Annotated in this window: 44 protein-coding genes and 1 pseudogene (1 of these 45 running past the window's edge); 11 read left to right on the top strand and 34 right to left on the bottom strand. The window is 42.2% G+C overall.

The genetic code is table 11. From position 1 onward, the window contains the following. The 9 genes from HQN90_RS26980 to HQN90_RS27020 form a co-directional block, all read right to left on the bottom strand. Positions 1–213, bottom strand: the 5' portion of a protein-coding gene (locus tag HQN90_RS26980) for a ribulokinase (protein WP_173224496.1). 1467 nt of this gene lie to the left of the window's left edge; only the first 213 of its 1680 coding nucleotides appear in the window; the start codon lies at positions 211–213; its stop codon lies beyond the left edge, outside the window. 18 nt (positions 214–231) lie between these two features. Then, positions 232–2025 carry an L-fucose isomerase gene (locus HQN90_RS26985; protein ID WP_173224498.1) on the bottom strand — a complete coding sequence of 598 codons (1794 nt, stop codon included), beginning with the start codon at positions 2023–2025 and terminating at the stop codon, positions 232–234. A 23-nt stretch (positions 2026–2048) separates the two neighbouring features. Further along, a complete protein-coding gene (locus HQN90_RS26990) occupies positions 2049–2972 on the bottom strand; it encodes a dihydrodipicolinate synthase family protein (RefSeq protein ID WP_173224500.1) in 924 nt (307 codons plus the stop codon). Positions 2973–3032: 60 nt separating this feature from the next. Next, positions 3033–4052, bottom strand: coding sequence for a sialidase family protein (locus HQN90_RS26995; protein WP_173224502.1), 1020 nt, complete (start codon positions 4050–4052; stop codon positions 3033–3035). Positions 4053–4072: 20 nt separating this feature from the next. After that, positions 4073–4900: a carbohydrate ABC transporter permease gene (locus HQN90_RS27000; RefSeq protein WP_173224504.1), complete on the bottom strand. Its 828-nt coding sequence runs from the start codon at positions 4898–4900 to the stop codon at positions 4073–4075. Positions 4901–4914: 14 nt separating this feature from the next. After that, positions 4915–5772 carry a carbohydrate ABC transporter permease gene (locus HQN90_RS27005; RefSeq protein ID WP_173224506.1) on the bottom strand — a complete coding sequence of 286 codons (858 nt, stop codon included), beginning with the start codon at positions 5770–5772 and terminating at the stop codon, positions 4915–4917. A 90-nt stretch (positions 5773–5862) separates the two neighbouring features. Next, the gene (locus HQN90_RS27010; RefSeq protein ID WP_173224508.1) at positions 5863–7188 is read right to left on the bottom strand and encodes an ABC transporter substrate-binding protein; all 1326 of its coding nucleotides are present in this window, start codon (positions 7186–7188) and stop codon (positions 5863–5865) included. Between the two features lie 93 nt (positions 7189–7281). After that, positions 7282–8304 carry a LacI family DNA-binding transcriptional regulator gene (locus tag HQN90_RS27015; RefSeq protein WP_173224510.1) on the bottom strand — a complete coding sequence of 341 codons (1023 nt, stop codon included), beginning with the start codon at positions 8302–8304 and terminating at the stop codon, positions 7282–7284. Positions 8305–8528: 224 nt separating this feature from the next. Continuing rightward, positions 8529–9554, bottom strand: a complete 1026-nt coding sequence (locus tag HQN90_RS27020) for a LacI family DNA-binding transcriptional regulator (protein WP_173224512.1) — start codon at positions 9552–9554, stop codon at positions 8529–8531. Positions 9555–9812: 258 nt separating this feature from the next. On the opposite strand from HQN90_RS27020, the gene HQN90_RS27025 reads away from it, so the two are divergent. Next, entirely contained in the window at positions 9813–11330 is a 1518-nt protein-coding gene (locus HQN90_RS27025) for a stalk domain-containing protein (RefSeq protein ID WP_173224514.1), read from the top strand. A 61-nt stretch (positions 11331–11391) separates the two neighbouring features. Here HQN90_RS27025 and HQN90_RS27030 read toward each other — a convergent pair whose 3' ends face one another. The 5 genes from HQN90_RS27030 to HQN90_RS27050 all read right to left on the bottom strand — a co-directional run bounded on the left by HQN90_RS27030 (position 11392) and on the right by HQN90_RS27050 (position 15067). Next, positions 11392–13479 (bottom strand): TerD family protein, encoded by a 2088-nt coding sequence (locus HQN90_RS27030; protein WP_173224516.1) that lies wholly within the window; start codon positions 13477–13479, stop codon positions 11392–11394. 110 nt (positions 13480–13589) lie between these two features. Continuing rightward, positions 13590–13742, bottom strand: a complete 153-nt coding sequence (locus tag HQN90_RS27035) for a hypothetical protein (protein WP_173224518.1) — start codon at positions 13740–13742, stop codon at positions 13590–13592. A gap of 67 nt (positions 13743–13809) precedes the next feature. Further along, on the bottom strand, positions 13810–14199 hold the full coding sequence (locus HQN90_RS27040) for an aspartyl protease family protein (RefSeq protein WP_246362863.1): 390 nt from the start codon (positions 14197–14199) through the stop codon (positions 13810–13812). Beyond that, entirely contained in the window at positions 14196–14453 is a 258-nt protein-coding gene (locus HQN90_RS27045; RefSeq protein ID WP_173224520.1) for a hypothetical protein, read from the bottom strand. Before HQN90_RS27045 ends, HQN90_RS27040 begins: the two co-directional genes overlap by 4 nt. A 263-nt stretch (positions 14454–14716) precedes the next feature. Further along, on the bottom strand, positions 14717–15067 hold the full coding sequence (locus tag HQN90_RS27050; RefSeq protein WP_079414670.1) for a DUF805 domain-containing protein: 351 nt from the start codon (positions 15065–15067) through the stop codon (positions 14717–14719). 213 nt (positions 15068–15280) lie between these two features. Between HQN90_RS27050 and HQN90_RS27055 the strand changes: the two genes are divergently transcribed. Beyond that, on the top strand, positions 15281–15619 hold the full coding sequence (locus HQN90_RS27055; RefSeq protein ID WP_173224522.1) for a hypothetical protein: 339 nt from the start codon (positions 15281–15283) through the stop codon (positions 15617–15619). A gap of 92 nt (positions 15620–15711) precedes the next feature. Here HQN90_RS27055 and HQN90_RS27060 read toward each other — a convergent pair whose 3' ends face one another. The 3 genes from HQN90_RS27060 to HQN90_RS27070 all read right to left on the bottom strand — a co-directional run bounded on the left by HQN90_RS27060 (position 15712) and on the right by HQN90_RS27070 (position 18407). Then, a complete protein-coding gene (locus tag HQN90_RS27060) occupies positions 15712–16848 on the bottom strand; it encodes an MORN repeat-containing protein (protein ID WP_173224540.1) in 1137 nt (378 codons plus the stop codon). A 464-nt stretch (positions 16849–17312) separates the two neighbouring features. Then, positions 17313–17957 (bottom strand): DUF7986 domain-containing protein, encoded by a 645-nt coding sequence (locus HQN90_RS27065; protein ID WP_173224541.1) that lies wholly within the window; start codon positions 17955–17957, stop codon positions 17313–17315. A 192-nt stretch (positions 17958–18149) separates the two neighbouring features. Then, the gene (locus tag HQN90_RS27070; RefSeq protein ID WP_173224542.1) at positions 18150–18407 is read right to left on the bottom strand and encodes a hypothetical protein; all 258 of its coding nucleotides are present in this window, start codon (positions 18405–18407) and stop codon (positions 18150–18152) included. A 261-nt stretch (positions 18408–18668) separates the two neighbouring features. On the opposite strand from HQN90_RS27070, the gene HQN90_RS27075 reads away from it, so the two are divergent. Then, entirely contained in the window at positions 18669–19016 is a 348-nt protein-coding gene (locus HQN90_RS27075; protein WP_173224543.1) for a helix-turn-helix domain-containing protein, read from the top strand. A 137-nt stretch (positions 19017–19153) separates the two neighbouring features. Continuing rightward, positions 19154–19537 (top strand): (deoxy)nucleoside triphosphate pyrophosphohydrolase, encoded by a 384-nt coding sequence (locus tag HQN90_RS27080; RefSeq protein WP_173224544.1) that lies wholly within the window; start codon positions 19154–19156, stop codon positions 19535–19537. Positions 19538–19544: 7 nt separating this feature from the next. Here the strand turns inward: HQN90_RS27080 and HQN90_RS27085 are convergent, their stop codons facing one another. From HQN90_RS27085 to HQN90_RS27135, 11 genes and pseudogenes are all read right to left on the bottom strand, one after another. Further along, positions 19545–22739 (bottom strand): DUF3427 domain-containing protein, encoded by a 3195-nt coding sequence (locus HQN90_RS27085; RefSeq protein WP_173224545.1) that lies wholly within the window; start codon positions 22737–22739, stop codon positions 19545–19547. Between the two features lie 238 nt (positions 22740–22977). Further along, positions 22978–26931 carry an AAA domain-containing protein gene (locus tag HQN90_RS27090; protein WP_173224546.1) on the bottom strand — a complete coding sequence of 1318 codons (3954 nt, stop codon included), beginning with the start codon at positions 26929–26931 and terminating at the stop codon, positions 22978–22980. 168 nt (positions 26932–27099) lie between these two features. Next, positions 27100–29058: a DUF2075 domain-containing protein gene (locus HQN90_RS27095; protein WP_173224547.1), complete on the bottom strand. Its 1959-nt coding sequence runs from the start codon at positions 29056–29058 to the stop codon at positions 27100–27102. A gap of 19 nt (positions 29059–29077) precedes the next feature. Continuing rightward, entirely contained in the window at positions 29078–29407 is a 330-nt protein-coding gene (locus HQN90_RS27100; protein ID WP_173224548.1) for a nucleotide pyrophosphohydrolase, read from the bottom strand. 122 nt (positions 29408–29529) lie between these two features. Next, positions 29530–30525: a virulence RhuM family protein gene (locus HQN90_RS27105; RefSeq protein WP_173224549.1), complete on the bottom strand. Its 996-nt coding sequence runs from the start codon at positions 30523–30525 to the stop codon at positions 29530–29532. A gap of 83 nt (positions 30526–30608) precedes the next feature. Beyond that, positions 30609–33014 (bottom strand): restriction endonuclease-like protein, encoded by a 2406-nt coding sequence (locus HQN90_RS27110; protein ID WP_173224550.1) that lies wholly within the window; start codon positions 33012–33014, stop codon positions 30609–30611. A 53-nt stretch (positions 33015–33067) separates the two neighbouring features. Then, complete coding sequence (locus HQN90_RS27115) at positions 33068–34717, bottom strand: patatin-like phospholipase family protein (RefSeq protein WP_173224551.1); 1650 nt, start codon at positions 34715–34717, stop codon at positions 33068–33070. Between the two features lie 63 nt (positions 34718–34780). Beyond that, positions 34781–37531, bottom strand: coding sequence for an MrcB family domain-containing protein (locus tag HQN90_RS27120; protein WP_173224552.1), 2751 nt, complete (start codon positions 37529–37531; stop codon positions 34781–34783). A gap of 435 nt (positions 37532–37966) precedes the next feature. Continuing rightward, positions 37967–38932: a stalk domain-containing protein gene (locus tag HQN90_RS27125; protein WP_173224554.1), complete on the bottom strand. Its 966-nt coding sequence runs from the start codon at positions 38930–38932 to the stop codon at positions 37967–37969. Between the two features lie 571 nt (positions 38933–39503). Then, positions 39504–40376 (bottom strand): annotated as a pseudogene (gene rlmD / locus HQN90_RS27130) (23S rRNA (uracil(1939)-C(5))-methyltransferase RlmD); the annotation flags it as partial. Between the two features lie 92 nt (positions 40377–40468). Further along, entirely contained in the window at positions 40469–41374 is a 906-nt protein-coding gene (locus HQN90_RS27135) for a helix-turn-helix domain-containing protein (protein ID WP_173224556.1), read from the bottom strand. A gap of 203 nt (positions 41375–41577) precedes the next feature. Between HQN90_RS27135 and HQN90_RS27140 the strand changes: the two genes are divergently transcribed. Continuing rightward, a complete protein-coding gene (locus HQN90_RS27140) occupies positions 41578–42042 on the top strand; it encodes a nuclear transport factor 2 family protein (protein ID WP_173224558.1) in 465 nt (154 codons plus the stop codon). A gap of 62 nt (positions 42043–42104) precedes the next feature. Here the strand turns inward: HQN90_RS27140 and HQN90_RS27145 are convergent, their stop codons facing one another. After that, the gene (locus HQN90_RS27145) at positions 42105–42698 is read right to left on the bottom strand and encodes a YdeI/OmpD-associated family protein (RefSeq protein ID WP_173224560.1); all 594 of its coding nucleotides are present in this window, start codon (positions 42696–42698) and stop codon (positions 42105–42107) included. Between the two features lie 81 nt (positions 42699–42779). Next, positions 42780–43244, bottom strand: a complete 465-nt coding sequence (locus HQN90_RS27150) for a VOC family protein (RefSeq protein ID WP_173224562.1) — start codon at positions 43242–43244, stop codon at positions 42780–42782. Positions 43245–43343: 99 nt separating this feature from the next. On the opposite strand from HQN90_RS27150, the gene HQN90_RS27155 reads away from it, so the two are divergent. Beyond that, positions 43344–44255, top strand: coding sequence for a helix-turn-helix transcriptional regulator (locus HQN90_RS27155; RefSeq protein ID WP_173224563.1), 912 nt, complete (start codon positions 43344–43346; stop codon positions 44253–44255). On the opposite strand, the gene HQN90_RS27160 is transcribed toward HQN90_RS27155, so the two are convergent. Then, complete coding sequence (locus HQN90_RS27160; protein ID WP_173224565.1) at positions 44246–45769, bottom strand: MFS transporter; 1524 nt, start codon at positions 45767–45769, stop codon at positions 44246–44248. The two genes, HQN90_RS27155 and HQN90_RS27160, sit on opposite strands and share 10 nt — an antisense overlap. Before the next feature lie 173 nt (positions 45770–45942). Here HQN90_RS27160 and HQN90_RS27165 point away from each other — a divergent pair, with 173 nt between their 5' ends. Next, positions 45943–46395, top strand: coding sequence for a winged helix-turn-helix transcriptional regulator (locus HQN90_RS27165; protein ID WP_173224567.1), 453 nt, complete (start codon positions 45943–45945; stop codon positions 46393–46395). Between the two features lie 180 nt (positions 46396–46575). On the opposite strand, the gene HQN90_RS27170 is transcribed toward HQN90_RS27165, so the two are convergent. Both HQN90_RS27170 and HQN90_RS27175 read right to left on the bottom strand, forming a co-directional pair. After that, positions 46576–47157, bottom strand: coding sequence for a hypothetical protein (locus tag HQN90_RS27170; protein ID WP_173224569.1), 582 nt, complete (start codon positions 47155–47157; stop codon positions 46576–46578). 15 nt (positions 47158–47172) lie between these two features. Continuing rightward, positions 47173–47589 (bottom strand): zinc metalloprotease, encoded by a 417-nt coding sequence (locus HQN90_RS27175; protein WP_173224571.1) that lies wholly within the window; start codon positions 47587–47589, stop codon positions 47173–47175. A 108-nt stretch (positions 47590–47697) separates the two neighbouring features. On the opposite strand from HQN90_RS27175, the gene HQN90_RS27180 reads away from it, so the two are divergent. From HQN90_RS27180 to HQN90_RS27195, 4 genes are all read left to right on the top strand, one after another. After that, the gene (locus tag HQN90_RS27180) at positions 47698–47982 is read left to right on the top strand and encodes a hypothetical protein (RefSeq protein WP_173224573.1); all 285 of its coding nucleotides are present in this window, start codon (positions 47698–47700) and stop codon (positions 47980–47982) included. Between the two features lie 15 nt (positions 47983–47997). Then, positions 47998–48363 carry a hypothetical protein gene (locus HQN90_RS27185; protein ID WP_173224574.1) on the top strand — a complete coding sequence of 122 codons (366 nt, stop codon included), beginning with the start codon at positions 47998–48000 and terminating at the stop codon, positions 48361–48363. A gap of 454 nt (positions 48364–48817) precedes the next feature. Further along, on the top strand, positions 48818–49345 hold the full coding sequence (locus HQN90_RS27190; protein WP_173224576.1) for an RNA polymerase sigma factor: 528 nt from the start codon (positions 48818–48820) through the stop codon (positions 49343–49345). Then, positions 49342–50496, top strand: coding sequence for a DUF4179 domain-containing protein (locus tag HQN90_RS27195; RefSeq protein ID WP_173224577.1), 1155 nt, complete (start codon positions 49342–49344; stop codon positions 50494–50496). The genes HQN90_RS27190 and HQN90_RS27195 overlap by 4 nt, the downstream gene beginning before the upstream one ends. A gap of 878 nt (positions 50497–51374) precedes the next feature. Here the strand turns inward: HQN90_RS27195 and HQN90_RS27200 are convergent. Continuing rightward, on the bottom strand, positions 51375–54382 hold a 3008-nt coding region (locus tag HQN90_RS27200; RefSeq protein ID WP_173224578.1), incomplete at its 5' end, for an S-layer homology domain-containing protein.

The following is a 54382-nucleotide window of genomic DNA, read 5'->3' on the forward strand; positions in this document are numbered from 1 at the left end:
CGACTTTCTCAATACTTCTATATAGTCATCCGGGTGCTGCAAAGCCCAATTCGGCTCAAGCATCCTTCCTGAGCCCGGCAAGCGTTCCTCAATAACTCCATGAGGATAGTGGGTCACATGAACGGCAAGCTCATCTCCGTTGTCTACATCTATAACAACCGCTCTGCCAGACTCTGTCCCATAATCGATGCCAATCGCATATCGTTGCTTCATCCTGCTGTCCTCCCCTCCTTACCCGTACAAGGGTCCAAAAGCTGCACAAGCTCGATAGTCCGCTCCCACAGGCTCATCCACGCCAAATGCTGTCCAAGCGCTAGGTCGAAAAACCCGTTCATTCGAAATGTTATGCATGCATACAGGAATACGCAGCATAGAAGCCAGCGTAATTAAATCTGCACCGATATGGCCATAGCTTACAGCACAGTGGTTAGAGCCCCAATGATTCATCACCGTGTACACATCCTGAAAGGCACCTTTCCCCGTTAGATTGGGCACAAACCAAGTAGTTGGCCACGTTGGATTGGAACGCTGATCAAGAATATCATGTACCTCACTAGGAAGCTCTACCGAATAACCCTCTGCAATTTGAAGCACGGGCCCTAATCCTTTAATCAGGTTAATCCTTGCCATCGTCATGGGCATATCGCCACGCGTCGTGAAGTCCGTGGAATATCCACCGCCTCGGAAGAAATCAACAGCCGGACACCATAACGTTGCGTCCAAACATTGTTTGACCTCTTTCTCTGTAATATCCCAAAAGGGCTTCATCGCAGGCTTTCCGTTAATCGTTTGCTCACCGGTGCCGTCAAGCGCAGCCGGACCCGAGTTAATTAGATGAATCACACCGCCTGCTGCCGCTCCCGTCAAGGCTTGCCCAGTGACTCGTTTCACAGCTTCCGGACTCCAGTACGTTCTTACATCAGCGAAAATTTGTGCGCTATTGGTCAGCAAATGCCCGAACAGCATCGTCACCGCGTTCAAGTTATCATTCTCAGTGGCTAGCATATACGGCTCACGAATGCCGTTCCAATCGAACGAGCTGGTTAGGATGGCTTCCATAAAGTCACCGTTGGGATAATGGTCCGTCCAGGCGCGCTGCCCTTGGAAGCCGGCTGCAAGAGCATTATGTCCCATCGCTTCCTCTTCGAAGCCCATCTCGGCAAGCTTCGGATTACCGATCATAAGATCACGGGCGATCAGCGTCATCTTGACTACGACTTCCCAATCCTGCTCCTTCTGCTCGGATGTCCGCTTCAATGCTTCCGAATTGACATCCGCGCCGATATGGCAATTTTCTTTTGTCCAACTAAGCGCTCTTTCATATTCTTCCTTGTCATAGATGTCTCGCTCCATACGCCGGACAAATTCGCTCATATCCACATATTCATTGCGCATACCCAAATAATCCTGGAAGAACGTTTCATCCACGATACATCCTGCGATCCCCATAGACACGGTTCCTAGCGCCAAGTACGATTTACCGCGCATAGTTGCCAAAGCTAGCCCTGCTTTAGCGAAACGGAGCAGCTTATCTTGTACATCCTCCGGTATGGAGCTGTCCCCGATATCCTGAACGTCTTTGCCGTAAATGCTGAAAGCGGGCAAGCCCTTTTGATTATGGGCCCCCAGCGCCGATGCCAGATAAACCGCTCCCGGTCTCTCCGTCCCATTAAAGCCCCATATCGCTTTGGGCATTAAAGGGTCGGTGTCGATCGTTTCCATCGGATAACACCAAGAGGGCGTCACGGTAATCGTTACACCAACGCCTTCCTTGCGAAATTTGTCCGCTGTTCGCGCGGCTTCCGTGACACCGCCAATCGTCGTATCGGCAATGACGCACTCCACCGGCAAGCCGTTCGCATGACGTAATGTCTGGCTCAGTAACTGTGCGCAAGCCTTCGCCATATTCATCGTAGGTTCTTCAAGTGATTCGCGGATTCCACCTCTTCGTCCGTCAATAACGGGGCGGATACCGATTTTGGGCATATCTCCTTGCATGCGGTTTACGAGTGGGGCTGTATGCATAGTTTTTACCTCCTGCGCTGTATTTAGATGATGTACGACTTCGCTATAGTTTGGGATAAGCGATGAAGCTGCTCCACTTCAAGTCGATTGGTCACTGTGAATTCCTCATGGTTTTTGGAGCGGCAATGATAATTGGTTAGTACACCTTCGAGCATCAGATAATATTTGGCATTGACCGGGTACAGCTGCTTTTCAATTAAAGACGCCATACTGAGGAAGCTGATTAAATTTTCTGCCTCCTCCGGCTTTTCTTCCCCGTATTTCATTAACCATACATACAGTTCCGGATGGAAGTTAGCCATAACACCGCTGTAGCCTGTAACGCCGAGCTTTAGTGTTTCCAGCAATGTGGCTGTATTAGCGTTATATATATGCAAGCCGGTACCTTGAACCGCTTCTAATTTCATTTTCATATTGTTCGTATCACAGCTGGTGTCCTTCAGAAACAAGAATCGGCCTGTCTCCGCGCACCACTTCAAGGCTTCAGGTGAAATGATTTTTTTATAAGGAGATGGACATTCGTAAAAGCCGAGAGGAAGCTCTTGAGGAATTTCTTTCAATAGATTGTCCAGATTCAACTTCCAGGTATCATCCGTTTCACCCTCAAGTGCAAGACGGTTCGTAATCAATACAAGCGCATCGATTCCCGTATCAGCCATTGCCTGTAATTCTTGGGCCTGATCTTCATAAGAGTCTGCAATATGGCCCGATGCAATGACCGGTACCCGTCCTGCAGCCTTTTCTTTCACAAACCTGGCAAGCTGTACCCGTTCTTCCAGGCTGAGAAAGAACATTTCACTGGACTGGCAGACTGCAAACAAGCCGTCCACTCCGTGACCGATATACCAGTTGATCAAACGCTCAAGTGCAGCGTAATCGATCTCGTTTGATTCTGTGAAAGGGGTAATCATCGTTGGCCAAACACCCGTTGGAATTTGTTTCTTCATTTTGTTTCTCCCTCATGTTCCCATAGTCTGTTATTCCGATCTGGCTCATCTCTTCGTTCTCTAGGAGACGGAGATTTGTCTGTAAGCGATGCGTTCTCTTCGCCACGTATAAGTAATGAATACATCGTTTCCTTGCGCGATAATAGCAGGGTATGAATACTCTCCCTCATCGTCCTCCAAAATCATCTTGGTCTCCCAAGTGAGACCATTATCCAAAGAAGCCCGCAAGAGGAGAGGTGATCTCGGACCCCAATTCAATCCAATTGGATTACAGGCCAGCACCAGCATGCCATTGTCCATCTTCACCAAATCGATTCCGCTGTTATTATTAGGAAGAGAGGTTGCGTAGGCATCACACCAAGTCAGACCGCCATCTTCCGAATCACTGCGGTAAATCCAGCCTTCCGTACTGCGCAGCAGCATATGAACCTTGCCTGGCTCTGACTCCCAAAGGGTAGGCTGAATTACGCCTCTTCCCACAAAGGATTGTTCAGATACTGGGATATGACTATCTGTGACTCTCTGGATCTGTTCATAGTCAAGACCTTGGATGCGAATGTCCCCGCTTTTCTCCCAGCTCTCCCCCTCATCTTCAGAACGATCGACGAACGCTTGCCAGATCAGGTCCTCGGAAGAAGCAGGCGCAAGCCATGTACCGTCAGCAAGAACAATCACCTTATTGCGAACTGGCCCTCGCCCGCCACGATCGCCCTTAACCAGTTCCTGCGGATCCGACCAAGTACGTCCATAATCCTGTGAAACTCTAGTCATCGTAACCCATTCTTTGAGCAAACGACCCACTTTATAGAACAGGATCAGATCCCCATTAGCTTTCTTATGAAGCACGGGATTCCAGTGAGGCAGCCCTTCTTGATCGACCAGTTGCGATGGTTCCGACCAAGCTCCGTCAAGGCGCCTTGAGCTCCAGATGGCAATATCATCCGCCCCTTCCGCGCTTCCGCCAAACCAAACGGCTAATAACGCTCCATGGGGCAAGGTAATCAAATGAGAAGCATGGCAGCTTGCAAAGGGCTGATTGCCATCAAAAATATGTTCTTCACATACCGTTGTAAATATCATGCCTACCTCCTGTGTGAGTATTAACCCTTAATCCCCGTATTGGCGATGCCTTCAACGAAATAACGCTGTAAAGAAAGGAAGACGATGATCGAGGGGATGATCGCCATACATGCCCCTGCCAACGAAGTTCCATACTGAAATTGCGCTGTTGAGTTCGCTCCCCCCATGAATTGAGCGATACCTACAGCTAGAGGTTTCAAGGAATTTGCCCTGATGGCTATCAACGGCCAGAGGAAATTGTTCCAGTTCGTAATAAACATCAGAATGGTCACCGTAGACAGCGCAGGCTTGGAAAGCGGAAGCATGATTCTGGCAAAAATGCCGAAGTCCTGACAACCATCAATCCGGGCAGCCTCTTCCAGTTCTCTGGGTATGCTTTTGAAGAAGCTGGTCAGAATAAATACACTGGTCACATTGGCTCCGGCTACAAGGACAATAGCCGCATAAGTGTTCAATAAGCCTAGCTTGGATACGAGAAGAAAGAGCGGAATAATATAAGCTTGAATCGGAATAAGAAGCATGGAGACAACAAGGGTGAAGATCAGCTTCTTCCCTTTGAATTGCAGTCGGCCGAATGCGTATGCGGCAAGTGTTGTTAAAAGCAGCACGAATACCGTCGAGAGAACGGTCATCATAACGCTGTTCATCATCCAGCTCATATACGGAAAATTATTCAGTACTTGTGTATAGTTATTCAGCGTGAACGTTTCTGGTATCCATTTCGGCGGATAGCTTACGATTTGAGCTTCCGGCTTCAGCGAAGAAATCAACGACCAGAGTAAGGGAAACAGGAAGATAGCACTGACGAAAATCATGACAATGTAAACGGGTAATTTTTTTAGATTCATGCTTTCATTCACTCCTAATCCTCCAGCTTAAGCAATCTCGATTGTAGTTGAACCATTACGACCAGGATGATTAGGATTGCAATACCCAGTGCGGATCCATAACCCAGGTTATAATTTTGGAATGCGGTACCATATAAGTACTGAACTAACGTCAGTGTAGCCGTTCCAGGGCCCCCGTTCGTCATAACGAAGATTTGATCGAACACTTGAATCGTGTTAATCAGTGTCAGCGTAATAATCATCGAGGTGATCGGCTTCAATAACGGCAATGTAATTTGCACAAAGGTTTGGAATTTGCTTGCGCCATCAATGGTTGAAGCTTCATACAGATCTTTGGGAATATCCTGCAGTCCCGCTAAGTACAGAATCATGTTGTAGCCTAGGAAGGACCATACCGTGACAATGGCCACGGAAAAAAGCGCATACTTCTCATTCGTCAGCCACTCAACCGGGTTCAACCCGACCATTTTCAAATAATAGTTGAGAATACCGAAATTATTATCGTATAACCAATTCCAGATAATCCCGACCACAGCGGGAATCAATACATAAGGAATAATCGAGATCGTTCTGACCGCATTGCGATAACGGATCTTTTGATTCAGCAGTGCCGCTAACAGCAAACTAAACACAACAAGCGGCGGCAAAGTCATTAATAAGAAAACCAGCGTATTTTTCAGCGATATGTAAAAATAGGGGTCGTGAAACATCTTCTTAAAGTTGCTCAGGCCAGTGAAGGTTGCATGCCCAACGATGTTCCATTTCAAAAAGCTAACGAATAAGCCTGCCACACTTGGTCCCAAACGAAACACGATAAAGACTAACAAGTAAGGCAATAGGAACAGCGCTGCAATCCTTCCTTGTTTTTTCATAGAGTCTACAACCCTTTCTAGTAGCATGTGTAGGAAAAGGATACGATCGATCGATTGGTTCGACCGTATCCTGAATGATTGAACTTGTTGCTATTCGGCTAAAATGGCATTGATGTCCTTCTTCAGTTGTTTAACAATTTCAAGAGGATTTTTATTGTTCAAAACAGCATCCTGCGCAGCTGTAAGGATCGGACTTGGTGCCGTGCTGGAGAACAACTGGGCAGATTTCGGATGTGCCGGCAACAGCACCGCATTGCTCAAGCTGCTTACAAACGCTTCTCTGCCAGGCATCTTCTTCGCTACTTCCATACCTGAATTGCTCGAAGGTAATTGTCCGGAGTTCGCCCATTCACCCGAGTTTTTATCCAACCATTTGACGAACTCGACCGCTGCCGCCTTTTCGCTGGCATTCGCTTTCTCATTAACCGGGAAAGTCAGCACCTCAGCCGCTCCCCACGCCACTTGTTTATCAAACACCTTAGGGTAAGGTGCGCTGCCCCATTTCACACTGGAAGTTTCCAGCTTCGGCATTTGCCATGGGCCATCAACAATCATCGCCACTTTACCGGAAATAAAATCATCCACGGGGGACTTCTCGCCCTTTGGAACTACTTTATACTTAAAAATCAAATCCTCCAGGAAGCCGAACGCTTTGGCTGCTTTTTGCTCGTCGAAATCCAATTTCTTCATATCTTCTTTAAATGGATTCTCTCCTTGTTGGCTGAGCAAAGCATAGAACTGATAGAAGGCGTGGTGATTCATATTGAAGCCCAGGCCATATTGCGTAATATTATTATCATCGAAACCGCTTTCATTTGGGTGTTTACCATTTTTGTCTAGGGTCAGCTTCTGCGCAAACGCGATCAACTCATCCCCAGTCTTCGGCGCTGCAGCAACTCCTGCCTTCTCTAGCATTTCTTTGTTAAAAAACAAACCATGCATGTGGACGTCCAACGGCACTGCGTACTGCTTCCCTTTGTACATCGTGCCCCCCCATGCAAAATCGGAGTAATCCGCTTTGGTCAACTTCGCAGACTCCAAGGCCTTCGCATCAAGAACTCCCATTTCTGCGAATTGCCCGATTTCAAATGGATGCATCGCTAACACATCCGGTGGTTGCCCACCTTTCATTTCCGTCAGAAACTTTGTAAAGAGCGGCGTCCACTGCATGGAAGTAAATTCGACATGAATCTTTTTTTGCTCAGCATTGAATTTGCCAACCAGCCCTTTCATCGTTTCCAGATCCGGCCCCGTCCAGCCTCCCCAGTAATCAATGTTGATTGGACCGCTTGGCTGCGCGGATCCGCTGGCTGCAGGCGTTGCCCCAGCTTGTGTGCTTTCCTTAGTTTGACAAGCGACTACTAATGTGAGAAGTGCGGTTGAAGCAAGCAATGCAGACACCCTTTTGAGTTTCATATGAATCCTCCCTATGCATTGTATATGTCTTACAGGGCTTTGAATTCAGAGTTGGAACGTCACGATTCAAAGCCACTAATAAGCAAATCCAGTTTAATCCTTATAGCCCCCGCAGGACTTGCGGAAGACCAAACTAGTTTCAAATCGTTGAATAACTGCTTCTTGATACTTGTGCTGCATCAGCTCCGTCAATAATCTGAAACATTCGCCCGCCATTTCCTCAACAGGCAGGTGAACGGTTGTTAATGTCGGAATGGTATAACGTGTAACTTCATCGTTGTCATGTCCGACGATTTCGATATCATCCGGCACTGACTTACCAGCTTCATTCAACCCCATTAAAGTGCCTACTGACATTTGATCACTAATGCAAAATATGGCGCTAGGCAGCCGACTTCCACTATTCAGTAATCGTTGTATAGCCTGATAGCCACCTTTTTCAGAGAAATCCTCGAACACATGATGTTCCGCAGAAATGTTCAAGCCTAACTCCTTGGCCTTAGCCATAAACCCTTCCATTCGAAGTCGGATCGCCTTGGAAGAAACACTGGGGACAATAAGTCCGACATCGCGATGCCCACGGCTATCAAACAGATTTGCAACCTGTTCACCTGTCCTATAACTATCGACATTCACCGAAGAATATCGGGTAGAGCTTCGTTGATACAACACGATGGGCACCATCGGGTTGGTGTTCTCCAAGTATTCTTCATCTTTCTCCGTAGGATTCGCAATAATTGCGCCATTATAACGAGTTCCTGTCAGCAGGCTGTCAATCTCATGCAATCTGGTGCCTACATAAGGCTGGATTAACAATTCGTATTCTTGATCCAAAGAGGCAAACGAGCTTTGAAGTCCTTTCAAAAAACGGTTGATCAAGACGGTACGGGTATCAAGCGACCAGAACAAGGCTATGATCGGTAAAACCGTTTCGCCTCCGCTTCGCAAACGCCTAGCCGAGATATTCGGCTGATAATTAAGCTGTCTCGCAATCTCAAGAATTTTCTGTTGGGTCGTTTGTGATATCCGGTAATGATCGCCTTTACCATTGAGTACCATAGAAGCAGTTCCCTGTGAGACCTCTGCTAAGTGTGCAATTTCCTTGATGCTGGCCATACGCCACCTCACGCTTCCAAACATGCAACTGTTCGATAATTACGACTGCTGATACGTTATGCTAATACGTTTTGCTAATACGTATTTTCTAATATGTCCCCATTATATTTTAGAAGCGCTTTCATGTCAATACGTTTGTTAATACGTTTTAGCAACCTAATCTCGTGAAGGCAGAAAAGGATCGTTGATGTGAACATTCACATCAACGATCCTTTTCTGCAGACCTATTCAATTGGATCTCCACCACAAGAATTACGAGCAACTATATGCGTTTCAAGCATTTTGGCTACGGGGACCGTTGTTCTGTGATGCATTAGACCCGTTAGTAGATGTATGCATTCTTCAGCCATTTGCTCAACAGGAAGATGCACAGTAGACAACGTCGGGATCGTATAGCTAGTGACCTCATCATCGTCGTGACCGATGATTTCGATTTCATTCGGCACCCGCTTACCTAGTTCGTTCAGAGCCGCCAAAGCGCCCACCGCCATCTGATCGCTGATGATAAATAACGCAGTAGGCGGAGTTGCCTGATTCCTAAACAATTGCCGGATGGCTTCATCCCCGCCGCGCTCGGAAAAATCCGAGAAAACTATATGCGCCGGATTCACCTCTACGCCTAGCTCAGCTGCCTTCGCTAAGAAACCTTCTTTGCGAAACCTGATTGCACTTGAGGACACATTTGGCACAATAACGCCAATATGCTTATGACCCCGACTGGCAAATAAACCTGCGACTTCCTCTCCTGTCTTGAAACTGTCAACATTCACCGAGGAATATTTGGCCGAGCTTCGCTGGTATAAGACGATTGGAACATTCAATAGCGTATTCTCCAGGAACGCCTCGTCCTCTTCCGTCGGATTGGCAATGATAGCTCCGTTATACCTGGTTCCGGTAATTAAGCTGCGCACCTCATGCAACTTCGTTCCCACATAGGGTTGAATCAATAGCTCATACTCTCCATCTATAGAGGATAAAGCGTGCTGCAGCCCCTTCAAAAATCGGCTTATTAACGCGGTGCGGGTGTCCAATGCCCAAAAAAGTGCGATGATCGGCAGCACCGTTTCCCCTCCGCTACGAAGACGCCTGGCAGATATATTCGGCTGATAATTTAATTGTCTTGCTGCTTCGATAATTCTTTGTTGCGTACTGGCCGAGATCCGATATTGGTCTCCTTTTCCATTAAGAACAATTGAAGCTGTGCCCTGAGATACGCCCGCGTGCTGGGCTATTTCCTTGATGCTTGCCAAATGGATACACCCCGACCTATCGAAAAATAATGATTCCTTGCGTAGTACCATAATACCATATACGGAATCGTTCATGTTCAATAAACATGAGGGCTGTCGAATGGTCCAATTTAAGTTTTTTAATCGTCCATCTGAATAAATTCGACATAAAATAGCACAGTTCCTTCCAAATTTGGATAAGTAGAAAAAAGCGCTTTACTCTCACCAATAACCAACTATAATAGATTTGGTAAATCATAACATAAGGAAGTGACCTAATTGTCGAAAACCTCATTGAATCCCGTCTCCATCTTGCTTGCTCTTCTCCTTCTATTCTTCGTCCCAGCAAATGTCAAAGCAAAAGAATCATTAGTCCCGGATTCGAATCTGGAAGCGGCTGTTCGACTGCAACTAAACTTGCTTCAAAAGCCTCTGGAAGAGGCTGATTTACTGAAACTAACTTCACTTTATCCACAGGATCCCTCTAAAAAAATCAAAAGCATCGAAGGGCTTCAGTATGCAACGCATTTGAGCAGCCTGATTATCCCTGGGCATGATGTTCAACAACTAGAACCACTTCATAACTTGAAAAGCCTGAGCTTTCTTGTTGTAGACGGGAATAAAATCTCTAATATCGAACCGCTCAAGAGCAACACCAACTTAAATCGTCTCCTCATCAGCAGGAATGAAATCGAGAATATCGAGCCTTTGTCCAACTTAACCAAACTGACCGATCTGCACATCAACAACAATCAAATTAAGGATTTGTCTCCTTTACGCCATGTAACATCCCTTGAGACTTTATATGTCGGGCAGAATAACATTAGCAATATCGATGTATTACTGGATCTGCCGAATTTGAAGGATGTCCAACTTGAAAATAATCCTTTAGATGAGAACGCAGCCTCTGTGATCAACGCTTTAAAAGCCAAAGGTGTAGCCGTTCAAACAGTAAAAGCCGATGCACCTAAAGCCTCGGGTATTCGAGTAAACCTGGACGCCAATCCCGTCCCATTCAACTCTCCACCTTTTATTACGAATTCGACGACTCTCGTTCAATTCAGACCCATTTTTGATCGCTTAGGGCTTCAAATCAGTTGGGAAGAAAAGACGCAGACTATCGTAGGAAAAAAAGAAGGCGTACAAATCCAGTTGCAAATTGATAATCCTGTTGCACTTGTCAATGGCAAAGCCATCACGCTGCCTGTAGCTCCGACCTTGGTCGATGGCAACACGTTTGTTCCTGTTCGTTTCATATCGGAATCGGTGGATGCCAAGGTTGAATGGGATGACAAAAGCCGCTTCGTCACCATCCAAACGAAAAGAGGATTTGCGACTAAAGACGGCAAGTTTCATTTTACCGCTTATGGCTTGTGGAGAGATATGGCAGACGAAGCGAAATCAGTTGAAACGGGTCAAATGGACACCGATGGTGCTCAGCTTGCTATCCGGTATTTCAACTATACAATGCTGTTCATCTATTCAGCTCCTAAATCTTCCGAGGACTTGAAAAGCATGAAACTAGTGCAATATTTAGATAAAGTTAAACAGGATAGAGGCATTACCAAGGAAACAACCATCGAAGAAAAGCAGACTAAGGCGCTCGGACTCGATGCCCTGCAAATCACCTATGTAAACAATAACGACTGGGACAAACGAATTGACACCCTCCTGGTGTTCGAGTCGGATTCCCATTTCTACACCATTTTGAATTCGTCCTATGAGGTTACTTATAAAAGCTCCAGTAAAGAATTTCAACAAATCCTTGATAGCATGACATTCCATGAATCTAAATAGAAGTTTCAAAATAGAACAACAAAGAAAGAGCCCGCAAGCTTGCAGGCTCTTTCTTTTACATTCAAGCAATAAACTCCGCCATAATCCGATCCATATCAAAAGGAGTAATCCCTTCACTCACAGAAAACACCGTCTGCGCACGATCTGCTTGCCCCACGACTCGCCCTCTAGCCACAGCATGCAGCATGAACAAATCATACAGGTTAGGCTTTTTCAAGGAGGTCATGGCTTTCCCCATGACTACCATCCCTTTTTGATTTTCCTCTACATTGTTGTAGTAGTGAGGATGCTTCTTCAGGGCCAAGTCGCACCAGATGATCTCCCGCTCCACCAAATCCATAATAACGGGAATCGCAATCCTCGTATCTGCGGCAAGATCAATGCGATCCAGAACCGTCGAAGGTTCAAAAATCTCCCCCGAACTCGGATACTTCCTCATCATCCACCCAGCAAAACATTCCGGCAGCTCACAGTAAGGCTGCTCCGTGAACGAATTCAGCGAAGCAACAATGTAGCGTCCACCATATTTCACAACAGAAGGAATATCCATATCGATGAACTCACAAGCGCCATGAGGAGCCGACGTAATATCCCCGCTGTGAGCCGCTTGATATCGATCAGAACGCAGATTCGTGTAGGAGATATGCTCGACATACTGCCACTTCTCATCATACATCACAGCCGAGAGGTCAATATCCACTCTTCCTGTATGCTTGCCGTTAACGATTCCTTCCTTCCACCATAAGAAAAAGCGGATCGTGTCCCCTTCCGGCATCTCCAGCCGACTGCCACGAACGAGGGTACGCAGTGCCTTACTCGCCGACCTTTGAGCAAAAGGCATCACATACCGCCTCAGCCTCTCATCGACATACACGTCCCCCAGCGCGGGAAGTTCGGAGAATCGCTTTATTAGCGTATTTTGGCATATGTGTACAATCGCCTCACACGTTTCGGCTTCAATATCGGGCAGCGTGTTCTGGATCGCTACAGCTTTACCTACATTTCCTTTTGGGAAAAATGTCCGCAGTTCCTGCCTTTCATTCCGATGCTGAAAATGTGCCATCACTTGCAGCAGCACTGGCGTTGACACATCTGCGGCAATATCAGTGAACTTCTCAACCATAGGGAGAGCATTCTCGCTGATCCTGAGCAAATGATCCAGTCGTCTGGCGAACTCGCCGGCGCGACTCTTCAATAGATCCGCAGCTAAGCCTGCATCCATCTGGCGAAGCGCATGCTCAACCTTGCCACCGAACGTTGCATAGGGTTTATTATTGCGCAGGATGTCAAAAGCTGCCTTGCAGCCGTCATACTTATGCTTGTATTCAGCCGGATGCAGGATTTCTCCGAGTCGAATCCAGCGATTTTTATAGCGCAGCATATCCTCTACCTTGTTCCCACATTGCTCAAGCAACTCCAGCAGCAACCGCCTCTCTGGGCGCCTGAACTTGCGGAACTTCGTATTCGTTGCAAGGCTTACATCCCCCTCCGACAGCGCAGCCGCTAATCGTAGGATATCCGTTGCCGTTTTCATATATTTTCCGATGAGCTTGATGTCAGCCTTATCATACTTAAGAAGCGCGGCCACGACGAATCCCACATTCTCTTTTAAAGGAATCTCGTCCGGCAGCACCGTACTCCAATCCTCATAAGAAGCGATAACCCGCTGAATATCTTCTTTGTCCGCCTCGGATATCGAACTTTTCGCTCCGATCAGATTCCGAATAACTTGATCAAAATCTTCCAAACTACCTAGATCAATCATTTCCAAATCAACCTGATCCAGCAAAAGAAATCTCTCCAGCGCAGCATGCTCGGGCAGTTTCAGCGTTAAATAATGATGGATCGCTTGCAAATAAAGCTCTGCATCACTTGCCATCATCACTTGTTGCGGGAAATTGGGATACATAGGCCGGAACACGGTATTCGCCCCTACCAGCGACTTCAAATCCTCCACCAACGGATGATACATGCTTAGAAACTCATCAACCGACAACGTTTGAAGAACGTCTACCAGCTTTTTTGAAAAGGTAAATCCTAAGTACTCTACATTTTTCATTGCTGTTGCGATGTATGTGTGAGGAAGACGGTTATGACCAGGATGCACCATGATCTTCCTATTTCTTCTTAGATAAATGGTATTTCTCATTGTGGCATAACGCCTCCTCATAAGTTCTGGATACAATCAGGAAACTTGCCTCTCTAGGTCTCCGATGATTTTAGAAGGAAGAGAGGCAATAGCCTGATTCGTTGTCACTTCTAGAAAGCTGCTGCCCTAAGATCCGGGTAGTTGTAGAAGGAAGGACGGCAATAGCCTGAAGTAACGTTATCATCCCATAGTTTGGAGGGGGTGAACATGGTGGAAGTATGGCGATGGTCGTAAAAATAGCCATTTTCATGTTGAAATAACAACAAAACCCCCTTAACTAATCGTTAAGAGGATTTCGTACTAAACCATGTTTGATTTCAATGTTTGATTCTAATCATGCTTAATATTCAATTCTTTAAAGTCCACCTTTAAACCAACTGCAGTCATGAAGTCTATACCTAATATTCCATCAAAACCATAAGGCTCTCTTGTCATACCTAATTGAAGTTTTAAAAAAGGTAAATTAAAATTTCCAATTTGTAAGTCTTCTACCACTTGCTCATAACACAGCTCACTTGCTCCACCAACACCATACATTCTTTTGGCAGTTCCATTTATCATATCGAGATACAACCCAATATTGACCATTAAATCCGTGTCAAAAATGGTTGAGGCACACCCTGTATCAAACAACACATTACTCAGCTTAATTGTTTGTTTCCCATATGTTAATGACAATGAAACTAATGGAAGACCGTCATCAATTCTAAGCTTCATCATGATTTTCGAATTCCTGTAAAGTATTCCTCTATAACTTCAATTTCTTGTTTACTTGTGTGAAAAACATAAAATTCACGTTCAGGGTTTTCCTTATGGTGAAACTTATAGCCTTCCCAAGCATTCATTGGATTATCATATTCTTCAACAACTGTCATTTCTTCAATCGTACGCATACGATTCTTTGAAACTGCTTTAATCGCCTCCACTAGAACAAATCGACTGGGGTAATGGTTACAAATTTCTGGCCATTTCATATCTCATATCCCCTTCATTTACATTTTCAACAAACATACGTATTAAAAATAGAATTAACCCTACTTAATCCATTTTCGAGGGATTCAGATTATTCCTCAAACTCAAATTTATACATTCATTATATCATAAGATATAAAGTTTCAGACAACCCATATCCATACCTTTAACGGGTATGATACAAAAAAGAGCAACATCGAATTTATCGAGGTCGCTCTTTTTGTATAGATTAAATATTTTCTAATGGACCAAGCAATATAGTCCGTTATCCGAATAACTTAGGATTCGGGCCGTATTGGTTCTCATTGGGCTGACTATCTTGGCAGTTAAATACGATAAGAATAATAGAGCCGACAAATGGGATTAAACCAATGAAAATCCACCAGGCGCTCCTTCCAGTATCATGCAGTCTCCGGAAAGTGAGGGCTAGCGATGGCAATAAGATTGCCAAAGAATAGATAATAGTTAAAACTGATTTTAGCCCAGTTATTGCTTCCAAGATCGCTAGAATTACAACGACGATTAAATGAAAGAGCATAAACATCCAGTATTCCTTGCGTCGCGCTCTGCCTGAAAACCCTACGTAATTTTTTAAAACCTTCAAATACCATTCCATTTCTAGTCCTCCTTATTCATAAAAAAACGATGAAATAATTGTCGTCAACTATATCTTACAACATTTTCACTAAAAAAGGATAAAGTTTTACATAATTCTCTATAAAGTTTCAGTGAAATTCGACATTTTTCCCCGTAATTTTATATATCATTGTATAAATGTTATTATTTAGTAGTTGATTTATTCTCATCTTTGTCTAAAGGAGAAAACACAATGAAGAATACGATTAGCAATTATTTAAATCTCGTTGCTACAGTAAATACAATCATACTGACTATTATTTTTTTGTTTTTCAATCCCTACAAACAAGAAGACATAAATTTAGGACATGTTATTTCACTTACTTGCTTGCTCATCTTGCCTTCGATTGTGAGTCTTTTGTTCTCTCTTATGAATAAGAAACTGCTAGCCATTATTGCCGCAATTATTACATTGCCATTGTGCTTATATTTTGGGGTTGCTAAGTTTCCAAGTGTATTCAACCTTTACTTATTAACACCAATTCTTTATTTACTTGGAACCAAATTTAAATTCTTTAGTGAGAAAATTTGATAAGAAGCAAAAAGGAGACTGCATCCATACATGCAAATCTCCTTTTTGTTTTTAATAATTTCCATTGGGTCCTTTCAATCCGCCTAAAAAAGTTACTTCAATATATCACCCTTTGTCGGAATACGGACTCCCTGTGGCACATTAAAGGAAGATACGCCGGAAGACTGCTGTACGCCAGGATTCCGGATCGCGATGCTGATCTTCAGATTGGTACTTCCCAAATAGCTTGTTCCGTTGCCTGTTGGTATATTTTCTACAACTTCTCCTTCATACGCAAGCTTGCCATTATCGTACATCTTGCCGGTTCCGTTGGCATTTCCATCCACGAAATCACCGTCGTAGGCAATCGCGCCATTCATATAAAATTTGCCTTTACCCTGATAAATACCATCCTGATGTTCGCCATCATAATAAAGCGTTCCATATTCGTAGAACTTGCCTTTCCCTGACATGACACCAGATGTGAACTGGCCTACATACTTATCCCGCTCATCGTCGGAAATAAATGTGCCCGTTCCGTTGTACGTACCGTTCTTGAACGTTCCCGAATACCTTGTTTTTCCATTCGGATGGTATTCAATTCCCGTTCCTTCAGGAATGACCGAATCTGGGGTAACCTGCCCTGCGTATTGCAGATAGCCTTCGGGAGCATAAATTTTGGCATCTCCCAATTTATTATTATCTGGACGTGTCATTTCCGAATACAAGCTGCCGTCCTTGTTGTAACCTATGTCTTGAATGACTCCATTGACCCTTTTTCCTTCTGAGCGCAGTTTCCCGTCCTCGAAAAACGTTTTGCCGACCAGATTGGCTTTCCCATTCACGAATTCACCTTCATAACGCTTTTGTCCGTTCGGGTAATAAGCTGCCCCTTGTCCATGCGCCACACCATTAACTACCTCACCTATGTATTTGTATGTTATATCAGACATTTTGACCGTCGTTTCTTTCACAGCTGCGCCAGGCTTATCGGCTTTGGCAGGCACTGACGATGTAGCCGCTGGCATGCTGGCAGTTGCTGCTCCATTCTCTCCAGCCTTGGAGGCGCTGTCCGGCAACTTTTCATTGGCAAGGACAGTTGAAGCGTTCTGACCAGGAGGTATGGAGGAAGATGGTTCAGACTTTACGTAGACAGGCTGGTCCGTGATTTTCTCATACAGTTTGTAGCCCAATGTTCCACTAATAGCAAGAAGCGAAACTAACAACAAAATAGCGAGCACATTTCTCATGATGTCACCTCAAAGATTATTTAATTGGGGACCTCATCTACGCGAAAGAAATACATATAATCCCACATAGACAATGACCACTTTTCTACGTTAGCATACTAAATGTGATTTTGAAAGTATCATAGGGGTGTTTGCTGTTCGGCAAAAAAACAAAAAACCTCTCATCTTGAGAGGCTGTGAAGACCTGCTAATCTCGTGATTGAGTCGCTGCGCTATCTTGCAACAACTATTGTGATTGCTTTAATGAATTTTTAGCCTTGCATATGGGGCATCTATCGTTATTATGCTTATACGTGTATACTGCGCCATGCTGAAGGGCCTCTACTATCGCCATGAACATTACGTCATGCTCTTTAGTTTTATATTCACATTTATTGCAGTAGACATATGCTTTCAAAATTAGTTTCCTCCCATACACGAAGGAGAGTCAAGACACTCCCAGATGTTTTATCTGCTCATGGCCCTCACTTTACATTCTCAAACCTCGTTAAAATCCCGTCCGAACGATTCAAATGAAAATAGGTGATAAAGTTGTCTAGCGAGGAATCGCCACTTTTCAGTTTCTTAAGCATTTTCCGGCTTCGCTTCAAAATATAATCTTTATGATCAATAGAAAAAACAAATCCTAAGCCAGATGTCATGCTAAATCCCTCAAGATCGAGCACTCGTGTGTAGATCAGAGGACTGCTTATTGTGTTGCTGCTTAAACTAATATCGATGATTTTAATAGGCTCGTCTGAGTCACTCAAAATGTCATTTAGCATAAGCACCCCTTCCATCTTATCGACGTGTATGACCTCGTATAAGGAGGCCTTTGATTGCAGCATTGCCGCTATCAAGTCGTTCTCGATCTGATTCTCTGAGGAATAGTTCTCCGCGAAACGTGATAATATATTCTTTCCAGCACGGAATTTTTCATAAATATTAAAGTCATATAGAGCATCATTCTCAGTCTCATGTTCAATAACCACCTGATCCCGGTTGTTAAGCATGCCCAAAATATGAGCGGCTTGCTTGAAATCAACTTCAGCAACGTAATCATTTAAAATTTTTGTATGCAGTTCTATTAGTGTTTGTCTATATTGCTTGTACCGCTCGATGTTGTCCAATGTTATTCCTCCATTCTAAATTCAGTACCATTTAATAACCGCGGTGCTAGATACCTTAACATAATCCTTCTTTTAACACTATGAAAAACCCTTCTTTATGCGCTGCGCAAAATATCTGTTCTATTAAATAAATTTGACGAAATCGGTGGAAAAGAAAAAAACCTCTCATATAGAGAGGTTGAGTAGATCCTATTACTCCATTAACCCTTTGAGCTTATTGTCCAAAATCCCCTTCTCCAGCCTCAAATGAAGCAATTCCGTATCCAAGTCCTGACCTATGGTATGAACCGAAGTAACAATGTCCTCTGCTGTAAGCAAGTGAATAGAATCTGCCTTCTCGGAGATGTACGTCAGGATAACTTCTATGAATTCTTTGCACACGTTGATTCTTTGTATGAGTATTTGTTCTTCTTTAATGGTTTCATTGTATTTGGCAAGGATATCGTTCATGTGGCTCACCTCCGATGATAGGCAATGTTTAACCAACTTCTTTTCTGTTAATGCTGAGTTTAGTAGCTCACAATAGCTATCGTGCAGGCTCCTACGAAAATGAGGAAATGATCTCCTTTCTGTATCATTCTTTGTAAATCCAGTTAATTGGTACTTCTTTGTATAAGGTATTACTTATAAGTGTAATTATTAATAATATACACTATAACAGGTCTGTTTGCTACATTATTTAAAACCTACTCTATTACTGAGGTGGTTATTTTGGGTAACTTACGTAAATTAGTTGGCGAACGAGTCCGAATGGTTCGAAAACAAAGAGGATTTTCACAAGAAAAGCTCGGAGAACTGGCTCTATTGAAGAATTCATATATTGGGGATGTTGAAAGAGGCACTCGGAACATCTCACTCGACTCACTGGATAAAATCATAACCGCTCTTGATATGGATCTTGGAGCTTTCTTTAACTTTGATGAGATTGATGTTACATCCAATGATTTTGATAAAACGGCAGTGTTAGAGGTACATAAACAATTCCTTGAAGATAGAAGCGTTGATGAAATTAAGTTGATACATAAAATATCTAGAGATATTTTACTTACGAAAAAATGAAATCAAAAGAGCGACATCGAATTGGGTTTCGAGGTCGCTCTTTTCTAAGTTAGAATGGATTTATCCTGTTATTTGAACCTCATTAAATTAAAGCTATAATATAAGTACATCTAAATTAGAGTAGGAGATTACAAAACATGAAAAAAGTCGATGTTGTCGGCGCAGTTATTTATAATGAAAAGAACGAAGTGCTATGTGCACTCCGCTCTCAACAAATGTCATTGCCTGGTTATTGGGAGTTCCCTGGAGGGAAGATTGAAGACAATGAAACCCCTCAAGAAAGCCTAGCTCGTGAAATTAAAGAAGAATTAAACTGTACAATTGAGGTAGGCGAACTTGTTGCCGATGCTACTCATGAGTATCCCAACGTTATTGTTAGATTAATTACTTATAAAGCTAAAATTATCGATGGCGATGCAGTTGCCAGTGAGCACGAGAAATTACTTTGGTTGCCTTTAACTAAACTTAAAGAGCTGGAGTGGGCACCTGCCGATCTACCCACCCTCGCAGTCATTTGCTAATCAATCATTAGCGGATAAAATCAGTGTACATGGCTTCCGGAATAGGATCATGTAATTTCCAAGTGATATTCATCGGTTTATCACCATGGCTATTCACATAATCGATTTCACCTAGATAAGTAAAGGGTAGAACTTCGTTATGCATCTTTTCAAATTTTCTAACGAATAAGTGTATATGAATTCCCTTACTGGTGTGATGAATAAACTCTTGTCCGCGTTGAGATTCGTGAGAAGTTGCATTTTGACTTTGCCAATGGAAGTGTTGCTGATCTACAAAATAGTCATGGTACAGTAAGTGATCGGCAACCTTCTCCCCTTTATTCAAATTAATAAAGAGTAAGTAATGATCCCCAACCCGACTTACCCCCTCTCGCCAAGTACCTTCTTTCGCAGGTGACTCAAACAAGTAGATGAGATCATTTCTTGTGTAATTTTGATACCGCACTACATTCTTCTGACTTTCAAAAAACACATCCGGTCTATAGAACCTTCTAAATTCAGCCAAGCCATATTCTAAGCGATCTTTAATATAATTAAATAACTCCTTATTTGCCTTAATCTGCTGTAAAATAGCTGACCCAGTGAAACTACCACTATCATAACTCCCAAAAGACCAAGTCTGTTTAGCCAGCTTCGTTGCCAGCTTTTCCATAGCTTTATCAATCTTGTTACCTTGTACTTCCTCTGAAACACGTATTCCGAATCTATAGCCTAAATCATCTATCACATCGCCGCTTGTAATAGTTCCCTTCTCAAAAGCTGCGGAAATAACTGAAAACTCATAAGGCCATTTGAGTGGCAACATATCTTCTAATCTTTGAACTACTTCCAACATTACATTACTATTCAATAGGTCTACGTCGAATGAATTAACATCCTTCATCTTCTTTTTAGTTTCGACCCACGAGCCATATTTCGCTATAAAAAAGTGTAAGCTAGGAGCTCCATCATAGTATAGGAAGTCATTTAGTTCGGGCGAATAACCCAACTCTCTCTTAAATTGGTTATAAAGCTCCATAAGTAGCAGGTCTCGATCCATACGAATATTCTCAATCTTCTTGAGAATTTCTTTCCGCGAAACCTCTTCTAAATCTACGAAGCAGCCATCTGGTAAGTCGGCAAACTCAGTTTCGATAGCGATTCGCAATGAATCCCGGTCAAATGCTTTATGATTATGTTGATCAGATAGGGCTAGCGGCACAATAAATGATTTTTGATAATTCCCAATGAAATCTAAAATGGTTACATATTCTTTCCCTGCGACTTTCCGCAATCCTCGACCAAGTTGTTGTATAAATATAGTGGCCGATTCCGTCGGTCGCAAGAATAAAATCAAATTCACCTTAGGAATATCCACACCTTCATTGAAAATATTTACTGTAAATATGATTTGAAGGGGATCACTATCGTTTTCCAACTTACTAATGATATCTTGCCTTTCGTCCGGAGAATCGTTACCTGTTAGACAAGCTGCCATATAGCCTCGACTTGTAAACTCATCCGTCATATAACGAGCATGTTCAATTGAAGCGCAGAAACCCAAAGCCGTCATAACATTACCATCATGTCCAAACTTGTTAATCATATTAATTACATAATCAACACGTTCATGCGTGTTCAGAGCACGTACTAGCTCCTTTTCAGCAAATTGACCGTTACTTAGCACTTCAATCTGTGCATAATCAATCGTAGGGTCACTCAAACCAAAATACCGAAAAGGTGTTAAGAGCCCTTCTTTAAGTGCATCCCTTAAACGAATTTCATATACGACATTATTATCACAAATTGCTAGAACATCCCTGCCGTCCATGCGATCCGGGGTTGCCGTAAGCCCTAGTAAGAACTTAGGTTTAAAATAATCAATTACCCTTCTATAGGTAGCTGCTTCAGCATGATGAAATTCATCAACGATAATATAATCAAAATAATCAGGCGTAAATTTCTCTAACACACCATCTCTAGAAAGAGTCTGAACAGTACTGAATAAGTACGGTTTATCCCAATCTTTCTCAATTCCAGTGAGCTTACCGCATAAATTATTAGCATCATCAAATATCTTTGCAAATGTTTTTCTAGAACTCTCTAGTATTTCATCTCTATGGGCAAGAAATAATACCCTATCCGCCCCGAAATTCTTCACGTCAAAAGCAGAAAGATACGTTTTACCAGTTCCAGTCGCAGCTATGACAACGCCCTTGTTGTGACCATTTAATCTAGTCTGCTCGAGTGCATGAAGGGCTCCCTCTTGCATTTTATTCGGTAAAATCTCCTTCTTTGTTGGGCTGTTGTCGTCATTCATAACATTTACCAGATCAACATGTTGCGCGGCTAAGTATGGATTGACTAACATAATTTTTTTATTGTTGTATTCATGTTCATAAGCTGTAATCAAATCTAAACTAAGCTGGATCGCCCTCTGATCATCCCAATACATTTGGAACGTTTTTCTGGCATTCTCATAGATCGAATAATACGTATCCCCTGGTAATTTCACATTCCACTCATGGCCTGTCTGTAGCGCTGAGTACGTTAAATTAGAAGAACCAATTATCACCGTATTTAGACTTGATTTACGCTCGAACATATATGCTTTGGTATGGAAAGATACTCGACCAGAGTCAAATACTTTTGTCTCCACATTTGGCATCTCTAATAAGCGACGAAGCGCTTTAGGCTCTGTAATCTTGAGATAAGTTGATGTTAATATCTTAACTTTCTTGGTTGGATCTTCTCTTCTTAGATCATCTAGGGCTCTAATTAGCAGTTGTAGTCCTGACCACCGCACAAAACTAACCATAAAAAACGCATTGTCCGCGGTTAACAACTCATATTTAAGGGCCTTAAATAAATGTATAGGGTCCGCAGTTGAATTCGTTAGTAGAAGCGGATGCGATAGGAATAATTCAGGATACATCGGCAATGAAATATCATCATTCCTGTAATGAATTGCTTTGAGCGGCATATCCAAGTCATATGAGGCCAAATCAGGAATGATTGCCCTTAGTTGGTTCGTTAATTCTAGTATTTTAGCGTGTTGGTTTTGATCTGCTAAATATCTGAACGATTTACTGATATCCTTCATGACTTGTTGTATTAATGCGTTGTTATGATTCTGTGGTAGGAGGTTATATGTAATTTGATTGGAGGGATATTCTTTGTTTTTATGTAATATCTCTTCGAAAACTCCTTGATGCTCTCTCACGTTGTTCCTCCTAGAATTAGAAAATGCTTCCTGTTTTATTATACTGGATATAATGGGATATGGAATAAAGAATCGTTCTATTCGACTGGCTGTTCCTCTTTTAATTGATTTATTTCTCAATCGTATGACACTATGCTGTTGGTGAACTAGGTTTAATCGCCGCTATATGAAGACGAAAGGGCTTACTCCAAGGAGGATTCTTCATCCGTCCCTAGAATAAAGCCCTAACTAACAAGACTTACAATCCAAATTTCACCTTTACATATTCAATGGCTTGTTTATCAGTAATAAGATAACTTATTTCCTCACGAGCTTGCCTTCCTGTATTAGATAGCCAATTATGAGAGCCAATAAATAGAATCTTGTTATCAATTAACATTACTTTTGTATGAAGAGGAGGTGTATATGCAAGTCCTTGGCCTATGATACCACGCAATTCTTTTAGAGCTGTTTTAGTTGCATCCTTATTACTGAAACTATAATTATCCCGTTCTACTATTTTATCAATATCATCGATCGTAAACTTAGTTTTTTGATAACCGAAACGGACACGAATATCTACTTTACGGTCTTGAGCAGCTTTTAATAATGTGAAAAATGATGCATTCATGACAGTGCTGCTAGTCCAAGGGGACACAATGCCTAGAGACTCTCGGCAATATTCTAATGCTTTGGTCATTAATCCGTGATGCTTCTTAGGATTCAATAATACATTATTATTCAGTTCACTGTTTATTACCTCAATAAAGCGTGAATCCACATCGCTGATCCCGATTTCATCCCGATATATAGCATAAGCAACATTCCGCATGCTATCAGTAACACCTTGCTCATATTCTTCGTTGAACAGGCTGTAGATAAGACCATTCTTTTGAATAGCTTGGATGGCAAGTTCCAAATAGTTTGCACTGGCCAAACCGGTCTCTAGATTACCTACAAAAATAAATTGTTCCTTTGCTCTCGAAAAGGCTACATTCAGCATATTAGGTTTATTGCCAATAACATAAGAAAGCCCCAAGTTTTTTGCATGAATACCATCCACTACTGAACTAAAGAGAATGAACCTCTTTTCTTTCCCCTGAAATGTATGAACAGTCCCTATTTCAATACCAGTTATAGCCGATGCTAATTCACGCGCTTGAGCTGAAAATGGTGTAATGATACCAATATTATTACGAATATCCACTCCATATTTCTCAACAAGCATTTCTACAATTCTTTGACACGCCCTTATCTCTGATCTGTTACGATGCGCATATTGATCTTTAAGTCCTCTAATATCAAATGCAACCAAGTTAGCTCCAAAAAGTTTATCCAGGTTATCTGCTTTGGTGAGATGAAGCATCTCGTTATAAACATGGAAATTAGAAAACTTCATTATATTTGATTCACAGCGTCTGTGTTCATCAAGAATAACTCCCTTTTTCTTATTTCCCATGTATTCGAAAAAATCTCCTCCCCGATCTGCGTAGTCCTGAGCATTATTTTTCAAAACACATATTTTGTCATGTAAATGTTCATCAACTTTACTTTCTTCAATTAAATTCATAGTAAATGGACGAACTGGTTCTAACTGTTCGGGATCCCCCACCACTACAGCTTTTCGAGCTCGAAATAAAGGCGCACATAAATAATGCGGCATTATTTGCCCAGCCTCATCAACAAACAAGGTATCAATTAGCTCAGGAAGTTGTTGAAATAGATTTTCAGAAAAAGAATGCAACGTAGTGGTAGCGACTGGAAAACACAAAAAGAATGTCTCCCATATTGCTTTAATACCCTCTTGATAATTATCCAATCTTTTGCCTTTTTCGCTATAAAATGCCTGAAACCATCTTTGTTGCTCTCCCATTTTTTCTAAATTAAATATAATTTCTTTACGATGCTCGATAATATATTGTTCATTCACCTTTAACGCTAATTCAAATAGGTGTTTACGATGATTTACAACTATTGGAGTGTTAGTTAACTCGTAGTAAGAAAATTTAATTACGGAAGGGAGTTGTAATCGTTTAATTAATTCTGATTCTTGCTGAGAAAGAGATTGAAGAGAACTTAAACGATCATTCAGTTTTGTTATCACGGTTTCAAGTTCATCTATCTTCTGGTTGGTCTCATTCATTTTCTCAGAAGTACTACTTATTTCAATTTGAAGCGTAGGATGATTTTGTTTGTAATCATCTATAACACTATTACACTTTTCTATTTCTTGTTGCAATGGTTGGATACGTATCTCTTGTATGAAATCTAAGGATGGATTAATTTTTTTAAATCTCTTTCGTTTAGGCAATAAGAAAAAAAGGGAATTAGGAAATTTACTCCAATTCGTTAGCAGTTGTTTATCATCATATGCTTGACGTAGATTATCCGTGGCTACCTCTTTTTCTTCTTTCCGAATACGATGTTCATCTTCAATTTCTTTAAACTCTTCCTCTTTTATACCCTTATGCTTTCTTAATAGTTCTAGTGCAATAGTAGACTCTTCTAACTCTAAAGCAATTCTCTCTATTTCATTGCTGCACTTAGTAATACTTAAATTAAGATCTCGGTTATCGTCTAGAATCGCTGTTGAAAGACAATGCTGAAGTAAATCCCAAAACTTGATAATGTTTTGCTGAAGGTCATCGAGCTCATCCATAGAATTTTTGAAATGAGCGCGGACTGCCTCATTCTTCAAAGATTCAATTTGAGAATGTTTGAGTCCTTTCTGTAATCGATTAAAAATTTTATGCCGAAACTCATTCATATTTGACATATTCCCTAAACGTGCACAAAAAAAGCCAGATGCTACAGATTTAACATTGTCCTGTGACAAAGAGATAAATCCTGTTGGATTTTCTAAAGCTTCATCATCTCCAACATATTCTCCAATTTCATCATCTAGAAATTCATCTAATGGAAAATCTCCTTCAACTGAAAGTAAGCTTAATGAAGTGAATAAATCTACTTCTTCTGATAACTCAATACCTATATTATCGACAGCTTTGTTGTTTGTACTGGTAATTACAATAGAGTATGGGTTCCTACCACCAAACGGAGATCGATAATGCTCCCTTTTTTGACCCTCATCAACTAACTCCCATGGTTGATCCCATTTTTCAATTAGAAGCCTAGCTTTTCGCACCATATAATCAGCAATCATTTCCTTAATTAACGTCGTTTTCCCTGTACCTGGTGGTCCATTCACAGCAAGCAGCTTCGCATGTTCTAAGGACTGAATAATTCTCCATTGCTTGATATTAACAGGGTATTCTGCTGTGTAACTTCCATAATGATATTCTCTTCCAGAAGGCTCGGGCTTAAATTGATAATCAAGGGCTTGCTGGTTGCCAAATACATAATTACTTAACAAAGGTGCACTGTGGATGGCTTGCCTCTCAACGAGGCGTTCCAGCTCTTTTCTAAAAATAGACTCTTTTATTTCCTTCAACTCATCCTTTGTAATAAAAATACGACGAGTCATTACCCATCCATAATACTCCCTAAAATCAAGTAAACTCTTCATAGACCAATTGGGTATGTGTTCTTTTATACATTGATCTATCAGACTAATAATTTGGCTAATATCTGATGATTCAATACTATCAATAGCAGTCACAATATCTTGATATTTTCGGGCTGCGATTAGTCTCACATCTTCTACTGGACAAGACTCGGCTTCAGCCAGCATAACCTCTAAGCTCTCTCGATTGAGGACAAAAGAGTTTGTGAATAAGCCTTCTTCCGTTAATTCGCATTTAAAAGTAATAACTGGTCTAATCAAAGGCTTCTTGTTAGCAGATAGACGCTTTATCATCAATGGATAACAAATCGTTACTACATCATGATTTATTAATTGGCTAATATAAGATTTAAAGTTTGAAATGTTATCTGGGTATGATAATGGAGTTTTTTTAATGAACTCTTCAACATCTATTTCTTTTGAGATAATGCTTTGAATTAGTGCTTTCCACTTACTTCTATCTTTTTTTTCCTTGATTGATAAATTCTTGAATTCTGGATAACTTTCTAACTTACTCTGTATAGCATCTATTTCTTTTTTCTCTATGGTTTCTTTCAGGAGAGATGAATGCTCAAGAACATTTTCGTGGAGTTGCTCCCCTTCTTCCGAGTTAAGAGAAGAATTCATGAATCTTGAGTAATCCTCATATCGGATATAATACTGTAAAGCTTCTCTTAAACCACTAGACATCGCTTAACCCCCAAAGGAAACTTGACTATTATCTTGTCGCTTATATCTTTCTCCAAATAATGACAAAACCCTTCAATTTTATACATTTTGATGTTTTATTGCAAAAAGCCCTCAAGAGATACGATTTGTTCTCCGGAAGGCATATTTAATATTATTCAGCTTTCATCCTTAATCATATTCATTCAACCGATAAGCTGCCGCTTGCTCCGCAGCAAGAAGCGTACTATTCGAAAAAGGCATATAAACAAACTCATGCTTCTTCTGTATTCTCCGAGTAAGATACTCTTTCAAATCAGGATCTACACAATAAACATAACAACCCTTTTGTCCTCTAGTCATTAATGTACGGTATGTATTCTTAATAATTTGATCAGCGATCTTTAATGCATTATGCCTATCTTCCTTATGCATCTTTTTAAAACCAGAGAGTGACTTATCAGTTTTAGCACGTTTAAACGGATCTGTAATAAGTTCACCATTTCTATAACGCAAATCATCACCAATAATTACACCAACATAGTTAAATTCAAGACCCTGCGATGTATGAATGCAGCCTGCTTGTTCAACCGATTCAGGATCGATCGCCCATGTAGTTGTGTTGCTTAAGTTCCAACTCATGTGAAAATTATGCTCATCAATCGAAATATCATGGATGTTGCTATTGCCCTTCCCGTCAGACTTCCAGTCCCAACAGTATCCTGCAACAATTCTAGCTTTATTATCAAGTTGGTTCTTCTCGAAAATTTGGTTCCTAAGCTCATTAGGATCATCAAATATTTGAAAATCATATTCAATGTCAAATCCCTCGAAATTAGCAGTTTCTCGTATTCCCAATACATCATCCAACCATGCTAGATAACTATCTGAACCGTTGCATCGAAATTGTGATTCTAGTTCCATTTCAACAATCTCAGCCCCATACTGCAAGGCATAGTTCTTAATCTGTTCTTTGTTTCCAACATCATGCATTGCAATTTTTTGATACTCATCAATGAAAAAAACAGAGAACTTGGCAGCATGAATAATTTCCTTCATTTGATTCTCGCCTTTATTTTTGAATAAACCCGACTTCTCGTTCAATCGATGAGCTTCATCTACGATTAATACATCTAACTCATTATTTATCGACTCATAGAAGACGCCTGATCCCTTAAACATATTGGTGATGAATGCCTTTTTATGATTCTTTTGAAGTTTTTTTGTATATACTTCTCTTGGGGCGCTGTTCTTGGTCACATACTGGCACAGAAGATCCTTAGAGGTTAGATTAACTAGAAGATTTATTCCTAGTACTGATTTCCCTGTTCCAGGCCCCCCCTCGACAATAAGCACTTGTTTTTTATCGGAGGTGCGAGCTTTCATAGCCATATGAATAGCTGTCTCAAACACAACTTTCTGCTCATCAATCATCATAAATTCATCGTTACCATCTAACATTCCTAGCAAAGCATCTTGTAGGGATTTTGAGGGCTTTATTTTTCCATGCTCAATGAGATATAAGAGTTTTTTATGATCTGTTTTCTTAATATACGTTGAGATAAACCCTCTTAGCTTTAAAGCATCTCCTTTAGTAAAAACAGGTGCTTCAGTTACATACTTCTCATAGAGCACATCAGTTAAGGGGTCATTGTTAGTTTGAATGTAGTTATGCAAATAGGCACAGGGATATAAGGATATTTGTTCATTTCTAACCGTCTCATTATATTCTGTAATTAAGTTTGCATAAGTCAAAGCCTGATAGGATGGATGTGTCATCTCCCTCAATCCACGTCCAACAAAAGTTTCTACCACACCATCCTTATGTTCAACTACACTTATATGCTGCCATTGCTTTAATTCAATGATAACAACAGAGTTCTGATTATTCTCATCTAATCCAGTCAAAATAAAATCTATTCTTCTGCCATTAGCCGGCACCTTATATTCAATAGCAATTGTAATATCATTTGGGATCTGGCAAGTATTGAGCACCTTATACATGTAATTCATCGAGTTGTTCCACGAATTGATTTCACTTGCAGAGGTGCGGCCCATTTTTTCCACCATTGACTCATAAATCTTAACCGCAATACTATCTTCAGTTACATGATCCATGAACTCTTCTTTGGTTGCTTCATAAATAATCATAGATGACTACCCTCTATTCTCATTCCTCAGAATACTTCTTCGCTGTACCCTTAGATTTTTCTACAGGGTATTTCTTCGCATTTTTATCTATTTTGTTTAAAATCGCCGATTCAATATCAATCTCTAAATCATGGGCAATCATGAGCGAATAAATCAACACATCAGCTAATTCATCTTTAATCTGCTCCATGTTCTGTTTGAGTGCCTCAGAACTATCTTTCCACTGAAAATTCTCTAGCAATTCGCTTGCTTCTAATGTTAAAGAGATAGCAAGATCCTTAGGGTTATGGAATTGTTTCCAATCCCGCTCATCTCTAAATTCAATAATTTTCTTTATGATAGCATCCATTTCATAGCCCTCCATTCTACTCCAACCCAATCCTCAAAAAATGCCCCAATATCATTTGATCCAGAAAAAAGGACCTGTTGAATGCCCCTTTGGAGATATTCACGCGCCCTTTTTTGGTCTTCTTATTTTTTTAACCGATTCTTTTTTATGAAGTCATCAAATTCATTATCTTCATCCAACGCGAGTCGTCTTTTATTGTATTTTTCGTATTCACTGGTTGCCAGTTTTTCGGCTATATCCTGAGAAATACTCCCTGCGTTAGTCAAAATCTCACGCTCATTAAACTTTAGAAATGAGTTCAGCTTATCTATCCAGTCCTTCATATACATTGGAGATTGTCGTTCAGCTTGATCCTCTGCATAGTCCAAGTACATGGTAACAATACGGTTCAAAGACTGAATCTCTTTATCGGTAAGATAATTCTTAGCGACTGTAACATCACCTTTCCTTACCTTGTCACCCTTCCAGGTTATTAAGCCCATATTCTGCATGTCTGAGTTTGCTCGTTTGACGATCAATTCTGCTGCAGTATGACCATGGATTGCAAAATGTAATTTATTCTGAACGGTGGCGAAGAACTCTTTGGAAATATCGGTATGGGGATCATAATCTATGGATAAAGCATAGATATCAGTGATTTTGCGATAGAATCTTTTCTCCGACGCTCTAATGTCACGGATACGCTGGATGAGTTCATCAAAGTAGTCTTGTCCGAAATGACGCATGTCCTTTAATCGTTCGTCATCCATTGTAAACCCTTTAACAAGATACTCGTTCAGTCGCTCTGTAGCCCAACGCCTGAATTGTGTGCCTCTATGAGAACGGACACGATAGCCAATTGAAATAATCATTTCCAGGTTGTAGTGTTTGATGCTTCTTTTTATTTCTCTAGATCCTTCAACTTGAACTTGTAAGTATTCCTTACAAGTTGAATCCTGATGAAGTTCGTTTTCATTATAAACGTTCTTTATATGAAGGGTAATATTCTGCGATGTCGTTTGATACAACTCCGCTATGGCTTTCTGGGTCATCCATACGGTGCCGTTCTCGAGCTTGACATCTATTTTGGTGTTCCCATCTTCTGTCTGATAAATTAAAAGGTCAGTCTTATTATCCATTTCCCAACAGCTCCTATTCCCATATAGAATCATATGTTCCCATTTTACCATATATAGAATACGTGTTGTTATTTATCTAAAATCTACTCCAACCCAATCCCCAAAACAGTACTACCCAAATCCAAATGCTCCCGATCCAGCGTGACCCTCACCTTACCCGCACGACGCTTCTCCCGCCAATCCTGCAGCTCCTCGTCAGATTCCAAACGAAGCTCAGAAACTTCCTTAGCCCTATTAAACATATAATCCGTCGTATATAAAATCCGATATATCCCATGCCCCGCGGGAACAATAGCTGCCTCTCTTTTGACCCACTCTTCCACCTCAAAAACAACATAAAGCTCATCCGTAGCACCTCTACTGGAGGGGATAGACGTTATTGTAGAGCGTGGAACGACTTTCCAATCCTTCACTTTGCCGTACCAGGAAATGCCCGCTTCCTCTGTCCCAAACAAACGAATTGACTGATACAAAGCGACGAATTCCAATCTGGTCAGCACCTTATGGTCGGTTATATTACGAAGCGGTGTATGGTAAAAACCATGCTCAATCGCAGCCTCCAATTGAGGCTTTTTACTTAAAGCACCCACCAACACATTCTTCCCAGACATCTTGTCCTTGTAATACTCCTTCGTCCCCCGTGGCCGCGTTGTCCGCTCATAAGCTTTCTCCGGACTATCCATAATGATCTCATCCAAAAACTTCTCCATCAAGCTAGTCGAATTCGGCAAAAATGGAAAAGCCCCAATATTAATGAGTTCCACACTCTTATAAAACTTATGCTGCTGGAATCGCTCTTCATCATGATAAGGAAACAACACATACGCCCCAAACATGCTGCGTTCATACTCTTTACCCTGCCCCTCCGAGTACACAATCGCATCTCGATAGCGATGCATCGTATTAATATCATCCTCTTCCGGACCCGGCATCCGGTATCTCTCAAAATAAGGTGTCCCCTCATAGGCCGGATTAATCCGATACTTCGCATCAAAAATATACTTATACTCTGCCGCGGCGTCATTCTTCTTCAACGTAAGCACATTATCCGGCCGCTGCGCCAGCGTCTGACTCCGGTCCCCTTTAGGCAGCGCGTTATAAAAGAGGGTAAATATCTCCCCGTTCATCGGGTTTTTATATACCATCTTCGCCTGCTGCGATTTATCCAACGTAACGAACAGTCCACTCCGATTAATGCGGATGATATCCTGTTTGAGCAGCTCATACTTCTTGCTTAAAAGATGATGAATCTTCAAGAAACACCAGTATTCATAGAGTTGGGCCAAATCTTTCATAGATAGACGGAACAGATCATTCTGGATCGACAAACCTTTTAACAACATTAAGTAATAGCGATATACTTCACGGTAGCCCGATGCCATCTGCAATACCAGAGAAATCGAAAGCTGCTTCATCTCACCAACTCGCAGAAAATCATGCTGCAACAGCCTCTGCACCTGACTCATCATCAGATTGAGTTTCTTCGTAAGCTCAGGGTCTTGGGCACGACCTTTTTCAGCTAGACGTATTTTAACATCCTTCAACTTCTGCCCAATGCGTACGAGCACCCATTTCACAAAACGGTTCTCGGCCGTATCATAATCAACATGACGTCTGCTCTCCAGCAATTGTGTCGGAGTAAAACGCTGGCCATCAACCTCAATAATGCCGTTCACCGAGTCCTTGGCTAGGAGATGTGGTCGTTTGGCTAGGAAAGCGATGTTCTCTTTTCCTGCTCTTTTTACACGCGCTGCATCTACCAGACGATTCTCGCTCTGGAGTTTAGCATGAGGCGATAACTTAATTCTCTCTACAGCCTGCACAAGCTGCGCAAACACATGCTGCAAAATCGTAAAATACTCCGTCAAACTCTGATGATTCGTTTCTTTCAGTCCCGTCAGATTGTACGTTTTACGCAGAAAATCAAAAGATAGATTATAAATTTGCTCATTAACATCATTAAGTATCATTTGATAGTCATTCTTATAATCAATTTTGGCCGGAAAAATCTCCAATTGCAGACGAAAAATAGCCTCTCCATTCAATCGAAGCTCAAGTTCAGAGAGGCCAACTTCATTTTGAAAATTAAGAATTCCCGACAAAATCATTTTTCCAAGTGGTTTAATAGCTTGTCTCACAAGAATGTTATCATGATGAAAAGTTAAGGGGATATCTGCCTTCTTCTCGATGACCAACTCATAAGCCTGAGTTTCATAAAAAGTCGGCGAACAAGCATCGCTCGAACTCCAACTTTGAAGCGCACCATGTTCGCGGGAGAAAACAGAAATAGTTTCAATAACTACCGAACCTGTAAGTGGTGCAGCATGAAAATGAGCATCTACACACTCCTCATCCTCTTTCCGATGAAGATTAAGCGTCTCAACCGTAGGATGGAACGGCTTGCCCTGAATATAGAGATTGAACAGATTCGTCTCGATTCGTAGTAACTCCGTACTTTGATTAAGAGAGCCAGTATGAGGTAAAGCCATCTTCTTCTAACCTCCGTAGCATGAAGGCGATTTTTCTTGCGTAGACCTTGAACCTATTTTCCCTTTTTTAAAGAACTAGGCCAACGGTATGATGTTCTTTGTTTATAAATATAACGAACAATAAAAACGATTATTATTACTACTAAAATGAAAAATGCCAGGATCCTACTCAGGGAGTATAGATATATCGCCATTATGAATATAAAAGCCATAATGAACAAAACATTTAAATATAAAAATAGAACCCATACAGCATGCAATAGCTTTAGCACTGAATTATCAACTAAATTACCAAATTTACTACCTATTACGGTACCTATGTTTTTTCTAATATTCAAAGCTAAACTAGCTATTAAAAATACATATAAAACATTAATCCAATAAGTTTGTATTGTCTTATCTTGATTATTAAAAAGCATTCCGACAATCCCTTGGAGTAAGGCAATGCCAAAAATATGAACTACAACTAAAGAAAAAGTCACAAATGGGTTGTTGGAAACCCTCCATAATTCAGTTATTCCTTCTAAATATTCAATCCAATCTTTATTTTTAGCGTTTATTAATTCTCCACCAGTTTTGGAGAGATTTGATCCCGCTTTGAGAACTTTTAATATGTACTGTTGTTTTTCTAAATGATTAACAATATCTTCGAACAAAAACAAATCTTTTTCTAATATATAAGCTTTAAAATGCTTTTCAGTAGTTTTAAATCCGTAATAGCTAAGTAATTTAGACTCATATCTATGAAAATCATTTAGATCTGTTCTAATTTTAGAAAGTGCACTTGTAATTTCATCAGAAAGTTCTTCAATTATGTCATTGGTACTTAAATATAGCCTTTCATTCTCAGGTATGCTATCTAGTATTATTCTTCTACTAAAAACTAAAGATGCATCATAAGCCCGTTTTAGTATAGGCAGTCTTCTTTTTTGCAGTTGGTCTTCAGCTAGTAAGGGTCTTGAGGCATCTGATATTATTATGAAGTCAACATTTTCTTTAGATAACGCATAAACCCCTAAGTTATCAATTACACCACCATCAATAAGCTTAACATTTAAACTCTTAAAATTAACATAATTAAGCAACCCTGGAACAGCTGATGATGCTGCCACTGCATCGCTTAGTTTTATCGGGGTATTCTCATAATTAATAATATTCCCCTCTACACACTGCTCATCATATTGTCCCATCTCTCCCTGAGAAAAGAACCAATGCTTTCCGTTATTTAGGGAAGTTGCATTAATAATTAGTTTAGGTGCAACTCCATAACTATCCTGTAGATCAGACATTTTTAAATCAGTTTTATAAAAGTACTTGTTATATAATTTGCTAAGTAAGTGCTCACGCCCTAACCGTAAGGCTTGCATCTCATACAGTGGATTAAAAAATAGTTTACCACGAATATTATTTGCGACTCCTAACGCAAATTTTTCTTCAACAGTTTGTACAACACTAATATAATCTTCCTTTACTAAAATCCCTTGTTTCAAACGAATTCTATTAAGTAACTCTTGATAATACATAGCACCGATTATACTTCCACCAGAAACTGTCGATATAACTTTAATATTACTTAAGACCCCTAATTGCGCTAGTTTAGCCAACACGCCAAGATGAAAAAATGATGCTCTAAATCCACCACCCGATAAAGCTAGGGACAGTTTCTTCTTGCTCGCAAGCATTTCAATTGAAAATTGCTCCATAACTTCTCCGATCAATGTAGACTATCTAGCAAATGTTTAAAGAAGTATTCCGTATTATTCTGATTAGGAGAGCCAGTATGAGGTGAAACCATCTTCTTCTAGTCTCCGTAGCATAAAGGCGATTTTTCTTGCGCTTCGTGGATACTTTGCTGCCGCCAACGTTTCGTGCGATAAGTACAACTTAGAAGCATCCTCTTTATACTCTGATATGGGGATGTTACGATTGAGGGCTACTTGCATTAGTTGAAGTAAGGCTGTTTTTACAGACATATTGCTGCCTTGAATACGAGGCAAAATCTTTTGCAACAACTGCATATCAAATGCCGCTTCCTTACTCAGCAAAGCAAAACGCTCATTATAAATCATATAAAAGCACACAGCATCCCTAATCCGAAAGCCAACATGCGAATGAATCTGTTCCAAAATGCCATTGATCTTGACCAATAACTCTGTCGTTTCTTCAGTTAACTGTTTATAGTCACGATATACATCAACTAACTGTAAATAATCGCTTCGTAAAAGTGAGTTTGGTGGATTCACAGTACTATCACTAGCCTGAATCCCTTCCCCTGTTGGATATTGCCCAAGATCAATATAATTGAACTCGATGGTGTTGGCGCGGTCTAATACCTTTTTGCTAAAAGGATGCGTCGTCTCATCCATATTTACTGTTCCTATGATGTACACATTGTCTGACAAATAGAGGTTGCCGTAGTGTTGCTTATCTGACTCATTTTGTAACGAGTCCCTATGTATGAGAGGTGTTGTCACGATCCGTTGGTTATGCCATTCTTGTGTTTCAAGCACACTCAGCAAATCGCTAAAATAGTGCTCAACCCTAGCCAAGTTCATTTCATCTAAGCATATAAAATAGGGCTTATATTGATTTTCGAGCTTTGAAGCCTCAACCAACACTTCCGTTAATTTCCCCGGTCGAAAAACGCCTGACAAATCTTTATACCCTAAAAGATCCGATGGATCACTCCAATCAGGTCTTACAGGGATCAAAGTAAACTGCCCATTATTCGCCGTTGCGCCTACCGCCTCAGCAAATAACTTGACTAACTTCGTCTTCCCTGTGCCGGATACCCCTGCTAGGATGACGAATGGCTTTGTTTTTAGGGATAGGAAAAAGTTCTCGATCCAATGGTCAGGGTACATGAACCCTTTGCTAGCTATGAAATTTTTGATCTTAACTATTCGCTCACTTACGGTTAGTGGATCCACAAAGGGTTTCTCCTCCCACTCGGTGTACGTGTAAAGTTGGCCTGATCTAGAAACAAATTTCAGGATTTCTAGCCAGTTGAGCATAAAGTTCGAGCGTTGCTTTTGGGTCACTTCTCCCCAAGTTCCCTGCATACCGAGAGTATCAATAAAGATCGGAACGAATTGATCTAATGTGAAAGTGCCTAGCTGCTGACAGATTTCTATCGCTCTATTGATGCTTCTAATAAACGGAGTGTGGTTTTCAGTATTAGTTAACTGCCCTCGGATTAGCCTAACTTGTGTATCACTAAGCTCCCATTTATTCTCGTTAAAATGGTTGGCGTATTCTTTTCCTAGATCAGTTAATAAGAAGTCATTTTCGCTTATCTGTAGTAAACCCAAGTCTTTTAAAGCTCGTCCTAAATGACGGATTCTCTCTTTTGGATGCTTCACATCATCACCAGAAAGAAGAACTGTTCCTTGATTCGAGATTAATTCATCTAACGTGGCCGGATCTGGCCCGTGATCATGTAGATATTTCATAATGCCTTGCCCAGCATATAAATGGCTTATCGTATAGTTGAAACCGATCTTTTGCTCAGGTTCAATACCGGGATTAACTACGTGGTTAACATACTCACTATAGTTGATCACAGCATTGTTTAAGTCCGCAATTAGCTGCTCGTCATCTGGAAGATGCTCCGTATCGTACCGATAGTATGCAACTGTAGATACTTGATAATCCTGGCCTAAGCCGCCAGATGTTAAGTAAATGGCATCGTCTTTGATCATGCCCTCAAGTGGGAGTAGGTCACGGATTTCTTGGACTTTTTGTCTGAAATATTCGTAGGCTGCTGGCTTACCTTTTGTTTCAACAGGAATTGTGACTCCCTGCATGAACGTAAGATATACAGATTTCATATCTTCTGCGAAAAGATAGACCAGATACTCGCCCTGACGTGTTGTCTCTGTGATTCGTTTATCCATGATAGCGATCCATGGAATCGTTGCCCAATTTCCTTGGCCAACAGAGCCTTGGATCTTTAGATCTTGATGGATGAATGGCAATTTCCTAAGTTCGGTGGGGATTTCTTGACGCATTAAATTGCCTAACCTATGCCCAGCAAAGGTTTCTCGCTTTGCTGCTAGGTATGAGGATAGAATATCGGATAGCATTTCTTTTAGAGAAAAAGCGTTCTTGTTCTGCTGACTATAATAGTTTTCCAGCTCAGTTTGAGCGTAATGATAAAGTTCACTTAATACATCGTCAGACCACGACTCGTATAGTTCTTTCTTAAAGCCTATAGAATCGTTCTTTTGCTCCAAAATGGAGGAAAGTGCTGCGATTGGGGTTGAGATTACTGACTGTACGTTAGTTACGGTCATGCTATTCCAGCTTGTTCCGGCTTTTTCTGGTGGTGGATCGACTGTTAATCCACTTGCTTCTCTCTCTTGAAGCTTAGCAAGGAAGCGCTCTTTTACTTTGGTAAGAGACACCACAAGATGTCCCGTCTCTTTCATCTCAGTAAGAAGTACTATTATGAGCACCATCTTGTAAGATTTTTGTTTATTTGAGAATATATTGGTTAGCAGAGTTGGTAGTATCACTTTGATCACCTGTTTTATGAAATAGAGTTATGGTGAGATAAATAACCCTCTATTAAAAGAAGGTACGACTTTTGTTCTATTTATTCGACAAATTGAGAATACATCCCTGCTTTAGCAGGCATGTAAGGACGAATACATAAAGAGACTACCTTTTATAATAGCCTTAAAATTGTTCTTTTCTTTATTTCATAGGCAGCTCTATGATAATCCTAATATCAAACCAAGTACCACGGGCCTTAAAAAGTAAAGAATAGGTAGAACAGCAAACACCCACAACCTTGAGGTTGTGGATTTGATGTATGGAGGTGAACTTACACTTCTAAAAACCCTGCATTTTGTTTATAAAGCTTAATTTAAAAACATGAAGCAATATGAAATTCCAGTAGACCATACATCTCAAGGACTTCAGATTTACTGGGCCCGTTATAAAATGTATTATTGCAATTTGAAATAAATCTTTTTCTCAGCATCCTTCAAATCATAAGCTCTCTTTTCCAGGACCAATAAATTCTCTTGATTCTTCAATACCGGAAGTAGAATTTTACCAGTCACTTCAAAAGATCCAGAATCGCCTGGCAAGATCTTAATAAAGTAATCGTCGTAAAGAAGGCTTTCCAGAGATCCATCAAATCCGTAGTCTTTTCCCCCAATGATCTTGCCACTATCATCAGGCGTTTGCGATCCCCAAATGGAAGGTCTGTATGTTGAATGCAAGTACGCATATCCATTTTCTTTGGAATCAGTTCCCTTTTTAATCTTAGCATTTTTGGTCTTAAGGTTCACGTCAAGCAATACATACCCAACGGTACTGCTCTTTTCTGGTTTAGCAAACCCTAGATTAACCAATTCATTGTCCGTAATGGGAGTAACCTTCTTCACAGTCACAGTATAATCCGCAGATGGACTATCATACTTTCCATCACCATAATTATAGACATCGTAATAGGACAAGGAAGATCCTAAGGATACTGGATTGTCGAGAGTTCCTGTGCCACTATTGCTTGAGCTTGTAGCAGGCGGCGGGGTAGGAACTGGAGTTGGTTTTGGAGTTGATGCAGGACCAGAATTATCCTTGTTCGGAATACCGCTATTGGAAGATACTGATCCGCTAGTAACTTCAACGGTCTGAGTATCATTATTCCATTTAACAGTGGCACCTAGCTTTTCAGCAAGTGCTTTAGCCGACACATAGCTATGTCCTTCGTACACGAGTGGATACATAATCCCGTCTTCGCTGGACATATCCACAGCACTGCCGTTTACGCTTACTTTCAAATTTTGGTTCTGGTACGCCGTGATTTGTTTCAGCGCGGAATCCGCATAAGCAACCGACCCAATGGCAGTTACTACCGAGATTGCTGTGATTACAGTTAACACTTTCTTAGTAAAAATTTTTTTCATCTTCTTCAACCCAATCTTTTCGTATTAGGGAATCTTAGGCAGTTAACCTTTCTTCCCATATAAACCACACCGATGCTCCTGATGTGACTATAAACCTCCAATGCTTGAATCTGCATAATTGAATTCTAAGGGACTCCTATTACTTCGAATTACATATGTCCGCAATATTTTTGATACATTTACCAAAATATATAATTTTTACTTATGAAGATGCATTTTTACCATACTCCTCGTTAGATACTGTAAACAATATATTACTATAAACGTTTAAATTCGACATTTTCCGTTATATTCCTTTTTATAAAAATGTTGAAGTAAAAATAGGAATTATATGTTAGCTAATTTTACCCACCAAAGAAAAAAGCAACCGAGAGGGTGCTTCTTTCTTTTGGTATAGAGGGGAGGGGAGTCGAACCCTTGTCCTAATAATTGAACTCGATTCAAGAATCAGGTAACTCCCTATTAATCTATTTATTTCGTCAACAATCAGTCAACTCTATTATTTTTCGCTTCTGTTTCATCCTTCCATCTTATCTGTACTACTCCCCCAACCTGCTCCACTACTAGATTCTTACCACTCTGTACCAGTCCTCACCAACAAAGCTACCGATTCCACATGCACGTTATGCGGAAACATATCCACCGATGTCACCTCCGCGACGCCGTAGCCCCCATCACCAGCACGCGCAAGTCGCGAGCCAGTGTCGATGCGCTACACAACACATAGACGACGCGGCGCGGCTGCAGCTCCAAGATCGTCGCGAGCAACGCCGCGTCGAAGCCCTTGCGTGGCGGTTCCACCACGATCACGTCCGCAGGGCCCGCTTCGAAATGCACGTTCGTCATGCCGTTCAACTCGGTATTCTTCCGTGCATCCACGATCGCCGCTTCAACGATCTCAACGCCATAGACCTGTCCCGCGCGCTGCGCCAGGAACAGGAAGATCGTCCAGATGCCGCAGTAGGCATCGACGACCACTTCATCGCTGGTCAACCCGGCGTATTCAAGTGCCTTCCCGTACAAGACTTCTGTCTGCACGGGGTTCAATTGAAAGAAAGATCGCGCGGAAATTGCAAATTTCACATCGCCGATATAGTCATTTATGACTTCGCTGCCCCACAGGACGCGAGTCTCATCCCCAAAAATAACATTTATCTGCTTCACATTAAAGTTATGGCAATGCTCTTCACTGCAGGCAGAGCCTCGCGAATGCCAGCCACCCACTCGTCCACACGCGGGATCGTGGTGCCATTGGTCACCAAGCCGTACACCCCTCTCTTTCACCCGAACGGACGACCTCGTCGTCGTTCTCCTCATGTTGAATCAAGCACTCCTCCATGTCGATGATGCAATGGCTGCCCTGCGCATAGAAGCCGCCGATGAGGCCGCCGCGCTCTTCCCCAAAAGGAACCTGAGCCTTGTTCCGATACCGCCACGGATCGGTGTTCATTATGAGGCTATACTGCCGATAAGTTCGATCTGGTCATTCCATTTATACAATCGCATAAAAGCAAAAGAACCCGAACGATTGCTGTACTAATCGTTCGGGTTCTTTTGCTCATGCAAAGCGGCAGCGCCGCGCTGCCTCATCACCGAAGGAGAAACCCCATACTTCTTCTTCCACACCTTCGAGAAGTGCGATACGTTCTCAAAGCCTGTAGCCAAACAAACCTCCGTTATGGATATTCTTGAGTTGCTTAGCAGTTCCTTTGCCTTTTCTAACCGACGGTTGCGAATCCACTGAAATGCAGGCTCATTATAGATCTTCCGGAATTCCCGTTTGAAGGTGGATAAGCTTTTGCCGGACAAATAGGCCAGATCCTGAAGCGATACGGGGTTTAGCAGGTTCTTCTCCACCACCTCAACAATGCTTGTGGGACGCTGCTGCCTCAGCTGCAGGATTTGGTTCAATAACCCTTGGTCCGCATCCAATATATCAAAAAGAAGCTCCAGCATTTTCAGCTTAATTAATTCGTCTTGAATGCCCTCCGGCTCTGCAAAATAGGGCTTGAGTGAAGCCATATAGCTTAACAGGCGCTCATTCACCGGATGAACAGTAGCCGCGGCAGGCGATACAGACTTCGAGGAAGGTAGACTGGATATTTTCATAAAATCATGAAGCAATTCATCCTTCAAAAAGAACATCATGTAGTCCAATACATGCCTCGAATCTGCTTCTCCATACTTCTCATACTCAACGACGATTCCTTTATGCAAGAGCGCCATTTCATTTTTCCTTACTGTATGTTCCTGATCACCGTATCTGACAATGTAGACCCCTTCCAGAACAACTAATAGAACATGCTCCTGCAGATACATTCTCCCTGTCTTGATGTCCGAATAGGCGCATGCCCCCATGACCGACAATCCTTTCATCTTCAAAACGCCAACACTGGCTAGACTCTGAGGCATTTTCACAGCCTTGCTAATTGAGGACCCCATTCGTCTCACTCCTTATCTGAATACAAGATAACATGAAGTCACCATGGCAATCCAATAGGGAGTCGCTGGAATTCGATGTCCGTTAGCATGAGCCGAATTGACAAACAAAATGAGCCGCACGACAAAGCTTTGATTACTCGGCTCGGTTACTATGAGGATAGAAGGAACGGATACAAACAAATTGAAAAAAAGGTGAGGACAACATGGAAAATGTGAAAAGTCGATCTCTAGAAGAAATTGCTGACCGCGATGCAATTCGTGATCTCATTGATGCATATGCCTATTGTGCAGACACGCGGGATGCTGAAGGCCAAATGGCATTATTTACGGAAGATACTCTTTTTAGAGTATTTATGGATGAACGTCAGGCAGAACCATCCCAAATCGTTACCAGCAGGAAGGAATTAGCACCTATTTTTGATAACTTAAATACATATGTCTCCACCATGCATGTGAATGGCCAAAGTAAGATCATCTTATCTGGTGATACCGCAATTGGGACAACCTATTGTAATGCTCATCATTTAACAATCGATGGCGATGACAAGAAATTAATGGTAGCAGCTATAAGATATAGCGACGATTTCATCAAACTGAATAATCAGTGGTTTTTCAAAAAAAGAGATCTCAAGGTTGCCTGGGTTGAAACTAAACCTCTAAATAGCTAAAAAGCCCCATGCACCATCTTGGCCGGAGGCTCCGTTATGTGAAGGAATTGAGGATAGAAAGGTTAAAATAAACTACGATCTTTGCATCCTCCCTCCACTAGGCGTCCATTATCATTCCATTGACCGTACATTTTGTTTTCTCTCGTATTTGTTATGAATTTGTCTAATCTGCTCCTAAACAATTCTGACTGATTCTTAATGCTTTGTATCGTATCGATCCGAACTCGTTTATAAAGATCTGGAAATGCCATGAAATTATCGTACACTTGCTTTTCCTCGTTCAGCCTTTGCTCTATCTCTTCATCTATTCTAAAAGAATTGTGATCCATATCAGGAAGAACCCTTCTTCCTTCGTCTCTCATTAACCCCAACTTGTCGAGGCGGCGGACACGTTCTTTATTTAATTCCGTCCATGAACTTTTTTTACTTCTAGGAGACAGCCTCTGAGCCAGCTCCGTTTCAGAAATTTTCTTTTTGACTCCATCGATCCATCCAAAGCACAAAGCTTCCTCGACCACGTCCAAATATAACAACGTATTCGGGGTAGGCGTCATACTAACCACGACCCAGCAGAACTTTTTCGTCTTTCCATTTTCCTGCAGCCAAATCCTCACATCTTCTCTCGATTTTGCTGGAATCAGATTTTCAATTTCCATATACATGATCCTTTCTAAATTTTTCAAGAAAAATATACAAGAAAAATGGTCTGCAATTGCAAGACCATTCTCAAGAATGCGTTACTGTTTGTTGGAAATGACTTTATCAAGAAACTTATCTGCGTCACTATTGAATTTCCACGAAATCCCGAACTTATCAACCAGCATTCCAAAGCACGAAGACCAAGGCGTATTGGATAACGGCATGATAACATAGCCACCAACCGATAAACGATTAAAGTATTCTTCCAGTTTTTGTTTATCATCGATGACTAGACTAATCAGAACATTATTTCCTTTCACCAACTCGCCTGTTACCGTCTTCATAGAAGGCAAAATATCCGACATCATGATTTTCCCGCCTGCGAATTCGATGGAAGACTCCATAATCATAGTTAACTCATTTTCTGGCAGTGGATAGTTTGGATCTTGTGGAATATCGCTAAATTTAACTTTTTTCACTTCCGTTGCACTTAAAGCCTCCGAATAAAATTCAATCCCTTGTTCTGCATTTCCATCAAAGTTTAAATATACAATAGCTGACATAAAGTAATACCTCCTTCTTGTGATAAATGTAGTATAATCTACAAAAGGTGACAACTATATGTCACCATTCTTAAATTAATTAGAGAAGGGGGGGAACATATGGACAAGATTGAGAGACTTATTTCTATCATCATGATCTTGCTGAGAAAAAATATCGTTTCAACAACAGAATTCACGCAATTATTTGATGTGTCCAAAAGAACTATTCTTCGCGATATGGAAACACTGAGCCTATCCAACATCCCGATCTATTCTATCAATGGCGTTCATGGCGGCTACGGTATTATGGATGAATACAAGGTTGATAAACGTCTTTTAAGCAGCTCCGACTTAGAGAATATATTAACTGCGCTCGGCGGATTGGAACAAATTCTAATTAGCGAAGAAGTTGACATTACGATCAAAAAAATAGAGGCAATGGTTAGCCCCTTATCTCTGAAAAGTTCAATTCAACTGTCATTTTATGGTTGGGAGGGTCGGTCTGAAATTCTTCACACTTTGAGGACATTTCAAGAATCCATACTAAAGAGAAGGTTAGTTTCATTTGATTATATAGATAAAAACGGCACCGCGACGAATAGAATTGTCGAGCCCTATCAGCTTCATTTTAGCGAAACGAGTTGGTATCTGAAGGGATTCTGTTTACATCGTATGAGCTATAGAACGTTCAAATTATCTCGGATCGATAAGCTTACTATGGATAACAAAACATTTAACCCTAGAGAATATTTAGTAGAACAAGAACGCGAAGCAAGCTATCAACCGCAGCTAGTCGCTATCCATGCATTGATTTCCCCTAGCATCCAAGATCAATTCATTGAAAGGTATGGTCGAAAAAGTATCGAAAACTATAGTTCTGAATTTTTATTAGCAACAATTGATGTCCCTCACAACAGTACAGGATTTCAATTTCTAGCAAGCTTCGGCACAAATCTCAAAATCGTGGAGCCCCAAACATATGTTGAAGACTTTCGAAATTATTTAAAACAAATGATGGATAGCTATGCCTGAGAAGATCTAGATCCAAAAATCATATAACTGATCACAGCCAAAACCCACACGCCGATGCCGCCATAGAGCATCACCAAGCCAAATCCGTGCACAAGAGCCGCGTGGACCACAGCTCCGGACGCATCCAGAGAGGACAGTTCTGGCAAGCCCTGCTTGAGAGATGCAAAGTTTCCGGCAGCTATTTTCCCGGCCAAAGCGCGCAATTGCGTTGTATCGAGAGTCTCTGGAAGGGCTCCCCTCAAATAAGACAGGACGCCTTCCTGCAAAATGAATCCCATCACGGCGATGTTGATGGCTAGACTGATCAATCTGGCACTCATGTCTATACCGGAAGCCATGCCTGCGCGGGTAATCGGAACTGAGCCAGTAGTCGTGTTGGTCACAGGCGTGTTGGTCAAGCCCAGCCCGATGCCAGCCAACAGGGAACCTGGGAGCATGGTCAGCCAGTTGGCGTGATCGCCTCCACTGCCATATTTCATCATAATGAAGCCCAGGCCGATGATAAAAAGACCCGATGGGATGACGATACGCGGCTGATAGCGCAGCGAAAGACGCTCAGCAAGTGGCGGGATCACCAGAGTAGGCAGCGCATAAGCCAAGAGAGACAGCCCGGCGGCTACAATGCCATAACCAAGACCGCTCTGAAAATAAATCGGCAGATAGATCATGAATGGCCAGAAACTGAAATTCATGCCGATAGAGCCAAGGATCGCGCCGGAGAAATTGCGTATCTTGAATACGGAAAAATCGAACATCGGATGGGTGCTGAACCTTTCCACCAAAAGAAAAATAATGAAGCTTGCTGCCGCTGCACCAAGAATGCTGATGGAGGCTATGCTGGTAAAGCCTAGTTCGGCTCCTTGCGTGATAAAGTAAGCCAGACCAAAGACCGCCAACGAAAGCGTGACAATACCGATAACGTCCAGCTTTTTCGCTTGGGGATCACTGGATTCCTCCACACCCCCAAAGACAAGGATCAACGTAAGGATGGTCAGCGGTACGTGGATCAGAAAAACCCAATGCCAATTCAATGCAGCCACGATCATCCCCCCGATAATGGGCCCAAACCCGAGGCCAATCCCGAACACGATCCCCCATGTTCCAAAGGCTTTGCTGCGTTCCCGCCCTTCCTGAAACCGATGCGAAAGAATCGCTATCTGGCAAATCTGCATCGCACCAGCACCCACACCTTGAAGAAACCGACTGACGATTAGAACCGATGTGTTTTGCGCCAAACCACAAATCAAGGATGTAACGCCAAACAAAACGAGGCTGATAATAAAAATGCGCCTTCTCCCATAACGGTCAGCTAGGGACCCCACAGCCATCAGAACCGTCGCACAGGCAATGGTGTAGGCATTCATAATCCATTGCATATCCTTGAGATTGCCATGCAATACCTTTTCCAGGGTTGGCAGTATGACTGGCACACTGGAAATTTCGAGACCGAACATTAGCGCGGACAAACATATCGCGGCCAATGCGATTATATTTTTGCTGGAATCTTTACTCATTGCTTGCCAATCCTCTCTGACTTCTCATGTGTGAATCGCCTTATTCATGTGAGTTTTATTATATAATTTAAATCGTTCATTTTACATAACACATCAAATCAAATATGATGATTATACAGATAAATCAAAGTTATTTTATTCAAATACCTTAAATTTAAAGGAGCACACTCAAAGTGGATCATATAGACAAACAAATCCTCTTCTATCTTCAGAACCAGGCAAGGATTTCAATGACTGAACTGGGTAAAAGCGTGGGGTTGTCCCAACCTGCTGTAACGGAACGAGTTAAGCGAATGGAAGAAAAGGGAGTAATCGAAGAATATCGAACCGTCATTTCTCCTGAAAAAATTGGAAAGCATGCGGCCGCCTATATGTTGTTTCGGACTAGGGACTGCTTGGCATTTCTTGATTTTGTCCATGCCTCTCCCCAAGTTGCCGAGTGCCACCGCATAAGCGGAGAACACAGTTATTTATTGAAAGTAGTGACGGAATCTACACGCACGCTCGAAGAGTTTAGCAATCAGTGCGATAAATATGGAACCTATACAGTCCTGATTGTCATGTCTTCACCGATTGATCATAGTCTTCTAATTCATTCTCTCAAAGAAGCAAATGGATTTGACTAATGCCAATGATTACACCCGACCCAATATGCAAATACCCCTTACCTAGCTTTGCATTAGGAAAACTTTCCCCAACATTCCCTTTTTTCATTAATGGGTCTGGACATTCTACATCCCCTTCCCTCGGAAAACAAAAAAATCACCCAATGGGTGCTCTAAATTCAACTTGTGTTGTAACTCAAATTATTTGAGATTGAACTGATCTAACAAATTATTTTTAAACTTCTCAATCTTAATCTTGTCGTCAACATTAATTTTCTCTTGGATGTCCGTCCTATCAATATTGTATTTCCCTTCATTGATTCCAGATATCACAAACAAATCGGGGTAAGTTACATCAGGTTTTAATACTAGTATGTATTTTGAATTTTGTTTCATCAGTTTATATCCATTGATTGAAAATTCCGTTTTCCCTGGCTTAATGCCTTTATCTATTACATACACAGGCTCAGCTACTTTAATAATATCTCCATTATTAAAATCTGACTTTAATTTATTTGCATGAACGTTTTGTATTTTAAAACTGGTAATTGTGAAAGACTCTTGTACAAAATTATCTTTATCGAAGGTAACATGATTCTCTTGCTTTAAAGGTACACCAGAAACAATGAGTTTGGAAGATTCCTCTAATTCATTCAAGGTACTATAACTAACTTGACTTGCATCTAGTGTAGCAGTTCTTGTTTTACCATCTGCATAACTGTACCAACCAGCACCTATAATTAGAGCACCTAAAATAATTGTTATGTTTTTTTTATATTTCATGTTTGAACTCCCTTTCTAGTTTCCCCATTTTTCTTTAATGTGTGATATATCAGTGGCCTGTGGAGCCCCAAAAGTCGATGTTACTGCTGTTTTCATAATCGAATTCCCTGAATTATTGTTGTGTTGAAGGCTAAGCACATGCCCAAATTCATGTATAAGAATATCTTTCTTCACGTTAGCATCAGTAACGTAAGACATGTTTGTATTGTCAATTCTTAGCCTTGTTCGATCTCTAGCATCATCCGCAGCCACTGCTGTATAACCGAATAAACCATACGTATAATAATCACACACAGCGTTAACATCTAAACTAGGAATACTCACTCCAGCATACGCAGCAACACCAAAGTAAGCGGGGGGATTAGAAACTTCCGATATATTAACTTTTGTGGTTATATTGTTCCAAGCGATAGAGCCATTTTGAGGGCACAAGCAATAGAACCGTCCAGTATAGTGTGATAAACGGGTAAATCACATCAAACCCATCCGTTTAAAAGGGAACAAACGGTTAACAATGATGGAATGTATGTTTCGTATTCATTGGACGAAGGAAAATTTAAGATAACTGCCTCTCTCTCTTCTGGCAATCCTTTAGCTCCTATTGCAAAGATTGATTATAACATCAAAATAGACATTGATCCTGATAAAAAAACGTATAGCTATGAAGGAACTACTGACGGGTTTCCTGCTTATGAAGGTTACATAAGGCGAAAAAATAGTGAATATAAAAGAATGTTTAATATATCGCCGCTGTCGCCCACAGGTGCTGAATATCTTGTTGACGGCTATGGCGACATGAAAATACGAGGCGATGGTCCTTTTTGATAAGGGGGTTACTGATTGAAGAAAAGTTTGATATTCATTATTATCCTAGTGCTTGCTCTTATTTCCTACAAAGTGTTCACTGATAAAAAAGTTAACTGGCATGAAACCCTTGAAGGAAACAAGTATGAAGTTACGTTCTCGTATTTTAATGGTAAAAAAGAAATCCCTATATCGGTCGAAAAGGGACAATTGTTAGTGTTTAATAATATATGGGATTTTGAACACGGCACATTAGGACTATCTATTTTTGATCCACGTGGTGAATCATTGGAAACTAAAGATAAACAAATAAAAGCAGATAGAAGCGGAATATATACTGTTGTTTTATATGGGCAGAAATTGGAAAATGGTCATTTGAAATTTAGTTGGGAAATTAAATAACAGAACATAGTTTTATCAATGTATGGCTAATAAACATAACTTGCCATCCCATCCCATCAGAGTTAACTTACAAACACTATATTTTTACACAATCCTCCAAATAACACTGAAAAGGGGACGTGCATAAGCGCACGTCCCCTTTTCGTCCCCAACTACCCCTTCATTATTTTCTGCACTTCCAATTCGCGGTCAAACAATACTTCTAACAATGGTCCGTTATCTGAGGCAATCTCAATCCCTCATTAGTTTCAATGTTCGGTATTTACTCTAATAAGTAATTATTCTCCAAGTCATATTTTGTCTGGCCCTTGTTTGCTCCCTGCCTCATAAACGGGGTGCAGTCCTTGAATACGTTGGTTTTTTTCCATGTAACCTTTTAGCTGCCTACCCGATCTAATATATAAGTAACGTTACGAACATTCTAATACTTCTAGTCAAGAAAGCAGGTGAACCCTTGCATACAGATCCTATTGTCGTCAAAGCCAAAGCTGGGGACCCTGAAGCATTCATGCAGTTGATGCAAGAGCTAGAGTTACCTTTATATAGAACTGCGAGGTCCATCGTCAACAAAGACGAAGATTGTGCAGATGCCCTGCAGGAGACGATGCTTAAAGCCTTTAAATCCATCCATACCCTCAGAGAGCCCGCTTTTTTCAAAACGTGGATCTTTCGGATTCTGATTAATGAATGCAACAAAATGGTCAAAAGCAGCTCAAGAGCCCTCCCATACGGAGAGCTTCCTGACGTCACTTCCACTTCCAAGGATTATGAGAAAATCGAATTATGGGATGCCGTTCAACATCTTGAGGAGAACCTGCGGATTGTCATTCTCCTTCATTACCTACAGGACATGCCGATCAGTCAAATTTCTGACATTCTCGAAATTTCTACGGTAGCTGTGAAGACCCGGCTGCATCGCGCCCGCAAAAAGCTAAAGCATTCATCTCAAATCAATCAAGAAAAGGGAGTTGCGACATCGTGAACACGAAGTTAGAAGAACAATTAAAGAACTGCCAAAGCCTACTTCCCGATCAGTTATCGGATATTGCCCGCTCCAAGCTGAATGAGACTTACCAAATCATCAGAGAAACCGATAATACCATTTCCCCCATTCAGAGAAAGACAAATGTATCAAGAACTTTTAATAAATGGTGGGTTTCCACTGTAGCCGCTGCAATCCTTGGAGTTACACTCATTGCTTCCGGCTTTGTATCGCCCGTAATGGCAGTTGCACTCAAGCAAATTCCAGTGCTGGGGCAAATCTATTCATTATGGGGCGAAAAAAACTTAGATCCTGGTCTTCAACAAGCCGAGGATTTCATCACAAACGTAAACCAAAGCGTAACCCATGGCAAGGTGACTATGAATGTTCCAACCTTGTTATTTGACGGGACCCGAATTCTTATGAACGTAACCACTCCTGGAAATCGTCTGGCTTCGGAGCCCAATTCGCCGCCTTCTGATGCCAATAAAGGGGCGGTGGATACGTTAGAGGTCCTCTATAAAGATCAACCTCTGAGCTGGGATTACGAATTCATGGACGGTGAGACTGCTTCCAGCCTAATGGTTCAGGTTACCAGAACTACTAGCATAAACCAGACTGTTCAGTTCCCTGATCAGTTTGACTTGACTGTAAATGTAACGTTAAAGGGTTACGATGTCCCGTTCCAATTCGTTCTGCCTATTACCAAATCAACGCCCGTTACCGTTTTAACTTCAAAGGAGACCAAGCATCACGATAACATTAACTTGCAGATCAGCAAGCTGGAAATCACTCCAATCACAACACAGGTATCCGTTGAGTACAAAACCAAACCCGGCCAGAGCATAGAAGAAATGCTCGCTTCTATCCCTTCGAAATACAAGGGTGCTGACGGGGGCGTCATCGCTCTTCAGTATGACATTGTGGATGAACATGGCGTTCAACTGAAGCCTATCGGTGCTCACCCCCTTAGCGAATCTTATACTATTCGCTTTGAACCCTTCAAGACTCTACCGCGTACCGTAACCATCAAACCGTACTTAGTCGTATCCGAAGGTCAAGCCCCAGCTGGGGTTATAGGACGGTGGGAAGACAACAATATGGTCAAGAAATACATCCCTGAGCTAGAGACTGTACTTTCCGTGCAATAGTTCAGCTGTAAAAGGAAACCTACTAAAGGCGGAGCCATAATTGGCTTCGTCTTTTTATTTAAATGACTTTAACAAAATGAATGGCGTACTCAGAATACGCTCGTTCGAAATGAGAATACTTTGCTTACTGAATGTAAGACTGAATGGTTAAAGCATGTTAATAGAGAAAGAGACCTGGACAATAACATCCAAGTCTTTGAAAAACAAGTAAAGAAATTAGTACATCTCGATATTAAAGATGAGCGGATACTCTAGCAAATCATCATAAAGCTCATTCAGAAGATTGAAGTTCTTGATGATGGAAACATAAAGATACATTAAAATATTACTCATCTATTTCCTTTACAGGGGGTTTAGGGATTTAATCCTGCCCCTTCCATTTTAGCAGCACTGTACACTCCACAGTGTCGTATGCGGGAACATAGGCTACTTGGTTCCGCTTTTTCGCGGCATTCTAAAGCCTTGATTTATAAGGGTTTTCTCCTATGACTTATGGTTCTACTCGATTCCCGTTGACCTGAAAATAACCCCTTTCGTCCCCAGTATATTACATCATGCCGCCCATGAGACAAGTACGTTTTCATGTATTTTTTGAGTCCTTTCTTGTGTGTACAATCCGATTTCTTCAGAAATCAGTCCTATATATCCAAGTGAATACGATGTATGCGTAGAGTTCGTAGACATGTTGTGGGCAAGGAATTATTCAGGGTATCCGTATGCGGGAAGCAATCCCGTTACGCGGCAGTAGCAATCTCATAAGGAGTTTTAATATTTCCATCTCCTCCGGCGAACCCATAACCGCCAAGATTAGGATCCCTATTAAAACTTCTTTTCTTTCTCATTTCATATCCTCCGATTTTTATCTTACTATTTAAGATTTAGATAAAATTCGACTGCTTAAGCAGTCTCTGGATCAACGTCGCCACTTCGGCGCGCGTGACATTGGCCTGGGCTTCGAGCTTGCCACCGCTTCGGCCGCTGATTAACCCCGCCTTTGCCGCCAGCGCGATGCTGTCTCTGGCCCAAGTCCCCGCGCCAGAGCTATCCGCAAACTTCCCGAGCTCCGCGTCCGTATTAATTGCGCCCGTTGCCTTGGCGAGACCGGTTAGCTTCATCGCCTTGGCGATGATGACCATTGCCTCTTCGCGCGTAATCTTGGCGTTCGGATGGAAGCTGCCGTCCTCGAAGCCCGAAATCAGTCCGTTGGCTGCGGCCGTCTGAATGGCACTTGCATACCAAGCGTCCGTTACGACATCCCCGAAGCTGTGCGATCCCTCGCCCAGCCGCAGTCCCAATCCGCGAACGATAATGGCCACGAACTCGGCGCGGGTGATGTCCGCGTCCGGATTGAACGTTGCCTCGTTCACGCCTTGGATGACGAGGCGCGACCCCATGTCGTTCACGGCTTCCTTGGCCCAATGCTTCTCCACATCGGCAAAGGCGATCGGATGCCAAACGACCGTGTACGTGCTATTGGTTAAGCTGTTGATTATCGCGTAAGACTTGCCATCCATCATTACAATCTTGGTCGGTACGTGCCGCACCGTTCCGTTGGCGTCAACGACGACGCCCGTAGTTATTCGGTTCGCGTCGATGCCGGACGGCAAAGCCACCATGCGTTCGACATAGACGTTAAATGTCGTGACTTCGACTGTTTTTCCGCCATAGGTACCTGTGACCGTGAAATCAACCGCCGGCACAACAACGGAGAATTCGCCCTTCGTCGCCGCGTTCTCCACTACCTTGACCATCGTGTCCGGCGTTTGCGCAACCGTGACTTTTAACTGAATGTCCTCCAGCTTCACACTGCTGCCGAGCTTGCCGGCTAATTTGTCGATGTTGATCTCCTTCGCCGGCAACGTGTAGGTTCCCTTGTCTGTCTGCAGAACAAGCGTCGCCGAGAGGTTCTCCATGTTCTTAACCATCTTGCCGTTCAGCTCGCCAACAATGACGTTCGACGCCGACTTAACCGGAATGGTGACGACGGCATTCACGCCCTCCGCATCCAGCTTCGCTTGCAGCTTGGCTGGATCGACGGCGACCGTCGTCGTCTTGACGCCGCCCGAGTCCGTCGTTGTTGCTTTGCCCGCATTTTCAGCCTTGCCGTTAACCAGCACGTTGACGGACTCTTCCTTCGGACCGGTCGTTCCGGTCGTTCCGGTCGTTCCGGTCGTTCCAGTCGTTCCAGTCGATGTCTCATTCGAAGGCTGAGGAGCTGGCTGCTCGGCAATTACAATCGCCGCCGCCTGATCGAACTTCACGACTCGGCCTTGCGCGTCTATCTCAGATACGCCGATCTTGTCGCCGTTCGCTGCCGGGATCAAGCCGTCGCTTGGGACGTTCTGGTAACCGCTTAGCGTATCACCAACCTTCGGTACGTCTACAGGGCCGCTGCCGAAATTGAAGTAAACCAGCCGGTGATTGTCGTCGGCGTCAGGCGTTACCGTAATCCGGGTTTTGCCGTCGTTCGCCGCGCCGCTCGGATCGCTTGCGGTCACCGTCAACCCGCCAGCCGGAACGGATACGTTCGTCGTGAAGATTAAAGTAGCGGGCGGACCCGCTGGAACAGAGCCGCTGGCTGCCACCCGTACCTGAACCGTATGCTCGCCGCTTAGCTCCGGCATGTTGGTTCCGTCAAACCGAACGTAAGCTCCGCCGTCAACGGAGAATTCCATCGTCGTGTCCAACCCGACAATTACATTGCTCGCATCGTCGGCACTCACATTCGGCACCGTTGGAAGGGTTGCATCCGAGTCATGGATGGTCACTTGAGCGGCTATAGAGGCAAAATTTGATTCCGTTGCGGCTACCCGCACGTAATAATCACCCGGCGCCAGCCCGACAACCGATGTTCCGGTCATCTTCGTCCAAGTTCCGGAACTTCCTTGCTTAAACTCCATTGCAGGATTCACGTTGAGAATTGAACCGTTACTCGCTCCGTTATAAGTGACATCCGTCACGGATACACCGACTGGAGCTGCCGGGCGAGCCGGCAGACTTAGCGCCTGCGGCGCGCTGTCGGTCGTTGTTGTGCCGTTGCCCTTCTTGACCACATTCACAGTAACGCCCAGCCAGCTGGCGGTAATATTCACCTTGCCGCTACCGTCCGCCGTCACCGCCGTTCCGTTAATGGTGTAGGCGCCGCTTGGCACAAGTCCCGTCAGCTGTTCTGACACGTAGTCGATTTCCGCCGTAGGCTTCGTTTCCGCCGCCAGTGCTAAGGTGACGGTAATCGTCGCGTTGCTCTTCTTGCTGGTATTCACCGTCGAAGTCGCTGTAACGAAATAGGTTCCCGGCGCGATATCTGCCGGTACAGTTACGTTCCCGTCACTGTCCACCGGCAGCTTCGGGTCGCTTGTTTTCCACGTGACCGTGGTCGCCGCTCCGCCCACCGCATCGACGTTAGCCGTGAACAGCTTGCTGCCGCCTTGCGCGATGCTGGCGGTTGCCGGGCTGATGCTCACGCTGTTGATGGCAGGCGCGTTCGTCACAGTAATCGTCGCGTTGCTCTTCTTGCTGGTATTCACCGTCGAAGTCGCCGTAACGAAATAGGTTCCCGGCGCGATATCTGCCGGTACAGTTACGTTCCCGTCACTGTCCACCGGCAGCTTCGGGTCGCTCGTCTTCCACGTGACCGTCGTCGCCGCTCCGCCCACCGCATCGACGTTAGCCGTGAACAGCTTGCTGCCGCCTTGCGCGATGCTGGCGGTTTCCGGGCTGATGCTCACGCTGTTGATGGCAGGCGCGTTCGTCACGGTAATCGTTGCGTTGCTCTTCTTGCTGGTATTCACCGTCGAAGTCGCCGTAACGAAATAGGTTCCCGGCGCGATATCTGCCGGTACAGTTACGTTCCCGTCACTGTCCACCGGCAGCTTCGGGTCGCTCG

Origin of the sequence: Paenibacillus alba (assembly GCF_013204855.1) — a bacterium.
GTDB lineage: Bacteria > Bacillota > Bacilli > Paenibacillales > NBRC-103111 > Paenibacillus_E > Paenibacillus_E alba.

Coding starts and splice junctions, on each gene's coding strand:
- HQN90_RS27095 (WP_173224547.1), bottom strand. CDS start 29,058: ATGATTATTTATGAAGCAACCAAAGAAGAGTTCATGGATCATGTAACT.
- HQN90_RS27135 (WP_173224556.1), bottom strand. CDS start 41,374: ATGGGGTCCTCAATTAGCAAGGCTGTGAAAATGCCTCAGAGTCTAGCC.
- HQN90_RS26990 (WP_173224500.1), bottom strand. CDS start 2,972: ATGAAGAAACAAATTCCAACGGGTGTTTGGCCAACGATGATTACCCCT.
- HQN90_RS26995 (WP_173224502.1), bottom strand. CDS start 4,052: ATGATATTTACAACGGTATGTGAAGAACATATTTTTGATGGCAATCAG.
- HQN90_RS27055 (WP_173224522.1), top strand. CDS start 15,281: ATGAAGAATACGATTAGCAATTATTTAAATCTCGTTGCTACAGTAAAT.
- HQN90_RS27040 (WP_246362863.1), bottom strand. CDS start 14,199: ATGATGAAGCTTAGAATTGATGACGGTCTTCCATTAGTTTCATTGTCA.
- HQN90_RS27115 (WP_173224551.1), bottom strand. CDS start 34,717: ATGGAGCAATTTTCAATTGAAATGCTTGCGAGCAAGAAGAAACTGTCC.
- HQN90_RS27140 (WP_173224558.1), top strand. CDS start 41,578: ATGGAAAATGTGAAAAGTCGATCTCTAGAAGAAATTGCTGACCGCGAT.
- HQN90_RS27125 (WP_173224554.1), bottom strand. CDS start 38,932: ATGAAAAAAATTTTTACTAAGAAAGTGTTAACTGTAATCACAGCAATC.
- HQN90_RS27170 (WP_173224569.1), bottom strand. CDS start 47,157: ATGAAATATAAAAAAAACATAACAATTATTTTAGGTGCTCTAATTATA.
- HQN90_RS27150 (WP_173224562.1), bottom strand. CDS start 43,244: ATGTCAGCTATTGTATATTTAAACTTTGATGGAAATGCAGAACAAGGG.
- HQN90_RS27015 (WP_173224510.1), bottom strand. CDS start 8,304: ATGGCCAGCATCAAGGAAATTGCACACTTAGCAGAGGTCTCACAGGGA.
- HQN90_RS27045 (WP_173224520.1), bottom strand. CDS start 14,453: ATGAAATGGCCAGAAATTTGTAACCATTACCCCAGTCGATTTGTTCTA.
- HQN90_RS27080 (WP_173224544.1), top strand. CDS start 19,154: ATGAAAAAAGTCGATGTTGTCGGCGCAGTTATTTATAATGAAAAGAAC.
- HQN90_RS27155 (WP_173224563.1), top strand. CDS start 43,344: ATGGACAAGATTGAGAGACTTATTTCTATCATCATGATCTTGCTGAGA.
- HQN90_RS27110 (WP_173224550.1), bottom strand. CDS start 33,014: ATGGCTTTACCTCATACTGGCTCTCTTAATCAAAGTACGGAGTTACTA.
- HQN90_RS27000 (WP_173224504.1), bottom strand. CDS start 4,900: ATGAATCTAAAAAAATTACCCGTTTACATTGTCATGATTTTCGTCAGT.
- HQN90_RS27145 (WP_173224560.1), bottom strand. CDS start 42,698: ATGGAAATTGAAAATCTGATTCCAGCAAAATCGAGAGAAGATGTGAGG.
- HQN90_RS27030 (WP_173224516.1), bottom strand. CDS start 13,479: ATGAGAAATACCATTTATCTAAGAAGAAATAGGAAGATCATGGTGCAT.
- HQN90_RS27050 (WP_079414670.1), bottom strand. CDS start 15,067: ATGGAATGGTATTTGAAGGTTTTAAAAAATTACGTAGGGTTTTCAGGC.
- HQN90_RS27105 (WP_173224549.1), bottom strand. CDS start 30,525: ATGGATAATAAGACTGACCTTTTAATTTATCAGACAGAAGATGGGAAC.
- HQN90_RS26985 (WP_173224498.1), bottom strand. CDS start 2,025: ATGCATACAGCCCCACTCGTAAACCGCATGCAAGGAGATATGCCCAAA.
- HQN90_RS27070 (WP_173224542.1), bottom strand. CDS start 18,407: ATGAACGATATCCTTGCCAAATACAATGAAACCATTAAAGAAGAACAA.
- HQN90_RS27160 (WP_173224565.1), bottom strand. CDS start 45,769: ATGAGTAAAGATTCCAGCAAAAATATAATCGCATTGGCCGCGATATGT.
- HQN90_RS27005 (WP_173224506.1), bottom strand. CDS start 5,772: ATGAAAAAACAAGGAAGGATTGCAGCGCTGTTCCTATTGCCTTACTTG.
- HQN90_RS27060 (WP_173224540.1), bottom strand. CDS start 16,848: ATGAGAAATGTGCTCGCTATTTTGTTGTTAGTTTCGCTTCTTGCTATT.
- HQN90_RS27090 (WP_173224546.1), bottom strand. CDS start 26,931: ATGTCTAGTGGTTTAAGAGAAGCTTTACAGTATTATATCCGATATGAG.
- HQN90_RS27010 (WP_173224508.1), bottom strand. CDS start 7,188: ATGAAACTCAAAAGGGTGTCTGCATTGCTTGCTTCAACCGCACTTCTC.
- HQN90_RS27100 (WP_173224548.1), bottom strand. CDS start 29,407: ATGGATGCTATCATAAAGAAAATTATTGAATTTAGAGATGAGCGGGAT.